Below are 55,196 nucleotides of genomic sequence, written 5' to 3'. Positions count from 1 at the left end.
ACGAGCGCGAGATCGTCCGCACCGAGGCGATCATCCAGTCGATGACCAAGGCCGAGCGGGTGAACCCGAAGCTGCTCAACGGCTCGCGGCGCCTGCGCATCGCGCGCGGATCCGGCATGACCGTGACCGACGTCAACCAGCTCGTCCTCCGCTTCGACCAGGCCGCGAAGATGATGAAGACCGTCGCCAAGGGCGGCGTGCCGAACGTCCCCGGCATGGGCCCTGTGCCCGGCGCCGGCTACCAGGGCCGCCCGAAGCCGCAGAAGAAGAAGAGCAGCAAGTCGGGCAACCCGGCCAAGCGCGCGGCCGAGAACGCCGCGATCTCCTCCGGCCCGCAATCCACGAACGCGGGCGGTTCGGGCTTCGGCCTCGGCGGCGGCGCGGGTGCGGGCGCGCAGCCCACTCCGGAGGAGCTGGAGCAGCTGCAGAAGCTCCTCGGCCGATGAGGAGCGTGCGCGCCGGTCTCGCGGTCGCCGCGGCGGCCGCACTGGCCCTCGGGCTGGCCGGCTGCTCCGAGGGCTCGGGAGTCGACGCCGCGTCGGCCCCGTCGCCGGACGAGCTCGTCGGCCGCTGGGTCACCGGAGTCTCCTACGAGTCCCCGGAGGTCCCGTTCCTGCTCCTCGCCGAGGACGGCACCTGGACCGGCTCGGACGGCTGCAACGGCGTGCAGGGCGAGTGGTCGATCGACGGCGAGGGCGCGCTGACCGTCGACGCCGGCCCCAGCACGATGATCGCCTGCGACGGCGTCGCCCTCCCGATGATCTTCGCCGACGCGATGACGGCCTCGATCGACGGCGGCCGCCTCCGCCTCTTCGACGCCGACGGCGCCACCACCGTCAAGCTCGCCCGCTCCACCAGCGACGACGCCCCCACCGCGTCCCCCGACCCGGCTGGCGAGTAGCCGCCCCTTCTGCATGCTGACGGCCTCGCCCCGTGCTGGCCGGGCATTCCGGCTTCCATGCTGGTCGAGCAGCCCCGCAGGGGCGTATCGAGACCTGCCGTCGCCGTGCGGTGGCCTCGCTGCGCTCTCGTCCCGATCACGTGGATCTCGATACGCCCGCTGCGCGGCCTACTCGATCAGCATGCTCCCGCGACTCCCGGACCGCCCGTCGCGAGGTCTAGCGTGAAGGCATGACAACCGCTTCTCCGCGCCCCGTCCGCATCGGCGTCCAGATCGCTCCGCAGCACGTCTCCTACGAGGTCATCCGCGACACGCTCGCCGAGCTCGAGGACATCGGCGTCGACATCGCCTTCAACTGGGACCACTTCTACCCGCTCTCCGGCGAGCCCGACGGCCTGCACTTCGAGGGCTGGAGCATGCTCGCCGCCTGGGCCGAGCAGACCAGCCGCATCGAGTTCGGCCCGCTCGTCACCTGCAACAGCTACCGCAACCCCGATCTGCTCGCCGACATGGCCCGCACCGTCGACCACATCAGCGCGAAGGGCGCCGAGGGCCGCCTGATCTTCGGCATCGGCTCCGGCTGGTTCGAGCGCGACTACCAGGAGTACGGCTACGACTTCGGGACCGCCGGCTCGCGCCTGGACGAGCTGTCTGAGGCGATGCCGCGCATCCGCGCCCGCTGGGACAAGCTGAACCCGCAGCCCACCCGGGACATCCCCGTGATGATCGGCGGCGGCGGCGAGAAGAAGACCCTCCGCATCGTCGCGGAGCACGCCGACATCTGGCACAGCTTCTCCGACGTCCCCACCCTCGAGCGCAAGCTCGGCGTCCTCGCCGACTGGTGCGGCCGCGTCGACCGCGACATCGACGCCATCGAGATCTCGACGGGCGCGAGCGTCCGCGGGGGAGTCGGCGACGCCTCGTTCGGCGTGCTCGACCAGCAGTTCGATCTCGGCGCCCGCCTGTTCACGCTCGGCATCACCGGCCCGGACATCGACCTCCAGCCGGTGCGCGACCTGCTGTCCTGGCGCGACGGCAAGAACAGCACCACCCGCTGAGCGGATCCCCGGGGTCAGTCGGGCGCGTCCGTCGCCCGCTGATCGCCGGGGATCGCCTGCGCGAGCCCGGCCTTCTCCGCCGCCAGCACGAAGGCGTCCGCGAGCGCGGCCTGGCCCTGGGCTGTCGGATGCACGCCGTCCTCGGCGAGCAGCCCGTCGGGCCGCAGCGGATCCGGGTACTCCAGCGCGAAACCGCCCGCCGCGTCCACCGCGTCCACGAGCGCCGCGTCGTACGCGTCCAGGTCCTCGGGACGCGGATCCGGACCCCACACGGAGTCGAGCGCGATCAGCTGCGCCGAGGGGGAGGCCTGGGCGATCGCCTGCACGGCCGGGCCCATCGCGTCCGCGACCTCCTCGGGCGTCCAGCCGAGGTCGTTGCTGCTGGCGATCAGCACGATCGCATCGGGCCGTGTGTCGGCGATCTCCTCGGCCCGGTCGCCGATCGCCACTCCGCAGTCGCCCGGCTCGATGAAGCCGCCGCCGTCGCAGCCCAGGTTGTCCACGGTCCAGCCGAGGTCGTCGCCGACGAGCGCGGGCCAGGCCTGTCCGGGATCGAGTCCCAGGCCGCGGACGATGCTGTCGCCCACGATCGTCACCCGCGCGCCGGCGGGAAGCGTGCCGCCGAGGGCGAGGGGTGCGGAGTCGGACAGCGGATCCGGGGTCGGCGTCGGGAGGGCCGCTGCGGTCGCCGTGGCCGACGTCGGGGCGCCGTCTCCTCCGGCCGGGGACCCGCTGGCACTCGAGCACCCGGCCAGGGCGAGCGCTCCCGCACCGAGCAGCATCACGCTCGCGACGAGCCGGCGCGTCATGCCCGCGGGTCCTTGAGCCCGTCGCGCAGCTCGCCCGCGAGCGCGCGGACCACGGCCTTCAGATCGCCGTCGTTCTCCGACGCGGTGCGCAGCTGGCGCTGGTAGCTCGCCCCGGCGACGAGGATCAGCTCGACGTCGGCGAGCTCCGCGGCGCAGTCGAGGCGCTCCGCCACCGGTGCGAGGGTCGTCAGCAGATCGCGGATGTCGTCGGTGACGAGCCGCTCGTTCCCGGCCGCGTCGAGGATGATCTCGGCGTCGAGTCCGTAGCGGGCGGCGCGCCACTTGTTCTCCCGGACGTACCAGGGCTGCATCGTGGCGAGCGTGCCGCCCTCGTCGAGCTGGGTCGACAGGTGCTCGACCAGGCACTGGATGAGCGCGGCGACCGCTCCGATCTCCTCCGGCGAGGACAGCCCGTCGCAGGCGCGCATCTCGATCGTGCCCCACTGCGGGGAGGGGCGGATGTCCCAGCGGACCTCGGTGTGATCGTCGATGACGCCGGTGCGCATCATGTCGTCGACGTACTCCTCGTAGTTCGCCCAGGCGCCGAACTGCGGCGGCAGACCCGCGGTGGGCAGCTGCTGGAACATCAGCGCGCGGTTCGAGGCGTAGCCGGTGTCGACGCCGCCCCAGAACGGGCTCGACGCCGAGAGGGCCTGCAGATGCGGGTAGTAGTCGAGCAGCGAGTTGAGGATGGTGAGGACCTTGTCGCGGTCCTCGATCCCCACGTGCACGTGGATGCCCCAGATCATCATGTTGCGGCCCCACCACTGCGTGCGGTCGATGAGCCGGTGGTAGCGCTCCTTGTCGGTGATGGTCTGGTCGTACCACTGCGCGAAGGGGTGCGAGCCGGAGCAGACGAGGTCCAGGCCCATCGGGTCGGTGATCTCGCGCACCTGGCGCAGCTGGTCCTGCAGATCGGCGACGGCGTCGCGGACGGTGCGGTGCACTCCGGAGACCAGCTCGACCGTGTTCTTCAGCAGCTCGCCGGTGATCCGCGGGTGCGGCGACCCGTCCTCGCCGCGGAGCGCCTCGAGCACGACGTCGGCGACGTTGGCGAGATCGCCCGTCTGCCGGTCGACGATGGCGACCTCCCACTCGATCCCGAGGGTGGAGCGGTCGGATTCGGCGAAGGTGATCTCCATGACGGCGTCCTCGTCAGTCGGGCGTCCACCGGGGCGGGACGCGCCCCCACATCCTCGCATCAGAGACCGGAGCGGACGCCGAGTGACGGGTGTCCGTGTCGGCGCCGCAGGGCGCGGGTTTTTCTGGCAGAATGATCCGTCGGGTCCGAGGCGGTCGACCCTCTACTCACCGCCGAAGAAACCCCCTCGAGCTTCCGGCCGGGTGTGCCCCCACGCTCACGGCTCAGTTCATCCATCATCGACCTCACGGTCAACGACCACACAGGAGAATTGTGGCTGTCAAGATTCGTCTGAAGCGCCTCGGCAAGATCCGAGCGCCCTACTACCGCATCGTCGTCGCCGACTCGCGCACCAAGCGCGACGGCCGCGTGATCGAGGAGATCGGTCAGTACCACCCGACCGAGCAGCCCTCGTTCATCAAGGTCGACTCGGAGCGCGCGCAGTACTGGCTCGGAGTCGGCGCGCAGCCGACCGAGCAGGTCGCCGCGATCCTCAAGCTGACCGGCGACTGGGGCCGCTTCAAGGGCGACGCCGACGCCGTCAGCACCGTCCAGGTGAAGGAGCCCAAGGCTCCGTTCGTCGTCGACGCGAAGAAGAAGCCGGTTCTCAAGCCGAAGTCCGAGGCTCCCGCCAAGGCCACCGCGCCCGAGGCGCCCGCCGCCGACGAAGCCTCCACCGAGGCGTAGTCCGTGCTCGCTCCCGCCGTCGAACACCTCGTCAAGGGGATCGTCGAGAACCCCGATGAGGTCAAGGTCGTGGCTACGAGCTCCCCGCGCGGAGAGGTCCTCGAGGTGCGCGTGCACCCCGAGGACCTCGGCCGCGTGATCGGACGTTCCGGTCGCACCGCCAAGGCCGTCCGCACTCTCGTCGCTGCCCTCGCCGACGGGCGACGCGTGCGCGTCGACGTCGTCGACACCGACAAGTAGGGTGGCGGCCCCCGCAGCGGGCACGACGCAGCTCCGCGTCGCCCGACTCACCAAGGCCCACGGGCTCAAGGGCGCGATCAAGCTCGAGCTCTACACCGACGAGCCCGACAAGCGCTTCACCCCCGGCGCCTCCTTCACGCTCCAGGTGCCCCGCACCTCCGAGTGGCACGGCAAGAAGCTCGAGCTCGTCGAGCTGCGCTGGTACAACAGCCACCCCGTCGCGTTCTTCAAGGGCATCGCCGACCGCGACGCCGCCGAGACCCTCCTCAAGGCGATCCTCTGGATCGACGAGGCGGTGCAGACCGAGCCCGGCGACGACGACTCCTGGTACGACTACCAGCTGGTCGGCATGTCCGTCGTCCGCGACGGCCGCGAGGTGGGCACGGTCCGCCGCGTCGACCACTTCCCCGCGCAGGACCTCCTCATCGTCGGCACGCCGTCGGGCGAGGTGATGGTCCCGTTCGTGAACGCGATCGTGCCGTCCGTCGACCCCGTCGCCGGCGTCGTCACCGTCACGCCGCCGATCGGCCTCTTCGAGGAGGCTCCCGAGGAGGAGCCCGCCGAGGTGGACCTCAGCGGCGTCGACCTCTCCGACCCCGAGCTGGCCGCGGCCGCCCCGGTCGAGGAGGAGGACGACGCCGTCGACGCTGATCCGGCTGACGCGTCCGCTCCGGCCGCGGACGACGACTCCGCCGACGCCGCGACCCCGGACTCCCAGGAGGAGCCGCGGTCGTGAGGATCGACATCGTCACGATCTTCCCGGAGTTCTTCGGCGTCCTCGACATCAGCCTGCTCGGGCGCGCGCGCCAGAGCGGGCTGATCGAGCTCGGCGTGCACGATCTCCGCTCGTTCACCCACGACCGGCACCGCACCGTCGACGACACGCCCTACGGCGGCGGCGCCGGCATGGTGATGCGGCCGGAGCCGTGGGGCGAGGCGTTCGACACGATCCTCGATGCGGCCGCGGACCCGCTGGTGATCTTCCCCTCGCCCGCCGGCGAGGTCTTCACCCAGGCCACCGCGCGCGAGCTCGCGCAGGAGTCGTCCCTCGTCTTCGGCTGCGGCCGCTACGAGGGCATCGACCAGCGCGTCGTCGACCACACGGCCGAGCGCGCCCGCGTGCGGATGATCAGCCTCGGCGACTACGTCCTCAACGGGGGAGAGGTCGCCGTGATGGCGATGATCGAGGCCGTCGGCCGCCTCGTCCCCGGTGTCGTCGGCAACCCGGCGAGCCTGGTCGAGGAGAGCCACTCCGACGGCCTGCTCGAGTACCCCAGCTACACCAAGCCCGCCTCCTGGCGCGGCCTCGACGTCCCGCCGGTGCTGCTCAGCGGCAACCACGGAGCGATCGCCGCCTGGCGCCACGAGCAGAGCGTCGAGCGCACCCGCCGCGTCCGCCCGGAGCTCCTGCCCTGACCGCCCCTCGCGAGATGCCACTTGTGACCGCCTTTCTCGGCGTGTCGCGCTCATAAGTGGCATCTCGCGAAGGGGGTCAGGGCTCCCGGGCCAGGGTGAGGTGGCGTTCGCGGAGGGCGAGGAAGAGCGGGAAGGCGAAGGCCAGCGCGACCAGCGGCGCGAGTACCACGAGGATCCAGACCCGCTTCATGCCGATGCGGCGCCCCTCGGCGATCATGAAGGCGACGGCGGCGATCGCCACCACGAGCAGATCCGTCGTGATCGACGAGACCGCCGGTCCGCCGCCCGCGAGGTCGCCGAGGAAGTCGACGCTCTCCAGCACCGCCCGGACGTTGTAGGTCCAGGTGCCGACGAGGCCGGCGACGGCGAGCACCACGTAGATCACGGCGGGCGGCGTCCAGCCTCGGCGCAGCCGGTTCATCGCGCCACCTCCGCGGAGGCGCGGCGGACGGCGACGACCGCCGCGAGGACCAGGACGACCGTCACCGCGCCGCCGACGGCGAGGGTGAGCGCATCCGGAGCCACGATCGACTGCCCGCGCAGCGCCTGCCAGCAGGTCAGCGCGACGAGGGCGGACCAGGCGAGCGCCGCGAGCGCGACGAGCCGGAATCGGAGGGTCGCGTCGCCGAGCAGCCGCACCCGCGTCGCCAGCCGCGCGAGCGCGAAGGCCAGCAGCGGCAGCCCCTGCAGCGCGTGCATCCCGAGGAAGTGCGGGATCCGCAGATCGCCGCCCGTGGTGCTCCAGCCGAGCAGCGGCAGACCCGCACCGCCGTCGTCCACGCCGACCGCGTGCGCGCCGACGACCCCCTGGTAGTCGGAGAGCTGCGACGCGGTCGGCCCGGTCATCAGGAACGCGAGCGCCATCCCGACCAGTCCGATCACGAGCCCGGCGCGGACCGCGAGGGTGAGGGCGGGATCGCCCAGCGGCACCCGCGCCAGGAGCGCGGCGAGCACCAGGGTGACCAGCCAGACGACGACGATCGAGACCGCCATCGCCGCCCACAGCGCCGAGTGCAGCGGCGTCGTGACGTTGAAGTGGCTCGTGACGCCGACCGCGGCGGCCCCGCCGATGACGACCATCTCGATCGCGAGCCCGGCGACCGCGATGCTGCCGAGGAGCCGCGCGAGGCGACGGCGGCGCTCGGGGACGAGACCGATCAGCCAGGCGAGGGTCAGCGCGTACACCGCGATGGAGAGGCAGAACTTCAGCGGCTTCCCCCAGAGCGGCTGGCCGCCGAGCTCGCGCGGGTCGACGAGCAGCAGGACGAGGCAGGCCAGGACGCCGACGGCCATCGCCGCGGCGAGGACGAGGAGCGGGCGGTGCGGCAGGCCGGGGGTCGCGGCGGCCCGCTCCGGGCGCTGGATCGTGGCGGTCATCGCGCCACCTCGGCGATCTCTCGCGCCGCGGCGTGCTCTGAGGCGGACACCGAGTCCTGCCGCTCCCCGAATCTCCGCTGCGTCTCCCGGGCCTGGGCCACGCGGCGCATCGACTGCAGCACGACGTCGCCGAGGGCCGTGCCGACCGCCGCGATCGACGTCTGCTCGCTCACGCTGCTGCGCGCCTCGAGCTCGTCCAGGTCCGCGCTCGCGACGATCGTCGCCGCCCGGGCGTAGGCGTCGAGCCAGGACGGCGTCATCCCGCCCCCGGAGAGCTCCAGGGCGTCCAGCGCGCGCGCCGCCGTCCGCACCGCGGGGTGTTCGCAGTAATCGTCGCCGACCACCGACCGCACCCGCTCGAGTGCGTCGTCCGAGGCGACGGACTCGGAGTCGACGTCCGCGGAGACGACGTCCTGCGCCACCTCGAACGCGACCGCCGGGGGAGCGCCCTCGTCCAGCACGGCCGTGATCCGCTTCGCTCCCGCGATGCCGACTCCGCCGCTCTCGATCAGCGCGCGGAGCAGGCGGAGCCGGGCGAGGTGCTCGTCGCCGTAGTCGGAGCGCTGCGGCCCGGACGCCCTGCCCGGTGGCAGCAGACCCTCGCGGATGTAGTACTTGATCGTGGGCAGGCTGACACCGCTGAGGCGGCTGAGCTCCGAGATTCGCATGCGGATAGTATCGCTATCGGATACTGCTGCTGTCCAGTGATCAGTCCAAGAACGTCCCGGGTCGCGGTCAGGCGCGGAGGGAGGTCAGTCCCGCGCGGAGAGGACGATGTTGCCGGTCTCCGTGATGGCGATGGTGTGCTCCATGTGCGCGCCGCGCGAGCCGTCGCGGCTGCGGAGGGTCCAGCCGTCCTTGTCGGTGTAGATCTCGTCGGTGCTCTGCAGGAACCACGGCTCGATCGCGACGACGAGGCCCGGGCGCAGCGGGTAGCCGCGGCCGGCGCGGCCGTCGTTCGCGATGTGCGGGTCGCCGTGCATGGTGCGGCCGACGCCGTGACCGCCGAAGTCGGTGTTGATGCTGAGACCCTCGGCGCGGGCGACCGCGGCGATGGCGGCGGAGATGTCGCCGATCTTCTTGCCGGGCTGCGCGGCGGCGATGCCGGCCTCGAGCGCGCGGGTGGTGGTGTCGACCAGCTTCAGGTCCTCGGGGCGCGGCGTGCCGACGGCGACGGTGATCGCGGAGTCGGCGACCCAGCCGTCGACGGAGGCGGCGAAGTCGAGGGTCAGCAGGTCGCCGTCGCGCAGGCGGTAGTCGAAGGGGAGTCCGTGCAGCACGGCGTCGTTGACCGACGTGCAGATCACCTTGCCGAACGGGCTGGCGCCGAACGAGGGGTGGTAGTCGATGTAGCAGGACTCCGCGCCGGCCGAGCGGATCATGTCGTGGGCGAGGCGGTCGAGCTCGAGCAGGTTGACGCCCACGGCGGCCGCGGCGGAGGTCGCCTTCAGCACCTCGGCGACGAAGCGGCCGGCCGGGCGCATCTCCTCGATCTCGGCGGGTGTGCGCAGCTCGATCATGCTGATCCTCTCGGTGGTCGCTGAGGCGTTCTTCAGCGGTCGTGGGTACCGTCGGTGCATGCGCACGAGACGGGCTTTCGGTTCCTGGCTGTACCCGGCGGCGGTCGTCCTGCCGCTCTGGATCCTCCTGGGGTACGGACTCTTCGGAGGATCGAGCGGCTGGACCGTGCTCGGCCTGGTCATCGCCCTCCCTATTCTGGCGGTCGGCCTGGCCGTCGTCGCGAGCATCGTGGCGTTTCGGGTCACCGTCCGCCCCTCGCGGACACCCGCCTGGGGCGACGTGGCGGCGCTCGGCGCCTGGCACGCCTCGCTGATCGCCTTCGGCTTCTTCCCTCCGGGCGCGTGGGCGCTCGGCCTGCTGTCGGTCCTGCTGGGCGTCCTCGCCTTCACGCACTCCGTCTGGCGCTTCTTCACGGATGCGCGCGCGACGCTCCTCGCCTTCGCCGCGGCCGCCGAGGTGCAGGCCCAGGGCGGCCCGCAGCCCCAGCCCGTGACGGATGAGCGCTTCGACCCGGACCGCCCCCAGGACGGCCAGACGATCGTCCTCTGAGGGGACCGTGCCGGAACGCGGCTTCCACTCCTCGCACGTTGTCGTAGTGGACGTCCGAGTACGACAACTTCTGCGTTCTTCCGCTGGACCTGCGCGACCCCGCGTCGCCGCTCTCCAGAAGTTGTCGTGGCGGGCGCCCCGGTACGACAACTTCTGCGGAGTTGCGCTCGCGCACCCGTCGTCTAGACCTCGACCGGCCGGTCGCTTTGACGCACGCTCCGGCGCCATGGCAGAATGAGCGCTTGTGCCTCGCGCAGGCTCTGCCACAGGGGAGCCGCGACGACGTGGGCACGACCGACTTCCATCAACGAAACGGTGTTCGACCTGTGGCGGGCACGGAGAGCGATACAGCATGCACATCCTCGACTCACTCGATGCGGCGTCACTCCGCACCGACATCCCCGAGTTCCGCGCCGGCGACACCGTCAAGGTGCACGTCAACATCGTCGAGGGCACCCGCTCGCGCATCCAGATCTTCCAGGGCGTCGTCATCGGCCGCTCGAACGAAGGCGTCCGCGAGACCTTCACGGTCCGCAAGGTCAGCTTCCAGGTCGGCGTCGAGCGCACCTTCCCGGTCCACTCCCCGGTGATCGACCACATCGAGGTCGTCACCCGCGGTGACGTGCGTCGCGCGAAGCTCTACTACCTCCGCAACCTCCGCGGCAAGAAGGCGAAGATCAAGGAGAAGCGCGACTCCTGAGCGGCGTCCGCACAGCGATTCCCGGACCCCGGCCCATCTATGATGGACCGGGGTCCGACCCTTTTCCGGGGCGGTACGACCCGGTGATCCACAGATCGGCGCTGCACCGCGCGGGTCGACCACAGTAGGGGCCACGGCACGCGATGACAGACAGCACGGCCCCCGTGACCCTCCCGCACGAGGGCGGCCGTCACTCCGCCGATCCCGACGGTGACGACCGTCCCCGCCGTCGTCGCCGCGGCGTGCTCCTCTTTCTTCGCGACGTGCTGATCATCGTCGTCGTCGCCGTGCTGGTCTCGTTCCTCGTCAAGACGTTCCTCATCCGCTCGTTCTACATCCCGTCCTCCTCGATGGAGCAGACGCTGGTCGAGAACGACCGCATCCTCGTGAACGAGCTGGTCCCCGGCGTCGTCCCGATCTCCCGCGGCGACGTGGTCGTCTTCCGCGATCCGGGCGGCTGGCTCTCGCCGACCACCGAGCCCGAGGTCCCCGCGTTCCAGGCCGCCATCGACTCGGCCCTCGCGCTCGTCGGCCTCACCGCGCCCGACAGCAACGATCACCTGATCAAGAGGGTCATCGGCCTGCCGGGCGACCACGTCACCTGCTGCACCCCGCTCGGTCAGGTCGAGATCAACGGCAACCCGATCTCGGAGCCGTACGTGAAGCTCCCCGACGGCGTACAGGCCGTCTCGGCCACCCCGTTCGACGTGGTCGTGCCCGAGGGCTCGCTCTGGGTGATGGGCGACAACCGCTACAACTCCGCCGACTCCCGCTACAACACCGACAAGCCGGGCAACGGCTTCGTGCCGATCGACAACGTCGTCGGCCGCGCGATCCTGGTCACCTGGCCCGTGCAGCAGTGGGCCTGGCTGGACGACTATCCGTCGGTGTTCCGTGGCGTCGACACCGAGGCGTCCGACGAGCAGTCGGAGGACGACCGGGCCAGCGCGGGCGGTCGCTAGGTGGCCGTCGCCGATCCGGACCTCCGCGAGGAGCGCCGGCTGTTCCGTCAGGGCTACGAGAGCGTCATCGGCTGCGACGAGGTCGGCCGCGGCGCGATCGCCGGACCGGTCTCGGTCGGCGTCGTCGCGATCGGCTCGCGCTGCGGCCGCTTCCCGGAGGGCCTGCGCGACTCGAAGATGCTCGCCCCCGCGCGTCGTGAGGCGCTGCTGCCCGGCGTCGTGAAGTGGGTGTCCGGCTGGGCGATCGGCGAGTCCTCCGCCGACGAGATCGACGACTCCGGGATCATCGCCGGCCTCGGCCGCGCCGCCGCGCGCGGCATCGAGCGCCTCGTCGACCAGGGCGTCGAGCTGTCGCGTGCCGTCGTCCTGCTGGACGGCAAGCACGACTGGTTGACCCCCGCGCTCGGCCCGTGGGCGGCGGAGCTGACGATCGTCACCCGCGTGAAGGCCGACCGCGACTGCGCCTCCGTCTCGGCCGCGTCCGTGCTGGCGAAGGTCGGCCGCGACGGCCAGATGGTGCGCCATCACGACGACTTCGCCGACTACGCCTGGGACAGCAACAAGGGCTACGGCAGCGCGGCGCACTGGGCGGGCCTCGACCGTGTCGGGCCGTCGCCGCTGCACCGGGTGACCTGGCTGTCGCGCTCGCGCGAGGCGGAGGCGGACGCCGTCTCTGCCTAGGGCGGTCCCGACGCGGGGTCGTGTCGCGTAGAATTGGCGAACGATGGATGACGACGAGTTCGAGGACTACGACCGCGAGGTCGAGCTGGCACTGTACCGGGAGTACCGCGACGTCGTCTCGCAGTTCTCGTACGTCGTCGAGACCGAGCGGCGCTTCTACCTCGCGAACGAGGTCGAGCTGGTCCGCCGCGACACCGAGCACGACTTCTACTTCGAGCTGACGATGCGCGACGTCTGGGTCTGGGACGTCTACCGCTCCGACCGCTTCGTGAAGTCCGTCCGCGTCCTGACCTTCAAGGACGTCAACGTCGAGGAGCTCTCCCGCAAGGAGTTCGAGCTCCCGAAGGAGCTCGCCCTCGACGAGTAGGGCCTCCGGCTCGTTCTCTCCGGGCTGAGGAGCGCTTCCAGCGCACACTTCCCGCTGCCGAGGAGCACTTGCAGCGCACCGTTCTCCGGCTGGGGAGCGCTTGCCGCGCACCCTTCCCTCCGCCGATCGAGTAGCGGTGGCGATCATCGAAACTTCGCAGACGGACGTCGCTGACGGCTCTTCCTTCGCGACGCCGCCGGCACCACCCATGCTGGTCGAGTAGCCGCCGAAGGCGGCGTGACGAGACCCACCCTCACAAGGGGCCGGCACCGGCTGTTCTTCCGCTTCCGGAGTGCATCACGCACCGCCCGGCCTTCATGCTGGTCGAGTAGCCGCCGCAGGCGGCGTATCGAGACCCACTGTCGACGGACGATCCCGCGCCGATCGACGCCGCCGGGCCCGCCCTCCACATCTCCTGATTTCCCGCTCCCTCCCCAGTTCTACCGCCGCGCGCCCCGTGCCAGCTCTCCCTTCGCGACCCTTCCTGCGGGAGGTTCTGCATGGACAAGGACGAGTTGGGTCGGCGCGGCGAGGAGATCGCTGCGGCGCACCTGAGGGAGCGCGGTTTCGAGATCCTCGATCGCAACTGGCGTGTGCGGGAGGGGGAGTTGGACATCGTGGCGCGGGAGGGTGTGGCGCTGGTGGTGGTGGAGGTGAAGACGCGGTCCTCGACGCGGTTCGGGTTGCCGATCGAGGCGATCACGCGGGTGAAGGCGCAGCGGCTGCGCCGGTTGGCGTATGCGTGGGCGCGGGAGCACGACGAGCGCTCGCGGCACCTGCGGATCGATGCGGTCGGGATCGTCGCGCCGGAGGGCGTGCCGTCGCAGGTGCGGCATGTGCGGGCGGTGGCGTGATGGGGCTGGGGCGGACGTCCGCGGTCGGTCTGGTCGGCTTCACCGGCGCGGTGGTGGGGGTGGAGGCGCATTCGGCGGACGGCACTCCGGGGATGGTGATCATCGGTCTGCCGGATGCGGCGCTGTCGCAGGCGAAGGAGCGGGTGCGTTCCGCGGCGATCAACTCTGGGAGCGGGATCGCGGAGTACAAGATGACGGTGAACCTGTCGCCGGCGGCGATGCCCAAGCACGGGTCCGCGTTCGATCTCGCGATCGGGCTCGCGGCGCTGGCGGCGCTGGGGGAGGTGAACCGGGAGTCTGTCGCCGCGGTGGTGCACATCGGCGAGCTCGGGCTCGACGGGCGACTGCAATCGGTGCCGGGTGTGCTGCCCGCGGTGCTCGCCGCAGCCCGAGCCGGACGACACCGGGTTATGGTGCCCGAGGACGACCGTCTCGAAGCCGAGCTGGTGGACGGTGTGGACGTCATCCCTGTCTCGTCCCTCGCGGCAGCCGCCGTCTGGCACGGGGCGGAGTGGGACGTGCCGGTCTTTCCAGAGCGCTCTGCTGCGCCTCCTGCCGTTCGTGAACCGGAGTCCCGGCTCGACTTCGCGGACGTGATCGGCAACGAGGAAGCGGCGTCCGCGATGATCGCCGCGGCGGCCGGTGGCCACCACGTGTTCCTGCTCGGTCCGCCCGGAGCCGGGAAGACGATGCTCGCGTCACGCCTGCCCGGGATCCTGCCGGATCTCGACGACGAGGCCGCGCTCGAGGCGACCTGCATGCGCTCGCTCGTCGGCGAGCACACCGGCGGAACACTGGTGCGCCGTCCGCCGTTCGAGAGCCCTCACCACTCCGCCTCCGCCGCCGCGATCGTCGGTGGGGGCAGTGGGAGGATCCGACCGGGAGCCGTCGCACGCGCGACCCGCGGCGTCCTCTTCCTGGACGAGGCTCCGGAGTTCTCCGCTGTCGCCCTCGACGCGCTGCGGCAGCCGCTCGAGTCGGGCGTGATCCGCATCCACCGTGCGAACGTCATGGCGGAGTTCCCGGCTCGCGTGCAGCTCGTGCTCGCGGCGAACCCGTGCCCCTGCGGGCGCCACGGCATCCGGGGGGAGATCTGCTCCTGCTCACCGCCGGTGCGGCGCCGCTACCTGGCGCGGCTCAGCGGTCCGCTGCTCGACCGCGTCGACATCCGGCTGACGGTCCGGCGCATCGGCGCGGCACAGCTCGCCGTCCGCCGGGACGAGCCGGGCCTCTCGACGGCGCAGGCTCGTGCCCGAGTGGTCGCCGCTCGTGCTCGCGCTCGGGCGCGTCTGGCAGGCACCCCCTGGTCGGTGAACGCCGAGGTCGACGGCGCGTGGCTCCGCGCGAGCCCGCAGCGCCCGACCGCCCGGGAGTCGGGCACCCTCGACCTGGCCCTGGAGCGCGGGCTGGTGACGATGCGCGGCTACGACCGCGTGCTCCGCCTCGCCTGGACGCTCGCCGACCTCGACGAGGTCGACCGCCCGGCTGCGAGCCACCTCGCCCGCGCACTGATCCTGCGGGGAGCGGGCTCGTGACGGCCGTCGCCGAGCTCTTCGACCGGACCGAGACGCGGCTCGCGCGGCGGCTGCTTCCCGAGGACAGCGAGTCCGATCCGGTGGAGGCGCTCGCACGCGCGGCCTGGTCCTCGCTCGCCGAGCCGGGCGATGCGGTCGCGGCGACGCTGATCGAGCGATTCGGTGCCGGCGGCGCGCTCGCTCACGTCGTGGGGTCGGCGTCGGCGGGGGAGATCCTCGCGGAGTCGGCGGCGGCGGACGTGCGCCGGGTCGAGTCCGGATCCGCGAACGACCCCGCCGCGGTGATCGGCCGCTCCGAGAACGCGTTCGACTCGACAGTCGACGGGGAGAGCGACGGCGACGATTACCGCAGCGGGACGAGAGTCCTCGCCGCCGGTCTGGCGCGCTGGCGTCCCCGGGTGGACCGAGCCCTGCTCCGTCGCCGTTTGGAGATCGCGCACCGCCTCGACGCGCGCCTGCTGCTGCCGGACTGCGACGGCTGGCCGCCGCCGCTTGCCGATCTGGGGGAGCACGCGCCGTTCGTGCTCTGGAGTCGCGGCGATCCGCTCGCGCTCGCCACACCGCACCGGCTGGCCGTCGTCGGCGCCCGTGCAGCGACCGGCTACGGCGAGCACGTCGCCGCGGACCTCACCGCCGGCACCGCCGAGCGCGGCGTCCTCATCGTCTCCGGAGCCGCCTTCGGGATCGACGCGGTCGCGCACAAGGCGGCCCTCGGGGCGGGCGGCCGCACGGTCGCCTTCCTCGCCGGCGGCTCCGACCGGCTCTACCCGACGGCACACAGCGACCTCCTGCACCGCGTCATCGCGACGCCCGGCTGCTCGGTCGTGACGGAGGTGCCGCCGGGCACGACGCCGACGCGCTGGCGCTTCCTGCAGCGCAACCGGCTCATCGCCGCGTCGACCGCTGCCACGGTCGTCGTGGAGGCGGGCGCCCGCTCCGGGTCGCTGAACACCGCCGGCCACGCTGCGGCGCTCGGGCGCCCGCTCGGTGCCGTGCCCGGACCTGTGACGAGTGCGTCGTCGGCCGGCTGTCACCGATTGCTCCGCGAGTATGCGGCGACGTGCGTGACGTCGGCTCCGGAGGTCGTCGAGCTGCTCGGCATCTCCGCGGTGCTCGCTGTTGCACCGGAGGTCTCACGGACGGCGTCGCGCGTCCTGGACGTCCTCCGCGCGGACGGTGCGCACGAGACCGAGGCGCTCGCGCAGCGCTCCGGCCTGTCCGTCCCCGAGACACTCGATGTGCTCGGGACCTGCCTCGCGACCGGACTCGTCCAGCGCGACGCGGAGGGGAGGTGGAGGGCAGCCGCATGAGAAGCGGGTGAGGGGAGGTGGCGGTCCGCCGCAGGAGGACCGGGTGACGTTCCGCTCCGTCCCTCGCCGGCCGGCGTGGCATCCGATCCTCGACGACGCCCGAAGGCGAGCGACTCGCGGGAGGAGGTTCTCCGGCCTCTCGAGGCACGGGGGAGAGGCCCCGCCTCGATCCACGGAGAAGCAGCCCGTCCGGAGCATCCCGCACGCACGGCCTGCCGCCGAGCCGCCGGGGCGCTGTCGGCGGTGCGCCCTACGCTGTCGAACAAGCAGCGAGGGGAGCCGCATGGGTGACGAGACGACGACGGGGACGCAGCCGGAGCATCCGCAGCTCGGGCACTTCCGGGCCGCCGACCGGGTGATCGCGCACCTCAGCGACACGCACTTCCTCGCGGAGGGGGCTCCGCTCTACGGGCGGGTCGACACGGTGTCCCGGCTCGAGCAGGCGGTCGCGCGGCTCGTCGAGCGCGGCGGTCGCCTCGACGCGATCCTCGTCACCGGCGACGTCGCAGACCGGGGCGAGGCGGACGCCTACCGGCGGGTGAGGGACGTGCTCGATCCCGTAGGAGAGCGCTTCGACTGCCCGATCGTCTGGGTGATGGGCAACCACGACGAGCGCGGTGCGTTCCGTCGTGTCCTCCTCGACCAGGAGGAGAGTGACGCGTCGGGCGAGGCTCCGATCGACCAGGTCGTCGACCTCGGCGGGTTGCGGCTCATCGCGCTCGACAGCGCGGTGCCCGGCTACCACCACGGTGCGCTGACCGGCGAGCAGCTCGAGTCCCTCGCCGCCGAGCTCGCGACGCCCGCCCCGCTCGGCACGATCCTCGCGCTGCACCACCCGCCGCTCCCGACGCCGCTCGGGGCGATGACCGTGCTCGAGCTCCGCGGGATGGACCGGCTGGAGGAGGTGGTGCGCGGGACCGACGTGCGCGCGATCCTCGGCGGGCATCTGCACTATTCGACGGCCGCCACCTTCGCCGGCGTCCCGGTCTTCGTCGCCGGAGCGACCAGCTACACGATGGACCTCGGCGCTCCGGAGCGCGAGCTCGCCGGCATCGACGGCGCGCAGAGCTTCTCGCTCGTGCACGTGCACCCGGAGACCGTCGCCACCTCGCTCGTCCCGAGTGCGACGGCGCCGATCGCCACCCGCTTCGGCACCGACCTGATCGAGAAGCTCGAGAGCCTCGACGAGCAGGGCCGCATCGACCTGTGGTCGCGGATGCCGGGGACCGATGGCTGACACTCGTCCCTTCGACGTACGACCGCACGACGGACCGCCGCGCGGCGAGCCGCTCGCGGCGGCCGTCGAGGACTTCCTCCGCTACGTCCTCGACGAGCGCTCGCTCTCACCGGCTACGGCTCGGGGCTACCGCGCCGACCTCTCGACGCTGATCGACTTCGCCGCGAGCCGGAAGCAGCCGATGCTCGCCCAGCTCGACCTCGAGCTGCTGCGCGACTGGCTCTGGCACGAGTCGCAGACCGGTGTCGCCCGCGCGACGCTCGCCCGGCGGACCGCGGCCGTCCGCTCCTTCTCGTCCTGGGCGCAGCGCTCCGAGCGCCTGCCGATCGACGTCGCCGCGCGCTTGCGCACCCCGAAGGGCGGGCGCCCCCTGCCGCGCGTGCTCACGGAGCCGCAGACCGAGCACCTGATCGACGTGGTCGCTGCGCGCGGGGCGACCGAGGACCCGGTGGCCCTGCGCGACCTGGCGATCGTCGAGCTGCTCTACGCGTCCGGCATCCGCGTCTCCGAGCTCGTGGCGATCGACGTCGGCGACCTCGACCTGAGCCGGCTCACCGTGCTGGTCACCGGCAAGGGGAGCAAGCAGCGCGTCGTGCCGTTCGGCGTGCCCGCGAAGGAGGCGCTCATCGCCTACCTGGAGAAGGCCCGCCCGCAGCTGCTCCCGGACGTGACCGCGACCGGCGCGAGCACGTCGGCCCTGCTCCTCGGCCGACGCGGCGCCCGCCTCACCCCGCGCACCGTCTACGGCGTCGTCGCCCGGCTCCTCGACGGCGGCCAGGGCTCCGGCCCGTCCGGCCCGCACACCCTCCGGCACACCGCGGCGACGCACCTGCTCGACGGGGGAGCGGACCTCCGCGCCGTGCAGGAGCTGCTCGGCCACGCGAGTCTCGGCACCACGCAGATCTACACCCACGTCTCGACCGAGCGGATCCGCGAGGCCTACCGCCTCGCTCACCCGCGCGCCTGAGCGCGCCGCAGTCACCGCCGCCTGCCACGGATCGGCGACCGCCTGCGCGGCCACCCCGTCCATCGGCAGCAGCACCGCCCGCGGGATCCCGCCGAAGAACCGCATCGGGTTCACGTACTCCCCGTCCTCGCGCACCCCGAGGTGCACGCACGAGCCGTCGCAGTGCCCACCCGCGCCCACGGTGCCGATCACGTCCCCCGCGCGCACCTCCTGGCTCTCCGCGACGGACGGCTCCACCGGCTCCACGCTCGACACCAGCCCGTCGGCATGCGCGATGCTGACCACGCTCCGATCGACCACCCGCCCCGCGAACGACACCCGGCCGTCCGCGACGGCCCGCACCGGAGTACCCGCCGTGGCAGCGAGATCGATCCCGCGGTCGCCCGCGGCGTAGCGGTGAGCCGGCGCCCGCCACGGCTCGACCACCGAGAAGCCGTCCACCGGCGGCGTCCAGAGCATCGCGGCGAGCAGAGCGAGCACCGGGAACACGCCCGGGCGGAAGTGGCGGAGGAGGAGACGAGCAGCCATCCGCACACCCTCGTCCTCCGCCGGGCGGCGCAGGCGACCCGCCGCACGACCGGGGGAGAAGACGACCACAGGGTCCGCTGTGGAGGACGACGAGGTCAACCCCACTCCGCAACCCGCCCCGGGACATTCGCAGGCGGGAGTAACGTGCCTGTGATCCGGAGCGGGCGCGGAGACACCGCACCCACCGGCGGCGAGAATCGGAGACGACCATGACCAGCGGACGATCTGACACCATCCCGAACCCCTCGGCGGCGAAACTGAAGAGGAAGGTGATCGGTCTCGCCATCGCGGCGGCGGTCGGCGGCTTCCTCTTCGGCTTCGACTCGTCCGTGGTCAACGGAGCGGTCGAGGCGGTGCAGGGCGAGTTCGAGCTCTCGGCCGCGCTGATCGGCTTCGCCGTCGCGTCGGCCCTCCTCGGCTGCGCGCTCGGCGCCTACCTGGCCGGTCGCCTCGCCGACCGCTGGGGCCGCATCAAGGTCATGCTGCTCGGCGCAGGCCTCTTCTTCATCTCCTCGATCGGCGCGGGCGCGGCCTTCGCCGTCTGGGACCTCGTCCTCTGGCGCGTCGTCGGCGGCCTGGGCATCGGCATCGCCTCGGTGATCGCCCCCACCTACATCTCCGAGATCGCGCCGAAGGCGATCCGCGGGGCGCTCGCATCGCTCCAGCAGCTCGCGATCACGCTCGGCATCTTCGCCGCGCTGCTCTCGGACACGATCATCGCGGAGGGCGCCGGCGGCGCGTCCGAGCCCTACTGGTTCGGCGTCGCGGCCTGGCGCTGGATGTTCATCGCCTGCGCCGTTCCGGCCGTCATCTACGGTCTGCTCGCCCTGACGCTGCCCGAGTCGCCGCGCTACCTCGCGACACGTGGCCGCTCGGAGGACGCGCGCAAGGTCCTCGCGACGGTGACTCCGCGCGACGAGGTGGACGAGGCGCTCGCCGACATCCAGAAGAAGATCGACGAGGACGCCGAGAACGCCCAGCGCTCGAGCCTGCGCGGACCGGCGCTCGGCCTGCTGCCGGTCGTCTGGGTCGGCATCCTGCTCTCGGTGTTCCAGCAGTTCGTCGGCATCAACGTGATCTTCTACTACTCGACCTCGCTCTGGAGCGCCGTCGGCTTCGACGAGTCGAACTCGTTCGCCATCTCGGTCTTCACCTCGGTGGTCAACGTCGTGGTCACCTTCGTCGCGATCTTCCTGGTGGACAAGGTCGGCCGGAAGCCGCTGCTGCTCGTCGGCTCCGCCGGCATGGCGATCTCGCTCGGACTGATGGCGCTCGCCTTCAGCCAGTCGACGATCAGCGGCGAGGACGTCTCGCTGCCCGGCGCCTGGGGCCCGATCGCGCTGGTCTCGGCCAACGCCTTCGTCGTCTTCTTCGGCGCGACCTGGGGCCCGCTGGTCTGGGTGCTGCTCGGCGAGATCTTCCCGAACCGGATCCGCGCCGCCGCCCTGGGCCTCGCCGCCTCGGCGCAGTGGATCGCCAACTTCGCGATCACGGTGACCTTCCCGATCCTGTCGCAGGACGTCTCGCTGACCCTCGCCTACGGCCTCTACGCGGCCTTCGCGCTGATCTCGTTCTTCTTCGTCTTCATGTTCGTGCCCGAGACCAAGGGCCGCTCGCTGGAGGAGATGGACACCCTGCACATCCGCACCGTGATGAAGTCGGCGCGCAAGTAGCGCCGCACCTCGCGACACCGACGGCCGCCCTCCCGCACCCGCGGGGGAGGCGGCCGTCCTGGTGCTAGGCTTCTCGGAGCACCTCGCTCGTCGGGGTGACTACGCGCGCCCATTCGGCCAACGCTCCCCACGGTCCCCTTCGCCCTGCGCGAGGAGGGCGGGAGCGCGCCGGGCGCCAGGGCGACGTGCCGACCGGCCGTCGCGGACAACCGAACGGGAGTTCGGCGCCGTCGTGCGCCCGAGCCCCAGAGAAGGAGAACGACTCATGGCAGTCGTCACCATGCGCCAGCTGCTCGACAGCGGCGTCCACTTCGGGCACCAGACCCGTCGCTGGAACCCGAAGATGAAGCGCTTCATCCTGACCGAGCGCTCGGGCAGCTACATCATCGACCTCCAGCAGTCGCTGGCCTACATCGACAAGACCTACGACTTCGTCAAGGAGACGGTCGCCCACGGCGGCACCATCCTCTTCGTCGGCACGAAGAAGCAGGCGCAGAACGCGATCTCCGAGCAGGCGACCCGCGTCGGCCAGCCCTACGTCAACCAGCGCTGGCTCGGTGGCCTCCTCACCAACTTCCAGACGGTCTCCAAGCGCCTCGCGCGCATGAAGGAGCTCGAGGAGCTGGACTTCGACGACACGACGAAGAGCGGCTTCACCAAGAAGGAGCTCCTCATCAAGAAGCGGGAGCTCGACAAGCTGCACAAGTCGCTCGGCGGCATCCGCAACCTCTCGAAGACGCCGTCGGCCCTCTGGGTCGTCGACACCAAGAAGGAGCACCTCGCGATCGACGAGGCCAAGAAGCTGGGCATCCCGGTCATCGGCATCCTCGACACGAACTGCGACCCGGACGAGGTCCAGTACCCGATCCCGGGCAACGACGACGCGATCCGCTCGGTGAGCCTGCTCACCCGCATCGTCGCCGACGCCGCGGCCGAGGGCCTCATCCAGCGTCACCAGAAGCCCGAGGCCGAGGGCAACGTCTCCGCCGTCGAGCCGCTGGCCGAGTGGGAGAAGGAGCTGCTCACCACGAGCGACGACTCCGCAGCCTCGACCGACGCCGCCGCGACCGACGCCCCGGCGTCCGACGTCCAGGAGCCCGCCGAGCAGGCCGGCGCCGAGACCGAGAAGGTCGCCGACGCCGAGCTCGCGACCGCCGACGAGGCCGTCGCCGAGGCCGAGGCTCCCGCCGAGTCCGCGACCGACGAGACCCCCGCGTCCGTCTGACACCCGCTCTGAGCCGGGGGTCGGACGGGTCGCGCGAGCGCCCGTCCGGCCCCTGCTCATTCGGTGCACGTCCACCACGAATCAGAACCGCCGACACTCCGGCGTGATGGAGTCCTCGAGACCGAGGCCCGTCGCCGCGGGAACGGCAGACCACGACGTCCGGACGGGCGCAGGCGCTCGAAGCGCCGCGCCGGCCGGGCACAGACAAGAGGAGTCCGCAGAACTATGGCTAATTTCAGCCTCGCTGACGTCAAGACGCTGCGTGAGCAGCTCGGAACCGGCATGGTCGACACCAAGAACGCGCTCGTCGAGGCCGACGGCGACCTGGGCAAGGCGGTCGAGATCCTCCGCCTCAAGGGTGCCAAGGGCAACGCGAAGCGCGCCGACCGCTCCACGAGCGAGGGCCTCGTCGCCGCCGCCGAGAAGGACGGCGTCGCCACCCTGATCGAGCTCGCCTGCGAGACCGACTTCGTCGCCAAGGGCACCAAGTTCATCGCCCTGGCCGACGGCGTGCTCGCCGCGGTCGTCGCCGCCGGCGCCACCACCGTCGAGGAGGGCCTCGCCGCCCCCGCCGGCGACAAGACCGTCGCCGACCTCATCAACGACGAGGCCGCGATCCTCGGTGAGAAGGTCGAGCTGCGCCGCGTCGCCGCCGTCTCCGGCGAGCACTTCGCCGTCTACCTGCACAAGACCAACAAGGACCTGCCGCCGCAGGTCGGCGTGGTCCTGGGCTACTCGGGAGACGACGCGGAGACCGCCCGCTCGATCGCGCAGCACATCTCGTTCGCCAACCCCTCTTACCTGTCGCGCGAGGACGTGCCGCAGTCGGAGGTCGACAACGAGCGCCGCATCGTCGAGGAGATCTCGCGCGGCGAGGGCAAGCCCGAGGCCGCCCTGCCGAAGATCATCGAGGGTCGCGTCAACGCGTACTTCAAGCAGGTCGCGCTGCTCGACCAGGACTACGCCAAGGACAACAAGCTGTCCATCAGCAAGGTCGTGGCGGACGCCGGTCTGACCGTGTCGGGCTTCGCCCGCTTCAAGGTCGGCGCGTAGCACGCACGGCGGAGGGAGTCCGGGTCGTTCAGTCGACCCGGGCTCCCTTCGCTCTGCCCGGGGGAGGTGCCCGGGCGTGGTCGCGGGGCGTGCTCCGCGCGGGATAGGTTTGTACGGGTCTACGGGAGGAAACGTCCATGACGGAGACGGATGCGAAGACGACGGGCAAGCGCCGCAGGGTGCTGCTGAAGCTGTCGGGAGAGGCGTTCGGTGCCGGCACTCTCGGTGTGAACCCCGATGTGATCAGCGCTCTCGCCCGCGAGATCGCCGATGCCGCGACGGAGGTCGAGATCTCGGTGGTCGTCGGCGGTGGCAACTTCTTCCGCGGTGCCGAGCTCTCGCAGCGCGGCATGGACCGCGGTCGCGCGGACTACATGGGCATGCTCGGCACGGTGATGAACGCCCTCGCCCTGCAGGACTTCCTCGAGCAGGCCGGTGCGGAGACGCGCGTCCAATCCGCGATCGCGATGACCCAGGTCGCCGAGCCCTACATCCCCCGCCGGGCGATCCGGCACATGGAGAAGGGCCGCGTCGTGATCTTCGGCGCCGGTGCGGGCCTGCCCTACTTCTCCACCGACACCGTCGCCGCGCAGCGCGCGCTCGAGACGCACGCCGATGTCGTGCTCGTCGCGAAGAACGGCGTGGACGGGGTCTACGACGCCGACCCGCGGACCACCCCGGACGCGAAGAAGCTCGACACGCTCACCTACCTGGAGGCGCTGCAGCGCGGCCTGAAGGTCGTCGACTCGACCGCCTTCAGCCTCTGCATGGACAACGGGATGCCGATGCAGGTCTTCGGGATGGAGCCGGCCGGCAACGTCGCGGCCGCCATCCGGGGAGCCCGGCTCGGCACCCTGGTCTCCAACTAGGGCACTCCCGCCTCGAACTAGACTGACCACTTCTCTCTCTTAAGGAGCCCCCTGTGATCTCGGATGTACTGGCCGACGCGACCGTCAAGATGGACAAGGCCGTCGGGGTCGCCAAGGAGGACTTCTCCACGGTGCGCACCGGCCGGGCGAACCCGGGCCTGTTCCAGAAGGTGCTCGTGAGCTACTACGGCACGCCCACCCCGCTGTCGCAGCTCGCGTCGCTGCAGAACATCGAGGCGCGCACCCTGCTCGTCACCCCCTACGACAAGGGCGCGCTCCGCGACATCGAGCAGGCCATCCGGGACATGCCGAACCTCGGCGCCAACCCGACCAACGACGGCTCGGTCATCCGGATCAACCTGCCCGAGCTCACGGCCGAGCGCCGGAAGGAGTTCGTGAAGATCGTCCGCACGAAGGCGGAGGACGCGAAGATCGCCGTCCGCAACATCCGCCGCAGCGCCAAGAGCGACCTCGACGCGCTCAAGGGCGACATCGGCGACGACGAGCTCTCCCGCGGGGAGAAGGAGCTCGAGGCCCTGACCAAGCAGCACGTGGACGCCATCGACGAGGCGCTCAAGCGCAAGGAATCCGAACTGCTCGAGGTGTAGTGCTGTGCCCGTGAACCCCGAGGAACCCGAGAGCAGCGACGACGCTCCGGCGCCGCACGTTCCGGGCGCCCGGGGTTCGCGGATGGTCACGCGCGACGCCCTGCGCGCGCGGGCCCAGCAGGGGCGCGCCGATGTCGAGCGCCAGCTCGAGGCCACCCGGGCCCAGCTCGAGGCGACCAACGAGCGCCTCACCGCCCGCTCAGGCCGCAACCTCGTCTCCGCGACGATCATCGGCCTGATCGGCGGCGGCGCGATGGTCGTCAGTCTGCTGGTGATCAAAGAGCTCTTCATGGTGCTGGCCGGCGCGCTGGTGCTGCTGGCGGCGCTGGAGCTGTCGAACGCCCTGCGGCAGGCCGGCCGGGACATCCCGCGCATCCCCACCGGGGTCGTCGCGGTGGTCGCCGTTCCGGCGGCCTACTACGGCGGGATGCAGGCCGCCTGGTTCGCCGTCCTCGGCGGCTCGGCCCTGGTCGCCCTCTGGCGGCTGGGCGAGCAGCTCTTCCGTCGGACGCGGTCGACCGGGCGCGAGCTGCTGCTCGATGTGGGCCTCGGCGCCTTCGTGCAGATCTACGTCACCTTCCTCGGCGCCTTCGCGATCCGCCTCGTCGCGGAGGAGGGCGGCCAGCTCTGGGCGCTGTCCTTCCTGATCCTGGTGATCGTGGTCGACACCGGCGCCTACGCCAGCGGTCTGACCTGGGGCAAGCACCCGATGGCGCCGCGGATCAGCCCGAAGAAGACCTGGGAGGGGTTCGCGGGTGCCGCGGCCGCCGGCGTCGGCGTCGGCGTGCTGCTCGCCGTCCTGCTCCTCGGTCAGCCCTGGTGGGTCGGCGCGGTCTTCGGCGGCGTCATCCTGCTGACCGCGACCCTCGGCGACCTCGCCGAGTCGCTGATCAAGCGCGACATCGGCATCAAGGACATGAGCTCCTGGCTGCCGGGTCACGGCGGGTTCCTCGACCGGCTCGACTCGATCCTCCCGTCGGCGGCCGCGGCGTACGTGCTGTACTTCGTCTTCGCGCACTGAGTCCTCGCGCACCGGGTCGTCACGCACCGGGTCGTCGCGCACCCGGTCCCCGCGCACCGGGTCGCCGCCCCACCCGACCGACGCGCCGATTCCCGGACCGGGCCGCCGTCTTGGCAGAATGACGGGATGGACGCTCCCTTCCCCCGCGCGCGCGAGTCCCGGCCCGGCTACGACACGGACGAGGTCGACTCCTTCCTCGCCTCGGCCAGGGACGCCTACGCCCAGCTCTCGGGCGGCCCGGCGGACCTGCGCGCGGCCGATCTGCGGCACACCGCCTTCTCGCTGAAGAAGGGCGGCTACTCGGCTCCGCACGTCGACGCGGCGCTCGAGCGCCTCGAGGACGCGTTCGCCGTGCGCGAGCGGCAGTTCGCCATCGCGGAGCAGGGCGAGGAGGCGTGGCTCCAGAACGCCCGCGACACCGCGCAGGAGATCGTGAACCGCCTGGCCCGGCCTGCGCGGGAGCGCTTCACCCGCGCCGGCGTGCTGACCACCGGCTACAACATCCGCCAGGTCGACGCCTTCTCCGACCGCGTCTCGGGTTACTTCCGCGACGGCTCCGTGCTCACCGTCGACGACGTCCGGACCGTGTCGTTCGCGCCGCAGCGCGGCGGCTACTCCGAGCCCCAGGTGGACCTCGTGCTCGACGCCGTGGTCGACGTGATGCTGGCGGTGCGCTGAGCGGAAGGCCGTGCACTGGCGGATCCTGAGGGCGTCCGTTATGCTTTCGTGATCGTGGGTATGCATCAGAGAACGTCCGTCGCGCAGCCACCCGTCTCCCGATCCTCGGTCGAGACCTCGAAGCGCCCGGCGGCCCGTCGGTCCCGGACCCGTCTCCCGCTGGCGTTCCTCGCCTTCGCCGCCTCGATCGGCTTCGTCGCCGTGAGCGCGGTCGACCCGTCGAGCGGTGCCGTCGCGTCCCCCTTCTACCAGGCGCCCGCGCGCTTCAACGGCGATCCGGCTCAGCGCCTCGTCGTCGCCGAGGCCGCCGTCGAGCGCACCGTCCAGCGCGACACCTTCGACGCGCAGGCGAAGCCGACCCCCACGCCCACTCCGACGCCGACCCCCACTCCGACGAAGTCGAAGCAGGCCGTCGTCGAGGAGGACGACGAGGAGGAGGCCGCCGTCGCAGCGCCCGTCGCCCGCTCGGCCGCTCCGGACCCCGGCTCGGCGAAGGCCATCGCCTACGACCAGATCGTGCAGCGCGGCTGGGCCGACAGCGAGTACGACTGCCTCGTCCTGCTCTGGACCCGCGAGTCGGGCTGGAACGTCTACGCCGAGAACAAGTCGAGCGGTGCCTACGGCATCCCGCAGGCGCTCCCCGGCAGCAAGATGGCGACCGTCGCCGGCGACTGGCAGACCAACGCCAGCACCCAGATCACCTGGGGCCTCGGCTACATCTCGGGACGCTACGGCTCGCCGTGCGGTGCCTGGGCGCACTCCGAGAGCGTCGGCTGGTACTGACCCCGCCGCCGCAGGCCTCCCCGAGGGGCGGTCGGTGGGCCCGGTAGCCTGAGAGCGTGGATTACGCGCTGCTCGGAGTCGTCGGGATCATCACCGTCGTCACCGTCGCGCGGTTCTCGAGCAGGCTCGGAGTCGCCGCGCCGCTGCTCCTCGTCGTCATCGGCATCGGCGCCTCCTTCCTCCCCGGCGTGCCGGAGATCGAGGTCGAGCCGGAGCTGATCCTCGCGGGGGTCCTGCCGCCGCTGCTCTACTCGGCGGCGATCCAGGTGCCGCTGGCCGACTTTCGGCGGAACCTGCGCTCGATCTTCGGGCTCTCGGTGCTGCTCGTGGTCGTCACGGCGCTGGTCGTCGGCTTCTTCCTCTACATGCTGCTGCCGGATCTCAGCCTCCCGGCCGCGATCGCGCTCGGTGCGGTCGTCAGTCCGACCGATGCGGTCGCCGCCACCTCGATCGGCAAGAAGCTCGGCCTTCCGCCGCGGCTCGTCACCGTGCTCGAGGGCGAGAGCCTCGTCAACGACGCGTCGGCACTCGTGCTGCTGCGCGCCGCGACGGCCGCGACCGCGGTGGTCGGCGCGTCCGTCTCGAGCGACGCCATCGACATCGGCGAGGTCGGCGTGCTCTTCGTCTACTCGGTCGTGATGGCCGTCGTGCTCGGGCTGGTGATGGGCGTGCTGACCGTGTTCGTGCGGTCGAAGCTTCGCGACCCCGTCCTCGACACGGCGGTGTCCTTCGCGGTCCCCTTCCTCGCCTACATCCCGGCGGAGGAGCTCGGTGCCTCGGGGGTCCTCGCGGTCGTCGTCACCGGCATCTACACCGGGCACAACAGCGCGCGCTTCCTCAGCCCGCAGTCCCGGATCAGCGAGCGGGTCAACTGGCGGACCGCGCAGTTCCTGCTCGAGAACGGCGTCTTCCTGCTGATGGGCGCCGAGATCAAGGCGATCGTCGGCGACATCGAGCCGGGCGGCGTCGGCGTCGACACCGCGGTCCTGCTCGGGCTCGCGACGGTCGTGATCCTGATCGTGCTGCGCACCCTCTTCGTCTGGCCGCTGCTCCTCTGGCTGCGCGGCTCCGGCCGGCGGGCCGAGCGGATCAACCGGCGGCTCGCGGTCGGGGTGATGCGGCTGCGCAACAGCGCCAGCAGCGACGAGCGGTTCGTCCGCCGGCAGCAGCGCGCGGAGCGGCTGTACCAGCGGCGGGAGACGGACCTCGCGGCGACGACGAGCGAGGCGTTCGGCTGGCGGGGCGGCGTCGTCCTCTCCTGGTCCGGGATGCGCGGCGTGGTCACCCTCGCGGCGGCGCAGTCGCTGCCCGGGGAGACGCCGTACCGCTCGCAGCTGATCCTCATCGCCTTCACGGTCGCGGTGGTGACCCTGCTGCTGCAGGGCGCGACGCTGCCCGCGCTCATCCGGGTGACGGGCATCCAGGGCAGCGACGGCGACGCCGACCGCCGCGAGCTCGCCACCCTGCTCGACGAGGTGGCGGCGACCGGGATCCAGGCGCTGCCGGAGGCGGTCGACGATCTGCCGGAGGGGAGCGTCGGCGAGCGGGTGCTGGAGCGGGTCCGCCGCGACACGCTGACGCGCTCGCAGGTGGCGTGGGAGCAGGTCGAGCGCGAGGCGGACGATCCGCTCGGACCGCAGGGGCAGTACCTGCATCTGCGCCGGGCGGTGCTGAACGCCGAGCGTGAGGCGCTGCTGGAGGCGCGCGGTCGCGGGGTGTACTCCTCGCGCATCCTGCGGCGGGCGCAGCTGATGCTCGACGCCGAGGAGACACGGCTGGAGATGGACGACTCCTCGCACTGAGACCGGCGACGCCTCGGGCTCGCGCCGGTGCCCGCGCGGCGGCTCCTAGACTGGAGCCATGCCGCGCAGCAATCGACCCCGCGGACGCGGGCGCGAGGACGACGACGAGCAGCGCGACCTCTCGCAGATGCTCGCCGGCTGGCGCCGCACCGAGACGCGCCGCGGCCGGGAGTGGAACGTCCAGCCCGTCTCCTCGTCGCGCGCCGTGAAGAACTACCTCTGCCCGGGCTGCGGTCAGACGATCGACATCGGCCTCGCGCACGTCGTCGTGTGGCGCGGCGACGGAGCACTCGGCGACGCCGCGGATCTCGCCGGCCGTCGCCACTGGCACACCCACTGCTGGCGGATCGAAGGAGCACGATGACGCACGAGATCCGCGGAGGCGTCGTCCTCCCCGCCCGGCGCGAGGACGTCGAGCTGCGCACCTCCGACGGGCTGGCCCTCGTCGGCGAGCTGGCTCTGCCGCTCGACCGCGAGCCGGTCGCCACGCTGGTGACCCTGCACCCGCTGCCGACCCACGGCGGCTTCATGGACTCGCACATCCTGCGGAAGGCCGCTGCCCGGCTGCCCGCCCTCGCCGGCCTCGCCGTGCTGCGCTTCAACACCCGCGGCACGAGCTCACCGCGGGGGACGAGCGAGGGCGCCTTCGACGGCGGTGCCGCCGAGCGGGCCGACGTCGCCGCGGCGATGGCGCTGGTGGCCGAGCGCGGGCTGCCGCACCCCTGGCTGGTCGGCTGGTCCTTCGGCACCGAGCTGGCGCTGAAGTGGGGGAGGGAGCACCCGGTCGACGGGGCGATCCTGCTCTCGCCGCCGCTGCACCGGGCCACGGCCGACGAGGTCGCGGCCTGGGGCGAGGACGGCCGCCCGCTGGTCGCGCTGATCCCCGAGTTCGACGACTACCTGCGGCCGGAGGCAGCCGCCGAGCGGTTCGCGGCGGTCCCGCAGCTCGAGCTGGTCGCCGTCGAAGGCGGCAAGCACCTCTGGGTCGGCGAGGCGCAGACGCGCCGCGTGCTCGACGAGATCGTCCGGGTGGTGGCGCCGGAGTCGTCGCCGCTGCCGACGCAGTGGGCGGGCGAGCTCGGCTGAGCCCGCCCGCGCCGGTCAGCGGCGCTTCGAGCCGCCGTCGTCCTTCGCGTCGTCGTCGTCCGAGTCGCCGGAGTCGTCCGACAGGCCGTCGATGTGCCCGATCAGGCCGCGCAGTCCGGTGACGTAGCCGGCGATCGCGTCGCGCTCGGTGCGGATCTCGTCGAGGCGGGACTCGGCCGTGTTCTGCAGCTCGCGGGTCCGGCGCTCGGCGTCGGCGATCATCTCGCGGGCGCGGTCGCGGGCGGAGTCGAGCAGTGCGTCCGACTCGTCCTGCGCCTCGCGGCGCAGACGCGTGACGTCGTCGAGGGCGTCGCTGCGGAGCGCGTCGGCCTCGAGCCGCTTGTCGTTCGCGCGGCGGATCGCGTCGGCGAGTTGGAGGTTCGACTCGTCGAGGTAGCGCTGCGTCTGCGCGACCGCCTCCTGGTGGCGGAGCAGGTAATCGCGGTCCGCCTCCTCGCGGCGGGCGGCGAGCTCGACGACGAGGTCGATCCGGGCCTGCTCGACCTCGCGCGAGAGCGCGGCGGCCTCGTCGGACGCAGCGGAGCGCAGCGCGGCGAGCTCGGCGTCGAGGAGGGCGACGGCCTCCGCCCGGTCGCGGGCGAGCTCGGTACGCAGATCGGCGAGCTCGCGGGCTCCCTCGGCGCGGCCGGTGGCGAGCTCCGCGGCCAGGTCGGCGCGGCCGGAGAGGATCTCGGCCTCGAGGTCGGCGCGGGCGGCCAGCACCTCGGCCTCGACGGCGGCGCGCGCCTCGGCGACCTCGGCGGTCACCGCGGCGCGCAGGCGGTCGACCTCGGAGGCGACCTCGGCGCGCAGCAGCTCGTTGCTCTGCGCCAGGCGGGCGGCCTCGGCGCGGGCGACCTCGACCTCGCGGGCGGCGACGGCGCGCATCTCCGCGGCCTCGCGGCCCGCCTCCGAGCGGATGGCGGCGGCCTCGCGCTTGGCGGTCGCGCGGGTCTCGGCGGCCTCGGTGGCGACGGTGCCGCGGATGGCGGCGGCCTCGCGGACGGCGTCCTGCGTCATCACATCGCGGTCGTCGGCGGCCTTGCCGAGCGTCGCGGCGGCCTGGGCCTCCGACTCCTCGCGGGTGCGGTCGGCGCGGCGGCGGGCCTCCGTGACGAGGCGCTCGGCCTCGTCGCGGGCGTCCTTCAGCAGTCCGTCGCGGTCGTCGCGGGTGGAGCGGCGCAGCGCGGAGGCGTCGTTCTCGGCCTGCGCGATGATGCGCTCCGACTGCTCCTCCGCCACGCGCAGGGTGTGCTCGAGCTTCGCGCCGAGGCCCGCGTAGGTGGGCGCGCCGACCTGCTGCAGCTCCTTCTCCAGCCCGTCGATGCGGGAGGCGAGGCGCTTGGACTCGCGACCGCTCTCGGCGGCCTGGGTGTTGGCGTGGATGAGCTCGCGGCGCAGACCCTGGATCGCCTTGTCGACCTCGTCCCGGTCGTAACCACGGAACACCTGGGTGAATTCGGCCTCGTCGCTTGCCACGTCGTCTCCTCCGGAACACGGCCGCGGTGGGGTCGCGGCACTCCAGGGAGTTTAGTCAGCGGGTGCCTCCGGGCCCGGGCCGACACCCGCACCGCGCGCTCGGCGATCGGGGCTCTCGGCCGATCCCTGGGTTCGGCGGAAGCCATCCGCTAACCTGGACTGTCTTTGTCTGTTGCCGTCGCGCCCCGGTCCGGCCGTCACCGGAGCCGTCCCGGGCCGTCACCCCCGATCCGGCAACGCAGGAGGAGTTCTTTCGTGCGGTTCGTCTTCGCCATCATCGCCACCGTCATCGCCGCGGCGCTCATCGCGCTCGGCATCGGCCAGCGGACGGTGTGGGCTCCACCGGAGTCGCTCACCGCGCAGACCGCGCTCGAGTCCGACGCACCCTACGCCGTCATCGACGGCAGCACGCTCGGTGCCAACCCGGGTCGGCAGACGATCACCGTCGAGGGCGAGGGCGACCTCGTGATGGCGTACGCGCCGACGACCGACGTGATGGGCTGGGTCGGCGGCTCCGACTACGACCGCATCGACTACGCGACGAGCGAGGACGGCGCCGACTCCCTGCGCGCCGAGCAGGAGACCGGGACGGCGCCGGCCCTCGCGTCCGACGTCGCCGACGCGGACGCCGCCGTCGTCGATCCCCGCGGCTCCGACCTCTGGCTCGAGCAGTTCGAGGGCTCCGGCAGCATCACCGTCGCGCTCGACCTGCCCGAGGACGTCTCGCTCCTCGTCGCGACCGACGGGACCGCGCCGGCCGCGAGCGACATCCGCGTGAGCTGGCCGGTCGACACGGCCACGCCGTGGGCCGGGCCGCTGCTGGCCGGCGGCGCCCTCTTCCTCCTGATCGGGCTCGTCCTCTACATCTGGGCGTTCCTGCACCTGCGCCGCCAGCACGGCCCCCGGCGCAAGGGCCCGCAGGGCAAGGTCCCGCGCGGCGCCCGCCTGCCCCGGGCCCGCGCCGGCATCCAGTCCTCGATCGCCTCGGACCGGCCGTCGCGCCGACGCCGGCTCCTCGTGGTCCCGATCGCGCTGGGCGCGACCCTGCTGCTCGCCGGCTGCAGCTCCGACTACTGGCCCGATCTCGCCGCGGGCGCGTCCGAGACGCCGACCGCCTCGGCCACCGCGACCGCGGGCGCCGAGCCCGTCGCGGCCGAGCCCACTCCGGTGGTGACCACGCAGCAGGCCGAGGCGATCGTGGCCTCGGTGTCCGAGGTCGCCGCCGCGGCCGACGCGGCCCGCGACGCGAACATCCTCGCCGAGCGCTTCCAGGGCGAGGCGCTCACCGAGCGCACCACCAATTACGAGGTCCTCACCAAGGGCGGCACGATCGACGCGCCCCAGGCGATCCCGGCGTCCCCGGTGAGTCTCGTGCTGCCGCAGGACACCGACAGCTGGCCGCGGCTGGTCACGGCCGTCGTGCAGAACACCGCCGACGCGACCCAGGCGCCGATCGCGCTGATGATGAGCCAGGCCAGCCCGCGCGTCGACTACAAGGTCGACTACGCGATCTCGCTCGAGGCCAACGCGCGGATCCCCGACGTCGCCCCGGTCACCGTCGGCACCTCGATCGTCGCCCCCGACTCGAAGCTGATGACCCTGGCGCCGGAGAACGTCGGCACGGCGTACGCCGACATCCTCGCGAACGGCGACGCCAGCCAGTACGCCGGCACCTTCTCGGGCGACGGCGACACCCTGCGCGGCCAGGTGGGCGTCGACAAGAAGAACGCGGATCGCGCGGCCCTGCCGGACACCGCGTCGATCGAGTTCACCAACGCGGCCGGCACCTCGCCCACCATCGCCCTCGCGACGAACGACTCGGGCGCGCTGGTCGCCGCGAGCATCGCCGAGACCGCGACGGTCCGCCCGACCGCCGAGGGCTCGACCGTCTCGACGTCCGGCGCCTCGCAGACCCTGCTCGGGATCGACAAGTCGACCACGGGCATCGCGACCACCTACGGTTATCAGTTGCTGTTCTACGTACCGCCCGTCGGATCGGAGGAGAAGATCGTCATGCTCGGATGGAGCCAAGGACTCGTCTCGGTGGTGCAGCTGCCGTGAGCACCCCCCTGCCCCCGCTGCCCGGAAACCTCCGCGGCGCCGTCGACCTGTCCACCCTCGTCAACCGGCGCACCCCGCCGTCAGCGCCCGCCGCAGCGGCCGGCGGTGCGGACGCGCCCCAGGGGCCGCCCGTCACCAACCCGCTGCTGCTGTCGGCCGGCGACGCCGAGTTCGACCAGGTCGTCCAGCTGTCCTCGCGCGTCCCCGTGATCGTGGACCTGCGCGGCTCGTGGTCCGACCAGAGCCTGAGCATGACCGCTCTGCTCGAGAAGGTCGTCATCTCCTACGCGGGCGCGCTCGTGCTGGTAGGAGTCGACGTCGAGTCGAGCCCGCAGCTCGCGCAGGCCTTCCAGGTGCAGTCGGTCCCGACGATCGCCGCCGTCATCGCCGGCCGCCCGGTGCCGATGTTCAACGGCCTGATCACCGAGGAGCAGCTGCGCGACCTGCTCGAGCAGGTGCTGCAGCTCGCCGCGCAGCAGGGCGTCACCGGCACCGTCCCGGTCGACCCGGCCGCGGGCGCCGAGCCGGGCGCCGAGCCCGCGCCGGAGCCGCTGCCCCCGCACCACCAGGAGGCGTACGACGCGATCGACCGCGGCGACTACTCCGCCGCGATCACCGAGTACGAGACCGCCATCGCGCAGAACCCGCGCGACGACCTCGCCGTCGCCGGACTCGCCCAGGTCAGGCTGCTCCAGCGCCTGCAGGGGCGCACCCTCGACGATATCCGCTCGACCGCGGCCGCCGAGCCCGCGAACCTCGACGCGCAGCTCGCCGTCGCCGACCTCGACGTCTCCGGCGGACACGTGGAGGACGCCTTCGACCGCCTCCTCTCGATGTACCCGCGCCTCGACGCCGACGGCAAGGCGAGCGTCCGCGCCCGCCTGCTCGAGCTCTTCGAGATCGTCGGCACGACCGACCCGCGCGTGAACAAGGCGCGGGCGCGCCTGACGGGGCTGCTGTACTGAAGTGCGGGAGGAGCGCGAGCGCTCCTCCCGCCGCGGTCGGCCGGTCCCAGGGTCGCGGACCGCAGAGCGTCCTGCGTCCGACTCGCGAGGAACGCCGGCACGCGGGTCTCGCTCATCGCCTTCGGGGACTCGGGTGGTTCGGAGGCGGTGGGCTCGGGAGTCGCTGTCCCTCGGCGCAACTGCTGGCATGCCGACTCGGGCCCGCTGCGACGTCGCGCCCCCTTGCTGGACGAGTGGCCCCGGAGAGGCGCATCGAGACCACCTCCTCTGTCCGGGCGAGGGCGATCGACTCGGCGAGACCCGGGGCTGAACGGGCCGCCGTGCGAGCTGCTCCACCCGCGAGGGGCTCCGCGTCGGAGGTCGCGTCCTGAGCTCTCTCGCTGGGCGGGTGCCCCGGAGGGGCGCTTCGAGATGCGCCTTCGATCGGGGTGGAGGCCGTCCTCTGCGGGGAACGGAGGGTCTAGACGGCCGCACCGCGGGTCTGTCCCGGCGCGGGGGACTCCGCGGCGAGCAGGGCGGAGAGGCGGGTCGCGTCGGGGGAGCCGGGGGCGGCGGAGTAGAGGACGAGGCGCAGGGTGGAGGCGGCGGGGCGGAGGACGTCGCCGTCGAGGGTCATCGTGCCGGCCGACGGGTGCTCGAGCCGCTTGGTGGCACCCCGGTACTCGACGGGACGGGCGGTCCGCCAGCGCTGCGCGAAATCGGTGCTGCGCGACAGGAGGTCCTGCACGAGCTCCTCGAGCTCGGCGTCCTCGCGATGCTCGACCGAGGCGACGCGCAGATCGCCGACGAGGGCGTCCCGGTACTGCTCGCGCTGTTCCGCATCCACCCACACCGGCGACGTGTCGCGGGTGAACTCGAACCAGACCTGATTGCTTCCGCGTCCGGGCAACTCCATCGGATCGCCCATCAGCGCGGACCACGCGGAGTTCCACTCGAGCAGCCACCAGTCGGCGGCGTACACGGCGACGGGCAGCTGCGGCAGGCGGTCGACCAGCCGCTGGACCCTCGGCGGGACCGAGCGATCGACCGCTGACGCCGGAGCGGCCAGGCCGGCGGCGCGGTACAGGACGGCCGACTCGGAAGAGCCGAGCCGCAGGGCGCGCACGAGGGCGGCGACCACCGTGGGCGAGGGGCTCGAGGACCGGCCCTGCTCGAGCTGCACGAGGTAGTCGACGGAGATGCCCGCGAGGGCCGCCAGCTCCTCGCGGCGCAGGCCCGGCGACCGGCGCGAGCGCTCGGCCGGCGCGCGGGCGCCGGGTGCGCTGCGGTCCCGCCACTCGCGCAGCAGCGCGGAGAAGCCCGCCGAGCGGTCCCGCTCCTGCTGCTCGATCGTCATGCTCCCAGTCAACCGCACGGGCGGAGTCCGCGAGGGTGGTGCCGGCGGTCCCAGGGTCGAGCGTCGCCTTCCTCGCTGCGTCGCGACGGAGGAGCGTGGACGGCATGACAGACATCACCCTCATCACCGGAGCGAACAAGGGCATCGGCCGCGAGACGGCCCGCCGACTGATCGACGCCGGCCACACCGTCCTCCTCGCCGCCCGCGATCCGGAGCGGGGCCGTGCCGCCGCCGGCGAGCTCGGCGGCGTCTTCGTCCCGCTCAACGTCACTGACCAGGTCAGCGTCGACGCCGCCGCGGATCTCGTCCGCTCCCAGTACGGGCGCCTCGACGTCCTGATCGACAACGCGGGAGTCACCGGCGCGTTCGCCCCGCTGGAGGAGGCCTCGCTCGGTGACGTCGAGGCGGTCTTCGCGACGAACGTGCTCGGCGTGATCCGGGTCACCAACGCCTTCGTGCCACTGCTGCGCCGGTCGGAGAACGCCCGCATCGTCACCGTCTCCTCCGGCGTCGGCTCGTTCCAGGACACGATCGAGCACGACTACTCCGACTGGCGGGTGGTGCCGCCGGTCTACGCGGTGTCGAAGACGGCTCTGACCATGCTGACGCTGAAGTACGCGGACGCGCTCCCCACGATGCGGGTGAACGCCGCCGACCCGGGCTACACCCGCACCGATCTCAACGGAGGAGCCGGCCAGCACGACGTCACGGCGGGGACCGACGCGATCGTCCGGCTGGCCACCCTGGCCGCGGACGGACCGACGGGCACCGTGAGCAACCGGGACGGCGTGCTGCGCTGGTAGCGCGACGAGCATCCACAGGCCGGCAGCGGCGCCCGGCAGGTCGCCCTCAGCTGCAGGGGCACCCCTCGGAGCGGGGAGCGACGATGCTGCGCTGGTGGCCGAGCACCTCGCGGGCCACGGTCGGCAGGCCGAGACCGGACGCGTCCGCCTCGGCGCGCAGCGTGACGAAGGCGAGGTCGGCGGAGATCCGCAGGCTCGCGCTCAGGAAGCCGACGGCCTGGAGGACGGCCGCCTCCTCGTCCGTGACGTCGGGCAGGGACTCCACCCAGGCGACGAACACGCCGTCGACGGAATCCTCAGGCACCGAGTCCGCCGTTCTCGAGGGCTCCGGACGGCTCGTCGGGTGCGATCCGCCGACCGGCGGGTCGGCGGCGCCGGAGGGCGATCCCGTGACGAGGGACGGTGCCGCTCGCCCAGCGGCGGCTCGTGGGGGTCGGGGGAGGTGGCTGCATCCCCTCCAGTGTCACCGAAGCGGTGACAGAAAGGGAAAGGGCTTGCCGGAAGCGGGTGCGCCGGGCCGGGGCGACGTGCCGGCGCGGCGTGCCGTGCAGCGGCGGGACGTCTCGGGGCTCGGCTGGAGGTGCGATCCGGCGAGCGGGGTCGATACGACGGTCCACGAGCATGCCCTCCGGCGCATCGATCCTCGTCGGAGCGGGCCGGTCGTGGAGGTGGCCCATGCTGGTCGTCCTGTCTGCCGGGGTCTGGGGCGTGGTCGGAGTGTCGTCTCGTCGCAGACACGGTAGCTTCCTTGTCGGGATCCCCTTCCTGCTCGGGTGTCCGCTGAGCGCACACCTGAGCGCACACCTCGCGCACGGCGAGGCCGCTCCGGGCGGAGGACATCGCGGATCGGGACGGGCGGGGGGCGGCGGTGGCGGAGCAGCGCACGAGAGCGCGGCATGACGACTGATCCGGCGTCCGGCACGGCGCTCGAGGATCGGGGGAGCATCCGCATCGAGGCGGTCGGCGCCGACCTGGAGCGCGCCTCCGAGGTCCTCGGCGGCTTCTACTCGGGGACGGGCTGGACGGTGCAGTCCACGGAGCAGCCCTTCTCGTTCCGCTACGCGGCACTGGGGGACCCGGTGATGACGCTGCGCACCTCGCAGATGCGTGGCTCGACCACCGGCGAGGACCCGGCCGGCGGCGACTACGTCGTGCAGTGGCTGGTCGAGGGCAGGGCGACGGTCGACGTCCACCGCGACGCGATGCCGATGACCCGCGGGGTCCCGCTGCTGAATCCCGCCCACCGCCCGTTCGTCTTCTCCTACGCCGACTACGACCAGAAGCTCGTGCACCTGAGCCGACAGCACGTCGACCGCAGCGCCCGGGAGCTCGGCTACCGCCGCACCGGCGGTCTCCGCTTCGACCACCTGCACCGCCACGGTGCGGCGGCGTCGGCCCAGTGGCACGCCGTGATCGGCGACATCTCGACGGCCGTCCGCACCGGCCGCGTCACGCCGCTGCTCTGGGACCGGCTGACTCGTCGCTCGGCCACCGCGTTCCTCGAGCTGTACCCGCCCGAGGGGGCCGCTCTGCCGGAGGTGCTGCTCGCGCCCCGCAACGGGAGCGTCAGATCCGCGGTCGAGTTCGTGCACGAGAACGCTCATCTGCCGATCGGACCGATCGAGATCGCCGCGGCCGCGCACCTCAGCGTCCGCGGGCTGCAGGTCGCGTTCCAGCGCCTGCTCGGCACGACGCCGCTGCAGTACGTCCGGGACGTCCGCCTCGACCGGGTGCACGCGGACCTGCGCCTCGGCGACCCGACGCGCTCGAGCGTCGCCCTCACGGCGCGCCGCTGGGGCTTCGGGCATCTCGGCCGCTTCTCGGCCGCGTACGCCTCGCGCTTCGGCGAGTACCCGAGCAGCACGCTCGGCCGCTGACGCGGCGCGCGGGGGACGGCGGCGCCGAGCAGCGCGTCACTCGTCGCCGCCCGTCTCGGCATGCGGGGCGCCGACCGCCTTCGACTCCGGGGAGCCGCGCTCGCGGAGGTAGACCGAGAGCGCCGCCATGCTGCCCACCGCGAGGAACTCGGACTGCCAGTTCTGCAGTGTGCGGCTCCAGAAGTCGGCGGAGGCGAGGTACTCGCCCCAGGAGACCGGCGCCGACAGGTCCAGCAGCTGCTGCTCGTCGTAGGCGACGTGCCCGGCGACCGACTGCGCGAGCCAGGAGCCGGCGAAGACCGCCCCCATCACGATCAGCAGGGAGTGCGCGTAGAGTCGGCGCCGGAGGCCGCCGGGGAGCTTCGCGGGCCGCGGGGAGGACTCCTCGGCCCACGGCCCCATGCGCTGCTCCTGCTCCGTGGCGCGGCCCGCCTCGCCGGGTGCCTTCGACTCCGAGGAGCCGCGCTGCACGAACCAGACCGTCGCCGCGATGTAGAGGAAGAACTGCAGGTACTCCGACTGCCAGTTCTCGGCGATGTCGGCGACGAAGGTCGACGACGTGAGGTAGCGCGCGTACGTCACCGGCTCGAGCCCGGCGACGCGGAGGTCGTCGAGGTAGACGAGGAACCCGGCGGCCGACTGGCCGGCCAGCGACAGCACGAAGAGTCCGCCGAAGACGAGGGTCAGCGAGTTCTCGCGCAGGAAGCCACGACCGGCGCCGGCGTGCCGCTCGGAACCGAGCGCCCGGGTCACGGCGCTCATCGGTGCAGCAGCCCCGTCGCGAGGAAGAAGACGAGACCGGCGCCGAGGAGGGTCAGGCAGCCGAGGAAGACCCCGCGCATCATGAGCCGTCGATCGCGCAGTCGAAGGAGCGGTCCTCGCCGGTCGCCGTGCATCCCGCGGCGCGCACGCGCCAGCCGTCGCCGCTCGCCGCGAGGAAGACGGTGTCGCCGCCCAGCTCGACCACGGCGGCCTGGCCGAAGGCCTCGGCGCGGGGGGAGCCCGCGGCGGCCGGGTCGAGGTCGAGCGCGAGGATCGCGTCGGGGCACGCCGCCGAGGCCGCATCGGCCTCGACGACCGCCTCGGCCGCCCGCGGGGTCAGCACCGCGCATGCGGCGGAGCCGTCGCCCGCCGCCAGCGCCTCCTCGAACGCCGCCGCGGTGGCACCGGCCGCCGCCGTGTCCGGTGCGAGGCCGGCGCATCCGGCCAAGGGCAGGACGAGCGCACCGACGAGTGCGCGGGTGCGTCTGCTCGACGCGGCGGGGGAGCGGGACATCGGACGACCTCCTCGACTGGCACGAGTCCGGCGTCGACGACGCTAGTCCGACGGAGCGGCCGCGATCGAGGATCTTGACAGCGGCGCTGCGCGCGCCCTCAGGGGCGGTAGAGCGCCCACTCGTCTCGGGGCAGCTCGCGCAGCTCGTCGACGACCCGCAGTCGCCAGGTCGCCGGAGTGTGCCCCTCCAGGCGCCCGTGCACGGTCTCGCTGGTCCAGCCGTCGCGGGTGCGGGTGTAGCGGATGAATCGGACGTGCCGGCCCTCGAGGGGTGCTCCGCTGGTCGCCATTCCTCGATCGTCCCCGATCGGGGCGGCGGTTATCCGATCTTGACAATCAGGCGGGGCGCCGGATCCCACGGCGGACCGCCCCGGCGTCGTCGCGCGCGAGGCGCCGACCCGCCGCCCGGTACCACTGCGCGCAGAAGACGACGACGACCACCGCCTCCAGCCAGCCGCCCGCTGTGGACATCAGCTCCGCGCCCGCCCGCACGTCGGCGGCGTCGAGGAACGCGGGCGGCCGGGCCCAGAGCTGCTTGGCGAGGATCGCGTGCGAGGCCGTCGCGAGGACGACCGCGACCACCTGCGTCGCGCGAGCGGGCGGATGGGGGCGGGGGTCGACGCCGATGATCGCGGCGGTGAAGAGGCAGCCGGCGAGGAGGAGGTGCGCGTGCACGAGGACGTGCAGCAGCGGCGCCGCGTGCATCGTCTCGAGGAGCGGAGTGCGGTACAGCAGCTGGAGCCCGCCCGCGCTGAGGAGGGTCGCGGTGATCGGGTGGGCGAGGACGCGGGCGGGCGCGCTGCGCAGCAGCCGGGTCAGGCGCCGGGCGGGGGTCGTGCTCAGCGTCCGCAGGGCCAGGGTGACGGGGGCGGCGAGGACGAGCAGCACCGGCGCGAGCATGCCGGCGAGCAGGTGGGCGGCCATGTGCGCGGTGAAGCTCGACTGCGCAGCGACGGCGAGAGGTCCGACGAGGGCCGCGGCGGCGCAGGCGATCCCCGCCGTCCACAGCACGACGCGGTACACCGGCCAGGGTCGGCCCCGGCGGCGGGACACCGCGGCGGCGCCGGCGTAGGCGAGCACGCCCGAGACCGCGAGCAGGAGCAGGACCGGCTCGAGGGGGACGGCGTGGCCGTGGGCGTGGCCCGGTCCGTCGAGCGCGGACGGGATCACGACGCCTCGCGCCTCCGCGCGGCGGCCGTCCTCGCCCGCACGAGCAGCACGACCCCCGCGAGGATCAGCACTGCGGCGACGGTGTTCCACACCAGGTCGTAGGGCAGCAGGTCGTCGACGTACCGGATCTGATGCAGACCGAGCAGCTTGTGCTGGACGGTGCCGTCGTAGAGCTGGAACGCACCGGCGCCGAGGAGCACCGCTCCACTCCAGCGTAGCGGCTCCAGCGCCCCGCGCCGCCGCAGATCCGCGAAGAGGAACAGACCTCCGATCGCCGCGAACCAGCCCACGGCGTGGAAGATCCCGTCCGAGACGAGCCCGAGCTCCGACGTGCCGAGGTCGAAGAAGTGGTGCCAGTGCAGCAGCTGGTGGAACACGGTCTCGTCGACGAACGCCGCGAGGCCGAGGCCGAAGAGCGCGCCGGACCACACGTTCCGGGACACGCGCGATCCGCGGGCGCGCCCGGACCCGTCCGCCGGGCGGGAGGCGGGAGTGCTCGATGCCGTCATGGCTCGACGATCTCCCGCGCTCGCGACCGGCGACCAGGGGGTTGCCAGCGGCGGAGCGCGCCCGGAGCCGACCCACCGCCGTGTCCCCGTGCTCGCGCGGAATCCGCGACGATCGGATGTTGCACGATCGCCGCAGCCGGACATGTACCTGTGACTCCGCGAAAGGGGAACCATGAGCATCCGCTCCCGCGACGACTTCTCCGAGCTGTACCGAGCCCAGTACGACGACGTCCTCCGCTTCGTCCGCCGCCGCGCACCCGCCGCGACCGTGGACGACATCGTGGGCGAGACGTTCCTCGCCGCCTGGCGCCGGCGGCAGGAGCTGCCCGAGGACGCCCGCCCGTGGCTGTTCGGCACCGCCCGGAATGCGATCCTCAACGCGGCGCGCGGTGAGAACCGGCAGCAGGCGCTCGCCGTGCGGATCGGGACCCTCGCGCCCGAGGAGCGCGCCGATCCGTCGATCAACGACCGCCTCGACCTCGAGAGCGCCTGGAAGCGGCTGCCCCTCGGGGAGCAGGAGGCCCTCGCCCTGCACGTCTGGGAGGACCTCCCGCAGACCGACGCCGCCCAGGTCCTCGGCTGCAGCCGCGCCGCCTACGCGATGCGGCTCACCCGCGCGAAGCGGCGCCTGGCGGCGCTGCTCGCCGCCACCGAACCCTCCCTCCTCTCCGGCACGGCAGAACGGACCCTCTGATGACCGACCAGCTCCCCGACCTGCTCCGCTCGGCCGACGCCGAGCCCCGCACCGCCCTCAGCACCGCCGAGGTCTCCCGCCGGGAGGCCCTCCTCGCCGAGATCCTCGCCGACGAGGAGGCGACCGCCCAGTCCTTCCGCCGGAAGGACTGGGCGGTCGCGGGCGCGGCGACCCTGCTCCTCGCTGCCGCCGCTGCCGCCGCCGTCATCGTCGTGGCCCCCGGGCTGATCCCGGGTGCGGGCTCCACCGGTCTGAACGGCGGGGTGCTCGCCTCCTGGACCGGCGTCCCCGAGCGGATCCTCCCTGACTCGCCGCTCGGCAGCGGGGCGACCCGGTGGTGCGAGTCGAGTCTCGACGGGGTGAACGCCGAGGCCGGCCCGATCGCGCTCTCGCACCTCGATGCTCGCGGCGAGGCCGCCTCGATGCTCTTCCGGCAGGGCGAGTCCGTCTACTACTGCCTCAGCGCGGGCTCCGGCGGAGGGTTCTGGGAGATGGCCGAGGCGACTCCCGCGGAACCGCTGCCGGTGGACGCCGTCCAGGTCGCCGGCTCGGGCAGCCACGGCAGCGGCGACGCCGCAGTGGCCTACGCGTTCGGCTTCGCCGGGGCGGACGTCGCGTCCGTCGTCCTGCACGAGGACGGGGTCGCTCCGATCGTCGCCACCCTCGAGGACGGCTTCTGGACGGCCTGGTGGCCCGTCGCGGACGACCTGGGAGCCGGTCCGTCCGGAACCGTGACCGTGACGACCGGCGACGGCGCGAGCCGCGAGGTCGCGATCGAGTCCCTCTACCGGCAGTGAGCGACCCCGCCGGCGGCCTCCGAGCCGTCGGCGCGGGTCGGAGCCCCGGCCACCTCTGAACCCTCCCACCGCACCGCCGCCGACGCGGCGGTCCTCAGCGCGTCCGGATCCTCCGATCCGGGCCACTCCGACGCGCCCGCAGCTGCGGCAGCGGGCGCGCCCCGCACAGAAGGACACACCATGGACACCGCACTCAGCACGCTCAGCGCACTCAGCACCCTCGCCTCGCTCGAGAAGCTGCCCCTCGCCTGGGGCCGAGCACTGGACCGAGCGGACAGGAGCATCCTCGACGCGATCCTCGGCGACGACGTCGTCGTGGACATGACCCGGGCCACCGAGAGGATCGGCCTCGAGTTCCCCGTCCTGTCGGGGAAGCAGACGGTCCTGGACACGATGATCGCCGCGGTCGGGCCGCTCGACACGATGCACCTCGTCGGCAACGTGCTCGTCGAGGAGACGCGGAGTGGTGCGACGGTCGAGGCGTACGCGCTCGCGCAGCACTTCGCTCCCGGCGAGGGCGCCGATCCGGCGGCGACCCGACACGCCCTGATGGGCAACACCTGGAACTTCGAGCTGCGCTGGACGGGGGAGCGGTACTCGGTGGTCCGCTTCGAGATGGACTGCCTCTGGATGGAGGGCGATCCGCTGGTGCTGCTCGCCGCGATCTCGTGACGCCTCGCCGCGATCCCGGGCGGGGAGTCCCGGCGCCCGTCCGCCCCGGCGACCGCCTCCTCGTCGACACGCCGGTCACCGCGGTCCCCGGGCTCACCTGGACGATCGTGGAGATGGTCGAGCACCATCGCGATCCGGGGGACCTGCCGTGGAACCGCGGTCCGGGCTTCCCGTTCCGGGTCGGCTACCGGATCGGCGATCCAGTGCCCGGCGTCGGCGTCTCGCGCGGCGTGCTCTGGCTCGCCGCCGACGGCGCGGACCCGTCGGGTGCGGTCCGCGCCGTCGATCGGCCGGGCGGCGCGGCGGGGAGCGAGCGGCACGGCGCCCGCCGACCCCTAGGGTGAGCGGATGAGCACCGTCGCCCTGTCTCCGCGCGCCCGATTCCACCAGCGCTTCCTCGTCGAGCAGCGGGAGATGACGGAGCCCGCCCGGCGCCGCCTGATGCGCGCGGGAGGCGGGTCGGTCGCCGTCGGACTCGTGCTCTTCGCCGCGCTGATCGTGCAGGTGGCGACGGGCACGGGACTGGCCGCGCTCGACCCCGCGGTCTCGGAGTGGTTCCGGGCGAAGCGCTTCGCCGAGGGGACCGTCGTGATGGACACGCTGGCCACGGTCTTCGGCCCGGTCTTCCTGCCGATCATCATCCTCGGCGTGCTCGTGCTGTGGATCGCGCTCGCCCGGCACCTCTGGCGGCCGCTCCTGCTCGCCGGCGGGATGATCACGGGGATGCTCAGCGTCCAGCTCGCCGCGCACCTGGTGCAGCGGATGCGGCCGCCCGTCGAGTACATGCTCCTCGGGGCGGACGGCACCTTCTCCTTCCCGTCCGGGCACGTCACCGGCGTCTGCGACTTCTTCCTGATCACGACGTTCCTGCTGGCGTCGCGCCGCTCCTCGCCGGTCTGGGCGATCGGCGGCTTCGCGCTCTCGCTCGGGATGATCGCCGGCCAGGTCGTCGCCCGCCTCTACCTCGGCTACCACTGGCTCACCGACACCCTCGCCTCGGTGGCGCTCGCCCTGGTGATGCTCGGCTCGGTCGTGCTGATCGACACCTGGCGCACCGCGGTCGTGCGCCGGGACGAGGCCTGAGCGGCGTCCGCCGCCCGAGCCCGCCGACGACGACGCCCCCGGGCCGCGAGGGCTCGGGGGCGTCGTCGTTCGCAGCGGAGCGTCAACCGCCGACGGCCTGGCGTGCGCTGTCGAGTCCGGAGGAGAAGGCGTCCTCGGAGGTCACGTTCCCGGACTCCAGCTCGACCAGCGCGCCGGAGAGCGCCGCGCCGATCACGCCGGTGTCGGGTCCGTTCACGAAGGACGGGAACTGCTCGACGGACGTGGCGATGACGTCGCCGATCTTCGAGTCGCCGAAGAACGGGTCCGTGTAGGCACGGACGCTCTCGCTCTCGAGGGCCTCCGTCGCCGCCGGGAAGGTGCCCGACGTGGCGAAGTGGTCCTCCTGGCCCTCGGCCGACATCATCGTCTCGATGTACTGCCAGGCCGCCTCGGGGTGCTCGGCGCGAGCGGGGATCGCGATGACGCTGCCGCCCCAGTTGCCGCCGACACCGGGGACGGTGGTGACCCGCCAGTTCCCGGCGGTGTCGGGGGCGTCTGTCTTGATGCCCTGCAGGATCCACGAGGGAGCGACGGTCACCGCGAAGGCGCCGTTCGCGCGCCCGGGGCCCCAGCCCGACGAGAACGCGGCGATGCCGGCGCTGATGCCGGCGTCGTGCGCCTGCACGGCGGTGTCGAAGGCGTCCTCGACCTGCGGGTTGGTGTCGTAGACGAGCTCGCCGTCGGAGGAGTAGTACTTCTCGGTCACCTGGTTGATGGTGGAGTAGAAGACGCTGGTCTCCACGTTGTCGACGAAGGGCTTGCCGGTCGCGGCGGTGTACTTCTCGCCGGTCGCGAGGAAGCCGTCCCAGTCGCTCCAGAGCGCGGCGACCTCGGCGGGATCGGTCGGCAGCCCGGCCTGCTCGAACAGATCGGCGCGGTAGGCGAAGCTCAGGCCGCCGACGTCGGTCGGGATGCCGACGACCGAGCCGTCCTGGGCGGTGCCCGCGTCGGCGGCCCAGCCCAGGTAGGAGGCGTCGAGGTCGTCGCCGCCGAGGGTGCGCAGGTCGAGGAAGTTGGCGCTGTTCTCGACGAAGCGCGGCAGGTCGTCGCCCTGGATCATGACGAGGTCGGGCACCCTGCCGCCCGCGAGCGCGGCGGTCAGGGCGGTGGCGGTCTCCTGGGAGGAGCCGACCTCGGTCAGCTTGACCTTCGCGTCGGGCTTCTTGGCCAGGTACTCGCTGACGTTGTCCTTCGCCTGGATGCCGGTGAAGGACCAGAACTGGACCTCGGCGTTCGGATCGTCGGACGCGCCGCCGCCGCCGCTCGAGGAGCAGCCGGTCAGGGCGAGGGCGACGGTGGCGACCGCGGCGGCCGCGGTCAGGATTCTTCTTCTCACGGGGGAGTCCTCTTCATCGGGGAGTCGCGGTGGTGCCCCGCGCGCAGGCGGGAGAACGATCTCTACATCGACGCTAGCCCGTGCTCTCCGCCCTGTGCAACACCTGTCGGCCTCGCGAGAGTTCGATCTCCCGCTGGGGACCCCCGAGCCACCGTGGATCTCGGCGTCGGTGTCGAGCAGCTCCTCCTGACGGGCGGCCGCCGGGCCGGGCGTCGATTCCGCGCCACGCCCGTGAGCGCCGATCCGGTGCTCAGTACTGTGCTGCCGTGCCTCTGCTCCCAGCCCTGATCCGACGCCGTCCCGAAGCGACCACCCACTCTCGATCCTCCGTCAGGAGCCGTGGCGCGATGCTCCTTCCGAGCGTCGTCGTCGCGGCGCTCGTCGGCTTCAGCGCGCTCTTCACCGCGAGCGGTGCTGCGGCGATGCCCGGCGGTGACCTGCTGCGGCCGTCCTCGTTCATGCTCGTGAAGGATCCGATCACCGGCTCCGTCTACGAGTCCTGGGAGGTGGCACCCGGAATCGCGGTCGCCGCCCGGCCTCCCGAGGGCGGACAGACGGAGTCGCCGCAGGCGGGACTGCGCACCTACTGGCTCGTGCGGTCGATGATCGACCAGCTGCGGTCGACGGAGCCCGCGAGGAGTCTCGTGGAGGCCGTCCCGGATCTGCTGGGGGCGAAGAAGGCGAACGGCAATCGGTTCCTGGACAGCGACGGCAACCTGTCCAGCGTGCGGGTCCTGATCGCGCCGGCCGCCCGGTGGGTATCGGTGGCGCTGAACAGGGACGAGGCCGTCGGCGGCGGGGGCTCCGACAGCGTCCTGCACTTCGACCCCGACCGCGCCCTGTCCTACTTCGACTCCCAGACGGGCGAGATCCGCCTGTTCTCGCCGACGGTCGTCTTCGCCCACGAGCTCTACCACTCCGTGCAGTCCCTCGCCGGCGCGAACATCGACCGCAGCACCGAGGCGGTCGTCGCCACACCGCTGCGATCCGGAGACCTGCGCTCGCCGGGAACGACGGAAGCCGAGCGGGACCTCTCGATCAGGGTCTCGGAGCTGGTGACGACCGGTGGCGCTCGGGGCCTCGAGGCGGTGAAGCACGCCGGCCTCGCAGGCGGCGAGGGCAGCGACGGGGAGTTCGAGGCGTCGGACTTCGAGCGCGTGGCCAATCCCTACCTGGCGGGGGCACTCGACCGTGCAGAGTTCGACGAGTGGACTGCGAAGGACGCTCCGCCTCACGAGCAGGAGGCTCTGGCTCGCCGCAAGCAGGCCATCGACCGGCTGGTGACGCAGCATCCCACCGAGGTCAGGGTGGCTGCGGCACTGAACCTCCCCACACGCAGCGAGTACACCGCGATGAGGCGAGTGATCGGTACCGGCGCGGCGATCAGCTCGGTCGGAGTGTTCGAGGTGCGCGGGCCACTCGGGACGGAGGATCTTCTCCATCCCCTCGAGTCGGCGAACCTCCGCCTCGAGCGGTCCCTCGAGGACGTCTGGGCGGGGAAGAGCGTTCCCCTCGCGGGACCTCCCGCCGCGACCTCCTCTGCCCAGGAGTGCGTCCTCTGCGAGGTGACCGCGAAGGAGGAGAACCGGAACACTGTTCCGGCCGCGGGCCGTGCAGAGGGCGAGAAGGCTCCGGTCGCCGTCGAGGGACCGAGCTCGAGCAGGGATCCGGCTGCAGGCGTCGCTCCGGAGGCCGAGAAGCCACCGGTCGTCGCTCCGGAGGCCGAGAAGCCACCGGTCGCCGGTGAGGGGTCGAGCGCCGGGAAGGCTCATCCGGCGGCCCCCTCGCAGGAACGAGCGCCGACGCGACCTCAGCCCTCCCGACCGCACGCGCCGACGCACCACGGTCGCCACTGAGTGGCTGCGCGAGGCTCGGCAAGTCCGGCGACGCGGGCGCGGGCTGCCGGGTGAACGACGACGGGCGGGTCGGACGCGCGAGCGTCCGCTCCGCCCGCCGTCGTGCGGGTCGGGCTGCGGTCAGCCGATGTGGCGCAGGAAGAGCGCTCCGAGCGGGGGCAGGATCAGCTCGGCCGAGGCGGGGCGCCCCGCCCACGGCTCGTCGCGGGCCTCGACGGCACCGAAGTTGCCGACGCCCGAGCCGCCGTAGATCTCGGCGTCCGTGTTGAGCAGCTCCTCCCAGCGGCCGGCCTCGGGGAGGCCGACGCGGTAGCCGTGCACCGGCGAGCCCGAGAAGTTGACGATCACCGCCACGGAGCGGCCCGCCTTGTCCTTGCGGAGGAACGAGATGACGTTCGGCGCCGCGGCGCCCCCGTCGATCCACTCGAAGCCGGCCTGGTCGTTGTCGAGCTCGTTCAGCGAGGGGACCTCGCGGTAGAGCCGGTTCAGCTCGCCGACGAGGCTCCACAGCCCGCGGTGGCTGGGCTGGTCGAGGATCCACCAGTCGAGGCCGCGCTCCTCGGACCACTCCGAGTACTGCCCGAACTCCTGGCCCATGAAGAGCAGCTGCTTGCCGGGGTGCGCCCACATGAACGCCAGGTAGGCGCGGACGTTCGCCAGCTGCTGCCAGTGGTCGCCCGGCATCTTCTGAATCAGCGAGCCCTTGCCGTGCACGACCTCGTCGTGGCTGATCGGCAGGACGAACTGCTCGCTGAACGCGTAGACGAAGGAGAAGGTGATCTCGCCCAGGTGGTACTGGCGCCAGAGCGGGTCGTTCGCCATGTAGCGCAGCGAGTCGTTCATCCAGCCCATGTTCCACTTGAGCCCGAAGCCCAGCCCGCCGGAGACGGTGGGCTGGGTGACGCCGGGCCAGCTGGTGGACTCCTCGGCGATCATCATGATGCCGGGGTAGAGCTTGTAGGCGGTGGCGTTCACCTCCTGGAGGAAGCTGATCGCCTCGAGGTTCTCCCGGCCGCCGTGCTCGTTCGGCAGCCACTCGCCCTCCTTGCGGGAGTAGTCGAGGTAGAGCATCGACGCCACGGCGTCGACCCGGAGGCCGTCGACGTGGAACTCCTCGAGCCAGAACAGCGCGTTCGCGACGAGGAAGTTGCGGACCTGGGTGTGTCCGAAGTCGAAGACGTAGGTGCCCCAGTCCATCTGCTCGCCGCGGCGCCAGTCCGGGTGCTCGTAGAGGGGCTCGCCGTCGAAGCGGGCGAGCGCGAAGTCGTCCTTCGGGAAGTGCCCGGGCACCCAGTCGACGAGCACGCCGATCCCGGCCTGGTGCAGCCGGTCGATCAGGTACTTGAGGTCGTCGGCGGTGCCGAAGCGGCTGGACGCGGCGTAGTAGCCGGTGACCTGGTAGCCCCAGGAGCCGCCGAACGGGTGCTCCGCGAGCGGCATGAACTCGACGTGGGTGAAGCCGAGCGTGGTGACGTACTCGATCAGCGGATCCGCGAGGTCGCGGTAGCCGAGACCGGGCTTCCAGGAGCCGAGGTGCATCTCGTAGACGCTGATCGGCTGGGTGTGCGGGTCGACGCTCGCGCGCTGCTCCATCCAGCCGGCGTCGCTCCACTCGTGGTGCGAGACGGGGACGCGCGAGGCGGTCGCCGGCGGCACCTCCGTCGCACGGGCCATCGGGTCGGCCTTGCGGACCCATCGTCCGTCGCGCGAGAGCAGGTCGAACTTGTAGGGCGCGCCGGGCTCGATGCCGGGCACGAAGATCTCCCAGACGCCGTTGACGCCGAGGTTGCGCAGGGCGTGGCCCTCGCCGCTCCAGTCGTTGAAGTCGCCGACGACGCGGACGGCCTGGGCGTGCGGTGCCCAGACGGCGAAGGAGGTGCCCCAGACGCCCTCGTGCTCGCGGTGCCGCGCGCCGAGCGCCTCCCAGAGCCGCTCGTGCCGGCCCTCGCCGATCAGGTAGAGGTCGAAGTCGCCGACCGTCTTCGAGAACCGGTACGGGTCCTCGGCGGTCCAGGTGGAGCCGTCGCCGTAGTGCGCCTCGACGGTGTAGGCCTGCGGGTCCTCGTCGTGGACGCCCTGCCAGATCCCGTCGTGCAGGTGCTCGAGCTCGACCCGGACACCGCCGGCCAGGACGGCCGTGACGGCGTCGGCGAGCGGGCGGCGGATGCGCACCACCGCGCCGCCCCCGGGCAGCGGGTGCTGGCCCAGGACGTCGTGCGGGAGCGCGTTGCTGCCGGTCGCGAGCTGCTGGAGGACCCACTCCGGGAACGCGGGCAGCGCGTCGACGTCGGAGTCCGGCGCTGCGGCGGCGGGGGAGTCGTCAGCCGGAACGGTCGGCTCCGGCGGAGTGAGCGGCTCGGGGCCGGCGGGCGCTGCGATCGGCTCCGGCGGCGTGAGCGGCTCGGGGATCGCGGACGCCGTGGTGGGCTCGGGCGGCAGGAGCGGCTCCGGCGGTGCGACGGGCTCGGGCGGGGTGAGCCGCTCGGGCGCGGCGGACGTCTCCTCGGCCGCGGGCTGCGCGACGTGCGCGCCGGTGGTCGTCGCCGAGCTCGTGCCCGTGGTGACGACCGTCTCCGTGCGCGGCTCGATGTCCGCCGCCTCGACCGGGCTGCCGGCCTCCGCGGGGACGGCGCCCTGCGCGGGACCCGTCGTGTCCGTGCTCTCTGCCGGGTTCGTGCCGTCGTTCTCGGGAACCGTCATCGTCCGTCCGCCTTCACGCTCAGGATGTGCACGGGCTCGACGAAGGAGTCGAGCCGCACGTAGTTGTCGCTGCCCCAGGTCCAGACGGCACCGGTGATCAGGTCCTCGACCTCGTAGGTCGAGCTCCAGTCCAGGCCGAGGGACGGCAGGTCGATGTGCACCGTGGTCTCGCGCGCCGAGTGCGGGTCGGTGTTGACGACGACCAGGAGGGTGTCGTCCGCACCGGTGCCGGTGAAGGCGCGGTCCAGGTGCTTGGAGTAGACGAGGATCGCGTCGTCGTCGCTGCCGTGCACCTGCAGGTTGCGGCGCTGGGCGAGCGCGGGGTGCGCCCGGCGGATCTCGTTGAGCCGGGCGATGTACGGCGCGATCGTGGTCCCGTCGGCGTCGGCCGCGGCCCAGTCGCGCGTCTTGTACTCGAACTTCTCGTTGTCGATGTTCTCCTCGGCGCCCGGGCGCGCGACGTTCTCGATCAGCTCGTAGCCGGCGTAGACGCCCCAGAGCGGCGAGGCCGTCGCGGCGAGTGCGGCGCGGACCTTGTAGGCCGAGCGCCCGCCGTACTGGAGGTACTCGGTGAGGATGTCCGGCGTGTTCACGAAGAGGTTCGGCCGCATGTAGTCGGCCGTCTCGTGCGAGATGCTCGTGAAGAACTCCTCGAGCTCCTCCTTGGTGTTGCGCCAGGTGAAGTACGAGTACGACTGCTGGAAGCCGACCTTGCCGAGCGCCCGCATGATCGCCGGACGGGTGAACGCCTCCGCGAGGAAGACGACCTCGGGGTTCTCGGCGTTGACCTCGTGGATGATCCACTCCCAGAAGTCGAGCGGCTTGGTGTGCGGGTTGTCGACGCGGAAGATCTTCACGCCGAGCGAGATCCAGTACCGCAGGACGCGCAGCGCCTCCTGGCGGATGCCCTGCGGGTCGTTGTCGAAGTTGATCGGATAGATGTCCTGGTACTTCTTCGGCGGGTTCTCGGCGTAGGCGATCGAGCCGTCGGGGAGCGTCGTGAACCACTCCGGGTGGCTCGTCACCCAGGGGTGGTCGGGCGAGGCCTGCAGCGCGAAGTCGAGCGCGAGCTCGAGGCCGGCCGCGGTGACCGCGTCGTGGAACGCGGTGAAGTCCTCGACCGTGCCGAGGTCCGGGTGGATCGCGTCGTGCCCGCCCTCGGGGGCGCCGATCGCCCACGGCGAGCCGGGGTCGTCCGGGCCGGCGTCGAGCGTGTTGTTCGGGCCCTTGCGGAAGTTCCGGCCGATCGGGTGGATCGGCGGCAGGTAGAGCACGTCGAAGCCCATCGCCGCGACGGCGGGGAGGCGGTCGATCGCGGTGCGGAAGGAGCCGGAGGTGACGCTGCCGTCCTCGTGCCGCACGGCGCCCTCGGAGCGCGGGAAGAACTCGTACCAGGCGCCGACGCCGGCGCGGGTGCGCTCGACGTGCACGGTGCGCGGGTCCGAGACGCTCGCGAGGCTCATCACGGGGCGCGCGGTGAAGGCGCCGTGCACGGCGGCGTCCTCGGCGGCGGCGAGGCGCGCCTCGGGGGAGAGCGACTCGTCCGCCACGGTGGCGGCGGCGTCGGAGAGGAGGGAGCGCTCGGCCTCGGAGCGGGCGTCGTCCCCGGCCGCGGTGCGGAGGAGGCCCTCGCCGATCGCGAAGGTGACGTCGATGTCGAGGCCGGCCGGGATCTTGACCTCGGCGGTGTGCAGCCAGGTCGCCCAGTCGTCGGCGAACGCGCGGATGCGGTACGTCCAGTCGCCCTCGTCGTCGAGGAGGACGAGGCGCCCGTAGCGGTCGGTGCCGGTCGCGATCAGCGCCATCCGGTGCTCGGACTCGGCGCCCGCGGGTGAGGTGAGCAGCAGGTCGACCCCGATCAGGTCGTGCCCCTCGCGGAACGCCGTCGCGGCGAACGGGACGACCTCGCCGACGAAGGCCTTCGCGGGCCAGCGGTCGTCCTCGAGCCGCGGCTGCGGGTCGATGATCGGGATGCGCTCGGCGCGCACCCGGTAGCCGGAGCCGCGCGGGGCGGTCTGCTCGGCGGTCTCGGCCGCGGTCTCGGGAGACGTGGCCGCGTCGGCCGTCCCCGGTGCCACGGGCGCCTGCGCCGCCGAGGCCGGAGCGGCCTCGAGTCGATCCTCCGCGACAGGTGCTGCCGAGTCCGCTGCCGGGGGAGTCGGCGCCGCGGGAGTCTCCTCCCCGGCGGCACCTCCCCGAGCCGCTCGTCGTGCGTCCTTGCCGTGCGGAGCCTTGCCGAAAGGTGTCTGAGCCACGTCACGACAGTAGCGACCGGCGGTGCCTTTGGCACGCCGGTTGCGAAGGCCCGCGCCGCTGTGCAAAAGGGCCCGCGCCACGGCCGACGGCGCCCGCGGGCACTCCGCTACAGTGTGCGAGCGCGAGCGCCGCGGCTGTCCGCAGGGGGTGCTCGCCGGGGTCCGCCGGCGCCGGAATCCGCCGCTCGCCGGGGTCCGCCGGTCGTCGTCTCCACCGGTCGTCGCATGAGCAGAGAGTCGAGGAGTGCCGTGAAGGCCATCCGCCGCTTCACCGTCCGATCCGTCCTGCCGCCCGAGCTGTCCGCGCTCGGCGAGCTGGCGGGCAATCTGCGCTGGGCCTGGCACGAGCCGACCCGGCGCCTGTTCGAGCGGGCCGATCCGGAGCTGTGGCGCAGCGGCACCGGGGACCCGACCGCCCTCCTCGGCGCGATCGCCCCCGAGCGCCTCGCCGAGCTCGCCCGCGACCAGGGCTTCGTCGACGACGCCTGGCGCCTGCGCGACGAGCTCGAGCGCTACCGCACGGAGCCGCGCTGGTACCAGTCGCTGCCGGAGTCGGCACCGCGCTCGATCGCCTACTTCTCGCCGGAGTTCGGCATCGCCGCCGCGCTCCCGCAGTACTCCGGCGGCCTGGGCATCCTCGCGGGCGACCACCTCAAGGCCTCCTCGGACCTCGGCGTCCCGCTGACCGGCGTCGGCCTCTTCTACCGCTCGGGCTACTTCGCCCAGGGCCTCTCCGCCGACGGCTGGCAGCTCGAGTCCTACCCCTCGCTCGACCCGGACGGGCTGCCGCTGCGGATGGTGCGGATGGCCGACGGCTCCGCGGCGCGGATCGTGCTGGCCCTGCCCGACGGGCGGGCGCTGTACGCCCGGGTGTGGCGGGCCGAGGTGGGCCGGGTGACCCTGCTGCTGCTCGACACGGACGTCCGCGAGAACGAGGACGCCCTGCGCACCGTCACCGACCGGCTCTACGGCGGCGGCGGCGAGCACCGCCTCCTGCAGGAGCTGCTCCTGGGCATCGGCGGCGTGCGCGCGCTGGAGCTGTGGGCCGAGGTCTCGGGCACGCCGCTGCCGGAGGTGTTCCACACCAACGAGGGGCACGCCGGCTTCCAGGGGCTCGAGCGCATCTCCGGTCTGATCGGCTCCGGTCTCGACTTCGACCAGGCGCTGCAGGTCGTGCGCGCGAGCACCGTCTTCACCACGCACACGCCGGTGCCGGCGGGGATCGACCGCTTCGACCGCGGCATGATCGAGCAGTACTTCACCACCGAGCTGCTGCCGGGCGTGCAGATCGAGGACGTGCTGGCGCTGGGCTCCGAGTCGCCGACGGGCGGTGCGAGCGACGTCTTCAACATGGCGTTCATGGGCCTCCGGCTCGCGCAGCGCTCGAACGGCGTCTCGAAGCTGCACGGCGAGGTGAGCCGCTCGATGTTCTCCGGTCTCTGGCCGGGCTTCGACACGGCGGAGGTGCCGATCGGCTCGGTGACCAACGGCGTGCACGCGGCGACGTGGACCGATCCGATCCTCCGCGACCTGGCCCGCGACCGGCTCGGCACCGACGACACCACCCGCGCCGACTGGGCCTCGGGCGCCCTGAGCGACGGCGAGCTCTGGCAGGCGCGGCGGTCGATGCGGGAGCAGCTGGTCCGCGACGCCCGCACCCGCGCGGCGCGCTCCTGGCGGGAGCAGAACCCGGGCGGCCTCACCCCGGCGTGGCTGGACGAGCTGCTCGACCCGGACGTGCTCACGATCGGCTTCGCCCGGCGGGTCCCCACCTACAAGCGGCTGACGCTGATGCTGCACGACCCGGAGCGGCTGCGCGCGCTGCTGACGCACCCCGAGCACCCGATCCAGATCGTGATCGCCGGCAAGTCGCACCCCGCCGACGAGGAGGGGAAGCGGCTGATCCAGAAGCTGGTCCGCTTCGCGCAGGAGCCCGACGTGCGCCGCCGGATCGTCTTCCTGCCCGACTACGACATCGCGATGGCGCAGCTGCTCTACCCGGGCACCGACGTCTGGCTGAACAACCCGCTGCGCCCGCTCGAGGCCTGCGGCACCTCCGGCATGAAGGCGGCGCTGAACGGCTCGCTGAACCTGTCGATCCTCGACGGCTGGTGGAACGAGTACTTCGACGGCGAGAACGGCTGGGCGATCCCGTCCTCCGACCGCGACCTCGACCCGGAGTCGCGCGACACGCTCGAGGCCGACGCGCTCTACGAGCTGCTCGAGAGCGAGGTCGTGCCGCGCTACTACGAGCGCGACCACGACGGAGTGCCGCGCCGCTGGGTGCGCTCGATCCGGCACACGCTCGCCACGCTCTCGCCCGAGCTGTCGGCCGAGCGGATGGTGCGCCAGTACGTCGAGGCGCTCTACCACCCCGCCGCCGAGGCCGGGCGCGAGATCGCGGCCGATCACTTCGAGCCGGCCAAGGAGCTGTCGGCCTGGAAGCAGCGGGTCCGCGCGGGCTGGCCGGGCGTGGCCGTCGCCTCCGTGGAGTCGGGCGGCATCGACGCGGTGCCCCAGCGCGGCGACCGGCTCGCCCTGCGCGCGGGCGTCCGGCTCGGCGAGCTCTCGCCCGAGGACGTCACCGTGCAGGTCGTCTCCGGCACCACCGCCGCGGACGGCTCGCTCGTCGACGTGCGACTGCACGAGCTCGAGGTGGCGGAGGAAT

Annotated in this window: 57 protein-coding genes and 1 pseudogene (2 of these 58 cut by a window edge); 39 read left to right on the top strand and 19 right to left on the bottom strand. The window is 72.5% G+C overall.

The genetic code is table 11. From position 1 onward, the window contains the following. The 3 genes from ffh to HRK28_RS01315 form a co-directional block, all read left to right on the top strand. On the top strand, positions 1 to 446 hold the 3' portion of the coding sequence (ffh, locus tag HRK28_RS01325) for a signal recognition particle protein (protein ID WP_160088878.1). 1,111 nt of this gene lie to the left of the window's left edge; only the last 446 of its 1,557 coding nucleotides appear in the window; its start codon lies beyond the left edge, outside the window; it ends in the stop codon at positions 444 to 446. Further along, a complete protein-coding gene (locus HRK28_RS01320) occupies positions 443 to 901 on the top strand; it encodes an META domain-containing protein (protein WP_160088880.1) in 459 nt (152 codons plus the stop codon). Before ffh ends, HRK28_RS01320 begins: the two co-directional genes overlap by 4 nt. A gap of 230 nt (positions 902 to 1,131) precedes the next feature. Then, positions 1,132 to 1,959 (top strand): LLM class F420-dependent oxidoreductase, encoded by an 828-nt coding sequence (locus HRK28_RS01315; protein WP_160088882.1) that lies wholly within the window; start codon positions 1,132 to 1,134, stop codon positions 1,957 to 1,959. A 14-nt stretch (positions 1,960 to 1,973) separates the two neighbouring features. Here HRK28_RS01315 and HRK28_RS01310 read toward each other — a convergent pair whose 3' ends face one another. Then, positions 1,974 to 2,768: an SGNH/GDSL hydrolase family protein gene (locus HRK28_RS01310; RefSeq protein WP_160088884.1), complete on the bottom strand. Its 795-nt coding sequence runs from the start codon at positions 2,766 to 2,768 to the stop codon at positions 1,974 to 1,976. Then, positions 2,765 to 3,910: a glutamate--cysteine ligase gene (locus HRK28_RS01305; protein ID WP_160088886.1), complete on the bottom strand. Its 1,146-nt coding sequence runs from the start codon at positions 3,908 to 3,910 to the stop codon at positions 2,765 to 2,767. The genes HRK28_RS01310 and HRK28_RS01305 overlap by 4 nt, the downstream gene beginning before the upstream one ends. 272 nt (positions 3,911 to 4,182) lie before the next feature. On the opposite strand from HRK28_RS01305, the gene rpsP reads away from it, so the two are divergent. From rpsP to trmD, 4 genes are read left to right on the top strand one after another with little or no spacing between them, the layout of a single operon-like run. Next, entirely contained in the window at positions 4,183 to 4,596 is a 414-nt protein-coding gene (gene rpsP, locus HRK28_RS01300) for a 30S ribosomal protein S16 (protein WP_123445713.1), read from the top strand. Positions 4,597 to 4,599: 3 nt separating this feature from the next. Continuing rightward, the gene (locus HRK28_RS01295) at positions 4,600 to 4,836 is read left to right on the top strand and encodes an RNA-binding protein (RefSeq protein ID WP_123445714.1); all 237 of its coding nucleotides are present in this window, start codon (positions 4,600 to 4,602) and stop codon (positions 4,834 to 4,836) included. A gap of 1 nt (position 4,837) precedes the next feature. Continuing rightward, positions 4,838 to 5,572, top strand: a complete 735-nt coding sequence (rimM, locus tag HRK28_RS01290; RefSeq protein ID WP_173250188.1) for a ribosome maturation factor RimM — start codon at positions 4,838 to 4,840, stop codon at positions 5,570 to 5,572. Next, complete coding sequence (gene trmD / locus HRK28_RS01285) at positions 5,569 to 6,252, top strand: tRNA (guanosine(37)-N1)-methyltransferase TrmD (RefSeq protein WP_160088890.1); 684 nt, start codon at positions 5,569 to 5,571, stop codon at positions 6,250 to 6,252. The genes rimM and trmD overlap by 4 nt, the downstream gene beginning before the upstream one ends. A gap of 76 nt (positions 6,253 to 6,328) precedes the next feature. On the opposite strand, the gene HRK28_RS01280 is transcribed toward trmD, so the two are convergent. From HRK28_RS01280 to map, 4 genes are all read right to left on the bottom strand, one after another. After that, positions 6,329 to 6,673 carry a DUF2834 domain-containing protein gene (locus HRK28_RS01280; protein ID WP_173250187.1) on the bottom strand — a complete coding sequence of 115 codons (345 nt, stop codon included), beginning with the start codon at positions 6,671 to 6,673 and terminating at the stop codon, positions 6,329 to 6,331. Continuing rightward, a complete protein-coding gene (locus HRK28_RS01275) occupies positions 6,670 to 7,629 on the bottom strand; it encodes a hypothetical protein (protein WP_173250186.1) in 960 nt (319 codons plus the stop codon). Before HRK28_RS01275 ends, HRK28_RS01280 begins: the two co-directional genes overlap by 4 nt. Beyond that, positions 7,626 to 8,297 (bottom strand): MerR family transcriptional regulator, encoded by a 672-nt coding sequence (locus HRK28_RS01270; protein ID WP_173250185.1) that lies wholly within the window; start codon positions 8,295 to 8,297, stop codon positions 7,626 to 7,628. The genes HRK28_RS01275 and HRK28_RS01270 overlap by 4 nt, the downstream gene beginning before the upstream one ends. An 84-nt stretch (positions 8,298 to 8,381) precedes the next feature. Further along, positions 8,382 to 9,149 carry a type I methionyl aminopeptidase gene (gene map, locus HRK28_RS01265; RefSeq protein WP_123445720.1) on the bottom strand — a complete coding sequence of 256 codons (768 nt, stop codon included), beginning with the start codon at positions 9,147 to 9,149 and terminating at the stop codon, positions 8,382 to 8,384. Between the two features lie 58 nt (positions 9,150 to 9,207). Between map and HRK28_RS01260 the strand changes: the two genes are divergently transcribed. From HRK28_RS01260 to HRK28_RS01215, 10 genes are all read left to right on the top strand, one after another. Beyond that, positions 9,208 to 9,699, top strand: a complete 492-nt coding sequence (locus HRK28_RS01260) for a hypothetical protein (protein ID WP_160088894.1) — start codon at positions 9,208 to 9,210, stop codon at positions 9,697 to 9,699. A 352-nt stretch (positions 9,700 to 10,051) separates the two neighbouring features. After that, entirely contained in the window at positions 10,052 to 10,399 is a 348-nt protein-coding gene (rplS, locus tag HRK28_RS01255; RefSeq protein ID WP_123445722.1) for a 50S ribosomal protein L19, read from the top strand. A gap of 143 nt (positions 10,400 to 10,542) precedes the next feature. Then, on the top strand, positions 10,543 to 11,361 hold the full coding sequence (gene lepB, locus HRK28_RS01250) for a signal peptidase I (RefSeq protein ID WP_173250184.1): 819 nt from the start codon (positions 10,543 to 10,545) through the stop codon (positions 11,359 to 11,361). Then, positions 11,362 to 12,042, top strand: a complete 681-nt coding sequence (locus HRK28_RS01245; protein WP_173250183.1) for a ribonuclease HII — start codon at positions 11,362 to 11,364, stop codon at positions 12,040 to 12,042. 43 nt (positions 12,043 to 12,085) lie between these two features. Further along, complete coding sequence (locus HRK28_RS01240; RefSeq protein WP_160088897.1) at positions 12,086 to 12,409, top strand: DUF2469 family protein; 324 nt, start codon at positions 12,086 to 12,088, stop codon at positions 12,407 to 12,409. A gap of 500 nt (positions 12,410 to 12,909) precedes the next feature. Next, positions 12,910 to 13,263 carry a YraN family protein gene (locus HRK28_RS01235; protein WP_173250182.1) on the top strand — a complete coding sequence of 118 codons (354 nt, stop codon included), beginning with the start codon at positions 12,910 to 12,912 and terminating at the stop codon, positions 13,261 to 13,263. Further along, entirely contained in the window at positions 13,263 to 14,798 is a 1,536-nt protein-coding gene (locus HRK28_RS01230; protein WP_173250181.1) for a YifB family Mg chelatase-like AAA ATPase, read from the top strand. The genes HRK28_RS01235 and HRK28_RS01230 overlap by 1 nt, the downstream gene beginning before the upstream one ends. Beyond that, the gene (dprA, locus tag HRK28_RS01225) at positions 14,795 to 16,108 is read left to right on the top strand and encodes a DNA-processing protein DprA (RefSeq protein ID WP_367948313.1); all 1,314 of its coding nucleotides are present in this window, start codon (positions 14,795 to 14,797) and stop codon (positions 16,106 to 16,108) included. The genes HRK28_RS01230 and dprA overlap by 4 nt, the downstream gene beginning before the upstream one ends. 283 nt (positions 16,109 to 16,391) lie before the next feature. Further along, the gene (locus HRK28_RS01220; protein WP_173250180.1) at positions 16,392 to 17,345 is read left to right on the top strand and encodes a phosphodiesterase; all 954 of its coding nucleotides are present in this window, start codon (positions 16,392 to 16,394) and stop codon (positions 17,343 to 17,345) included. After that, positions 17,338 to 18,312, top strand: a complete 975-nt coding sequence (locus HRK28_RS01215) for a tyrosine recombinase XerC (RefSeq protein WP_173250179.1) — start codon at positions 17,338 to 17,340, stop codon at positions 18,310 to 18,312. The genes HRK28_RS01220 and HRK28_RS01215 overlap by 8 nt, the downstream gene beginning before the upstream one ends. Before the next feature lie 117 nt (positions 18,313 to 18,429). Here the strand turns inward: HRK28_RS01215 and HRK28_RS20680 are convergent. Next, positions 18,430 to 18,771, bottom strand: a pseudogene (locus HRK28_RS20680) (murein hydrolase activator EnvC); the annotation flags it as partial. 278 nt (positions 18,772 to 19,049) lie between these two features. Here HRK28_RS20680 and HRK28_RS01205 point away from each other — a divergent pair. From HRK28_RS01205 to HRK28_RS01155, 11 genes are all read left to right on the top strand, one after another. Continuing rightward, a complete protein-coding gene (locus HRK28_RS01205) occupies positions 19,050 to 20,513 on the top strand; it encodes a sugar porter family MFS transporter (protein ID WP_160088927.1) in 1,464 nt (487 codons plus the stop codon). Positions 20,514 to 20,778: 265 nt separating this feature from the next. Further along, entirely contained in the window at positions 20,779 to 21,738 is a 960-nt protein-coding gene (gene rpsB / locus HRK28_RS01200) for a 30S ribosomal protein S2 (RefSeq protein ID WP_160088929.1), read from the top strand. A 225-nt stretch (positions 21,739 to 21,963) separates the two neighbouring features. Beyond that, positions 21,964 to 22,791 carry a translation elongation factor Ts gene (gene tsf, locus HRK28_RS01195; RefSeq protein ID WP_173250178.1) on the top strand — a complete coding sequence of 276 codons (828 nt, stop codon included), beginning with the start codon at positions 21,964 to 21,966 and terminating at the stop codon, positions 22,789 to 22,791. Positions 22,792 to 22,928: 137 nt separating this feature from the next. Beyond that, positions 22,929 to 23,660, top strand: a complete 732-nt coding sequence (pyrH, locus tag HRK28_RS01190) for a UMP kinase (protein WP_160088933.1) — start codon at positions 22,929 to 22,931, stop codon at positions 23,658 to 23,660. A gap of 53 nt (positions 23,661 to 23,713) precedes the next feature. Further along, a complete protein-coding gene (frr, locus tag HRK28_RS01185) occupies positions 23,714 to 24,268 on the top strand; it encodes a ribosome recycling factor (protein ID WP_123445733.1) in 555 nt (184 codons plus the stop codon). A gap of 82 nt (positions 24,269 to 24,350) precedes the next feature. Continuing rightward, on the top strand, positions 24,351 to 25,289 hold the full coding sequence (locus HRK28_RS01180; RefSeq protein WP_160088935.1) for a phosphatidate cytidylyltransferase: 939 nt from the start codon (positions 24,351 to 24,353) through the stop codon (positions 25,287 to 25,289). Between the two features lie 126 nt (positions 25,290 to 25,415). Continuing rightward, positions 25,416 to 25,967 (top strand): DivIVA domain-containing protein, encoded by a 552-nt coding sequence (locus HRK28_RS01175; RefSeq protein WP_160088937.1) that lies wholly within the window; start codon positions 25,416 to 25,418, stop codon positions 25,965 to 25,967. Between the two features lie 60 nt (positions 25,968 to 26,027). Next, positions 26,028 to 26,750, top strand: coding sequence for a lytic transglycosylase domain-containing protein (locus HRK28_RS01170; protein ID WP_173250177.1), 723 nt, complete (start codon positions 26,028 to 26,030; stop codon positions 26,748 to 26,750). Positions 26,751 to 26,806: 56 nt separating this feature from the next. Next, entirely contained in the window at positions 26,807 to 28,552 is a 1,746-nt protein-coding gene (locus HRK28_RS01165) for a sodium:proton antiporter (protein WP_173250176.1), read from the top strand. Positions 28,553 to 28,610: 58 nt separating this feature from the next. Continuing rightward, entirely contained in the window at positions 28,611 to 28,916 is a 306-nt protein-coding gene (locus tag HRK28_RS01160) for a hypothetical protein (protein WP_123445737.1), read from the top strand. Next, complete coding sequence (locus HRK28_RS01155) at positions 28,913 to 29,638, top strand: alpha/beta hydrolase (protein ID WP_173250175.1); 726 nt, start codon at positions 28,913 to 28,915, stop codon at positions 29,636 to 29,638. The genes HRK28_RS01160 and HRK28_RS01155 overlap by 4 nt, the downstream gene beginning before the upstream one ends. 15 nt (positions 29,639 to 29,653) lie before the next feature. Here HRK28_RS01155 and HRK28_RS01150 read toward each other — a convergent pair whose 3' ends face one another. Continuing rightward, positions 29,654 to 31,117 (bottom strand): DivIVA domain-containing protein, encoded by a 1,464-nt coding sequence (locus HRK28_RS01150; RefSeq protein WP_160088947.1) that lies wholly within the window; start codon positions 31,115 to 31,117, stop codon positions 29,654 to 29,656. A gap of 255 nt (positions 31,118 to 31,372) precedes the next feature. Here HRK28_RS01150 and HRK28_RS01145 point away from each other — a divergent pair, with 255 nt between their 5' ends. Together HRK28_RS01145 and HRK28_RS01140 are read left to right on the top strand one after the other, a co-directional pair. After that, complete coding sequence (locus HRK28_RS01145) at positions 31,373 to 33,178, top strand: hypothetical protein (protein ID WP_173250174.1); 1,806 nt, start codon at positions 31,373 to 31,375, stop codon at positions 33,176 to 33,178. Further along, entirely contained in the window at positions 33,175 to 34,143 is a 969-nt protein-coding gene (locus tag HRK28_RS01140; RefSeq protein ID WP_367948312.1) for a tetratricopeptide repeat protein, read from the top strand. Before HRK28_RS01145 ends, HRK28_RS01140 begins: the two co-directional genes overlap by 4 nt. 460 nt (positions 34,144 to 34,603) lie before the next feature. On the opposite strand, the gene HRK28_RS01135 is transcribed toward HRK28_RS01140, so the two are convergent. Beyond that, a complete protein-coding gene (locus HRK28_RS01135) occupies positions 34,604 to 35,479 on the bottom strand; it encodes a helix-turn-helix domain-containing protein (RefSeq protein ID WP_160088953.1) in 876 nt (291 codons plus the stop codon). A gap of 104 nt (positions 35,480 to 35,583) precedes the next feature. Between HRK28_RS01135 and HRK28_RS01130 the strand changes: the two genes are divergently transcribed. Continuing rightward, complete coding sequence (locus tag HRK28_RS01130; protein ID WP_173250172.1) at positions 35,584 to 36,282, top strand: SDR family NAD(P)-dependent oxidoreductase; 699 nt, start codon at positions 35,584 to 35,586, stop codon at positions 36,280 to 36,282. 46 nt (positions 36,283 to 36,328) lie between these two features. Here the strand turns inward: HRK28_RS01130 and HRK28_RS01125 are convergent, their stop codons facing one another. Next, the gene (locus tag HRK28_RS01125) at positions 36,329 to 36,586 is read right to left on the bottom strand and encodes an ANTAR domain-containing protein (protein ID WP_160088957.1); all 258 of its coding nucleotides are present in this window, start codon (positions 36,584 to 36,586) and stop codon (positions 36,329 to 36,331) included. Next, on the bottom strand, positions 36,579 to 36,734 hold the full coding sequence (locus tag HRK28_RS01120) for a hypothetical protein (protein WP_173250171.1): 156 nt from the start codon (positions 36,732 to 36,734) through the stop codon (positions 36,579 to 36,581). The genes HRK28_RS01125 and HRK28_RS01120 overlap by 8 nt, the downstream gene beginning before the upstream one ends. A gap of 444 nt (positions 36,735 to 37,178) precedes the next feature. On the opposite strand from HRK28_RS01120, the gene HRK28_RS01115 reads away from it, so the two are divergent. Further along, a complete protein-coding gene (locus HRK28_RS01115; RefSeq protein ID WP_173250170.1) occupies positions 37,179 to 38,159 on the top strand; it encodes a helix-turn-helix domain-containing protein in 981 nt (326 codons plus the stop codon). Positions 38,160 to 38,195: 36 nt separating this feature from the next. Here the strand turns inward: HRK28_RS01115 and HRK28_RS01110 are convergent, their stop codons facing one another. The 5 genes from HRK28_RS01110 to HRK28_RS01090 all read right to left on the bottom strand — a co-directional run bounded on the left by HRK28_RS01110 (position 38,196) and on the right by HRK28_RS01090 (position 41,048). Beyond that, complete coding sequence (locus HRK28_RS01110; protein WP_173250169.1) at positions 38,196 to 38,921, bottom strand: DUF6766 family protein; 726 nt, start codon at positions 38,919 to 38,921, stop codon at positions 38,196 to 38,198. A 79-nt stretch (positions 38,922 to 39,000) separates the two neighbouring features. After that, positions 39,001 to 39,435 carry a hypothetical protein gene (locus tag HRK28_RS01105; protein WP_173250168.1) on the bottom strand — a complete coding sequence of 145 codons (435 nt, stop codon included), beginning with the start codon at positions 39,433 to 39,435 and terminating at the stop codon, positions 39,001 to 39,003. A gap of 98 nt (positions 39,436 to 39,533) precedes the next feature. Beyond that, positions 39,534 to 39,725: a hypothetical protein gene (locus HRK28_RS01100; RefSeq protein ID WP_160088965.1), complete on the bottom strand. Its 192-nt coding sequence runs from the start codon at positions 39,723 to 39,725 to the stop codon at positions 39,534 to 39,536. Positions 39,726 to 39,771: 46 nt separating this feature from the next. Beyond that, positions 39,772 to 40,605 carry a cytochrome c oxidase assembly protein gene (locus HRK28_RS01095; RefSeq protein WP_173250167.1) on the bottom strand — a complete coding sequence of 278 codons (834 nt, stop codon included), beginning with the start codon at positions 40,603 to 40,605 and terminating at the stop codon, positions 39,772 to 39,774. Continuing rightward, on the bottom strand, positions 40,602 to 41,048 hold the full coding sequence (locus HRK28_RS01090) for a DUF2243 domain-containing protein (RefSeq protein WP_347877755.1): 447 nt from the start codon (positions 41,046 to 41,048) through the stop codon (positions 40,602 to 40,604). Before HRK28_RS01090 ends, HRK28_RS01095 begins: the two co-directional genes overlap by 4 nt. A gap of 238 nt (positions 41,049 to 41,286) precedes the next feature. On the opposite strand from HRK28_RS01090, the gene HRK28_RS01085 reads away from it, so the two are divergent. The 5 genes from HRK28_RS01085 to HRK28_RS01065 all read left to right on the top strand — a co-directional run bounded on the left by HRK28_RS01085 (position 41,287) and on the right by HRK28_RS01065 (position 44,360). After that, positions 41,287 to 41,808, top strand: a complete 522-nt coding sequence (locus tag HRK28_RS01085) for an RNA polymerase sigma factor (RefSeq protein WP_160088971.1) — start codon at positions 41,287 to 41,289, stop codon at positions 41,806 to 41,808. Continuing rightward, positions 41,808 to 42,605, top strand: coding sequence for a hypothetical protein (locus tag HRK28_RS01080; protein WP_173250165.1), 798 nt, complete (start codon positions 41,808 to 41,810; stop codon positions 42,603 to 42,605). Before HRK28_RS01085 ends, HRK28_RS01080 begins: the two co-directional genes overlap by 1 nt. A 180-nt stretch (positions 42,606 to 42,785) precedes the next feature. Next, complete coding sequence (locus HRK28_RS01075) at positions 42,786 to 43,277, top strand: nuclear transport factor 2 family protein (RefSeq protein WP_173250164.1); 492 nt, start codon at positions 42,786 to 42,788, stop codon at positions 43,275 to 43,277. Next, positions 43,274 to 43,621: a hypothetical protein gene (locus tag HRK28_RS01070; RefSeq protein WP_160088977.1), complete on the top strand. Its 348-nt coding sequence runs from the start codon at positions 43,274 to 43,276 to the stop codon at positions 43,619 to 43,621. The genes HRK28_RS01075 and HRK28_RS01070 overlap by 4 nt, the downstream gene beginning before the upstream one ends. A 4-nt stretch (positions 43,622 to 43,625) precedes the next feature. Further along, on the top strand, positions 43,626 to 44,360 hold the full coding sequence (locus tag HRK28_RS01065) for a phosphatase PAP2 family protein (RefSeq protein WP_160088979.1): 735 nt from the start codon (positions 43,626 to 43,628) through the stop codon (positions 44,358 to 44,360). 82 nt (positions 44,361 to 44,442) lie between these two features. On the opposite strand, the gene HRK28_RS01060 is transcribed toward HRK28_RS01065, so the two are convergent. Then, positions 44,443 to 45,717 carry an extracellular solute-binding protein gene (locus tag HRK28_RS01060; protein ID WP_173250163.1) on the bottom strand — a complete coding sequence of 425 codons (1,275 nt, stop codon included), beginning with the start codon at positions 45,715 to 45,717 and terminating at the stop codon, positions 44,443 to 44,445. A 347-nt stretch (positions 45,718 to 46,064) separates the two neighbouring features. Here HRK28_RS01060 and HRK28_RS01055 point away from each other — a divergent pair, with 347 nt between their 5' ends. Beyond that, positions 46,065 to 47,573, top strand: a complete 1,509-nt coding sequence (locus tag HRK28_RS01055; RefSeq protein WP_173250162.1) for a hypothetical protein — start codon at positions 46,065 to 46,067, stop codon at positions 47,571 to 47,573. 120 nt (positions 47,574 to 47,693) lie between these two features. On the opposite strand, the gene glgB is transcribed toward HRK28_RS01055, so the two are convergent. Both glgB and HRK28_RS01045 read right to left on the bottom strand, forming a co-directional pair. Continuing rightward, positions 47,694 to 50,273, bottom strand: a complete 2,580-nt coding sequence (glgB, locus tag HRK28_RS01050) for a 1,4-alpha-glucan branching protein GlgB (protein ID WP_217274374.1) — start codon at positions 50,271 to 50,273, stop codon at positions 47,694 to 47,696. Next, positions 50,270 to 52,240 (bottom strand): alpha-1,4-glucan--maltose-1-phosphate maltosyltransferase, encoded by a 1,971-nt coding sequence (locus HRK28_RS01045; RefSeq protein WP_244231839.1) that lies wholly within the window; start codon positions 52,238 to 52,240, stop codon positions 50,270 to 50,272. Before HRK28_RS01045 ends, glgB begins: the two co-directional genes overlap by 4 nt. 537 nt (positions 52,241 to 52,777) lie before the next feature. On the opposite strand from HRK28_RS01045, the gene glgP reads away from it, so the two are divergent. Further along, positions 52,778 to 55,196 carry the 5' portion of an alpha-glucan family phosphorylase gene (gene glgP / locus HRK28_RS01040; protein WP_160088987.1) on the top strand. 161 nt of this gene lie beyond the right edge of the window, so the window shows 2,419 of its 2,580 coding nt (coding positions 1-2,419); its start codon is at positions 52,778 to 52,780; the stop codon falls past the right edge of the window.

Source organism: Rathayibacter sp. VKM Ac-2835 (assembly GCF_013266705.1).
Classification (GTDB): Bacteria; Actinomycetota; Actinomycetes; order Actinomycetales; family Microbacteriaceae; genus Rathayibacter.
Note: the sequence above shows the minus strand (reverse complement) of the source record. Positions and strands in the feature narration are given on the sequence as shown.

Bases quoted from the DNA above. Each gene is read 5' to 3' on its own strand.
- HRK28_RS01320 (WP_160088880.1), top strand. From the start codon at position 443: ATGAGGAGCGTGCGCGCCGGTCTCGCGGTCGCCGCGGCGGCCGCACTG.
- HRK28_RS01315 (WP_160088882.1), top strand. From the start codon at position 1,132: ATGACAACCGCTTCTCCGCGCCCCGTCCGCATCGGCGTCCAGATCGCT.
- HRK28_RS01310 (WP_160088884.1), bottom strand. From the start codon at position 2,768: ATGACGCGCCGGCTCGTCGCGAGCGTGATGCTGCTCGGTGCGGGAGCG.
- HRK28_RS01305 (WP_160088886.1), bottom strand. From the start codon at position 3,910: ATGGAGATCACCTTCGCCGAATCCGACCGCTCCACCCTCGGGATCGAG.
- HRK28_RS01280 (WP_173250187.1), bottom strand. From the start codon at position 6,673: ATGAACCGGCTGCGCCGAGGCTGGACGCCGCCCGCCGTGATCTACGTG.
- HRK28_RS01275 (WP_173250186.1), bottom strand. From the start codon at position 7,629: ATGACCGCCACGATCCAGCGCCCGGAGCGGGCCGCCGCGACCCCCGGC.
- HRK28_RS01270 (WP_173250185.1), bottom strand. From the start codon at position 8,297: ATGCGAATCTCGGAGCTCAGCCGCCTCAGCGGTGTCAGCCTGCCCACG.
- map (WP_123445720.1), bottom strand. From the start codon at position 9,149: ATGATCGAGCTGCGCACACCCGCCGAGATCGAGGAGATGCGCCCGGCC.
- HRK28_RS01260 (WP_160088894.1), top strand. From the start codon at position 9,208: ATGCGCACGAGACGGGCTTTCGGTTCCTGGCTGTACCCGGCGGCGGTC.
- rplS (WP_123445722.1), top strand. From the start codon at position 10,052: ATGCACATCCTCGACTCACTCGATGCGGCGTCACTCCGCACCGACATC.
- lepB (WP_173250184.1), top strand. From the start codon at position 10,543: ATGACAGACAGCACGGCCCCCGTGACCCTCCCGCACGAGGGCGGCCGT.
- HRK28_RS01240 (WP_160088897.1), top strand. From the start codon at position 12,086: ATGGATGACGACGAGTTCGAGGACTACGACCGCGAGGTCGAGCTGGCA.
- HRK28_RS01235 (WP_173250182.1), top strand. From the start codon at position 12,910: ATGGACAAGGACGAGTTGGGTCGGCGCGGCGAGGAGATCGCTGCGGCG.
- HRK28_RS01230 (WP_173250181.1), top strand. From the start codon at position 13,263: ATGGGGCTGGGGCGGACGTCCGCGGTCGGTCTGGTCGGCTTCACCGGC.
- HRK28_RS01220 (WP_173250180.1), top strand. From the start codon at position 16,392: ATGGGTGACGAGACGACGACGGGGACGCAGCCGGAGCATCCGCAGCTC.
- HRK28_RS01215 (WP_173250179.1), top strand. From the start codon at position 17,338: ATGGCTGACACTCGTCCCTTCGACGTACGACCGCACGACGGACCGCCG.
- HRK28_RS01205 (WP_160088927.1), top strand. From the start codon at position 19,050: ATGACCAGCGGACGATCTGACACCATCCCGAACCCCTCGGCGGCGAAA.
- rpsB (WP_160088929.1), top strand. From the start codon at position 20,779: ATGGCAGTCGTCACCATGCGCCAGCTGCTCGACAGCGGCGTCCACTTC.
- tsf (WP_173250178.1), top strand. From the start codon at position 21,964: ATGGCTAATTTCAGCCTCGCTGACGTCAAGACGCTGCGTGAGCAGCTC.
- pyrH (WP_160088933.1), top strand. From the start codon at position 22,929: ATGACGGAGACGGATGCGAAGACGACGGGCAAGCGCCGCAGGGTGCTG.
- HRK28_RS01180 (WP_160088935.1), top strand. From the start codon at position 24,351: ATGGTCACGCGCGACGCCCTGCGCGCGCGGGCCCAGCAGGGGCGCGCC.
- HRK28_RS01175 (WP_160088937.1), top strand. From the start codon at position 25,416: ATGGACGCTCCCTTCCCCCGCGCGCGCGAGTCCCGGCCCGGCTACGAC.
- HRK28_RS01170 (WP_173250177.1), top strand. From the start codon at position 26,028: ATGCATCAGAGAACGTCCGTCGCGCAGCCACCCGTCTCCCGATCCTCG.
- HRK28_RS01160 (WP_123445737.1), top strand. From the start codon at position 28,611: ATGCCGCGCAGCAATCGACCCCGCGGACGCGGGCGCGAGGACGACGAC.
- HRK28_RS01155 (WP_173250175.1), top strand. From the start codon at position 28,913: ATGACGCACGAGATCCGCGGAGGCGTCGTCCTCCCCGCCCGGCGCGAG.
- HRK28_RS01135 (WP_160088953.1), bottom strand. From the start codon at position 35,479: ATGACGATCGAGCAGCAGGAGCGGGACCGCTCGGCGGGCTTCTCCGCG.
- HRK28_RS01130 (WP_173250172.1), top strand. From the start codon at position 35,584: ATGACAGACATCACCCTCATCACCGGAGCGAACAAGGGCATCGGCCGC.
- HRK28_RS01120 (WP_173250171.1), bottom strand. From the start codon at position 36,734: ATGCAGCCACCTCCCCCGACCCCCACGAGCCGCCGCTGGGCGAGCGGC.
- HRK28_RS01115 (WP_173250170.1), top strand. From the start codon at position 37,179: ATGACGACTGATCCGGCGTCCGGCACGGCGCTCGAGGATCGGGGGAGC.
- HRK28_RS01110 (WP_173250169.1), bottom strand. From the start codon at position 38,921: ATGAGCGCCGTGACCCGGGCGCTCGGTTCCGAGCGGCACGCCGGCGCC.
- HRK28_RS01105 (WP_173250168.1), bottom strand. From the start codon at position 39,435: ATGTCCCGCTCCCCCGCCGCGTCGAGCAGACGCACCCGCGCACTCGTC.
- HRK28_RS01100 (WP_160088965.1), bottom strand. From the start codon at position 39,725: ATGGCGACCAGCGGAGCACCCCTCGAGGGCCGGCACGTCCGATTCATC.
- HRK28_RS01085 (WP_160088971.1), top strand. From the start codon at position 41,287: ATGAGCATCCGCTCCCGCGACGACTTCTCCGAGCTGTACCGAGCCCAG.
- HRK28_RS01080 (WP_173250165.1), top strand. From the start codon at position 41,808: ATGACCGACCAGCTCCCCGACCTGCTCCGCTCGGCCGACGCCGAGCCC.
- HRK28_RS01075 (WP_173250164.1), top strand. From the start codon at position 42,786: ATGGACACCGCACTCAGCACGCTCAGCGCACTCAGCACCCTCGCCTCG.
- HRK28_RS01065 (WP_160088979.1), top strand. From the start codon at position 43,626: ATGAGCACCGTCGCCCTGTCTCCGCGCGCCCGATTCCACCAGCGCTTC.
- HRK28_RS01055 (WP_173250162.1), top strand. From the start codon at position 46,065: ATGCTCCTTCCGAGCGTCGTCGTCGCGGCGCTCGTCGGCTTCAGCGCG.
- glgB (WP_217274374.1), bottom strand. From the start codon at position 50,273: ATGACGGTTCCCGAGAACGACGGCACGAACCCGGCAGAGAGCACGGAC.